Origin of the sequence: Pseudoalteromonas mucoides (genome assembly GCF_049257175.1) — a bacterium.
Lineage (GTDB): Bacteria > Pseudomonadota > Gammaproteobacteria > Enterobacterales > Alteromonadaceae > Pseudoalteromonas.
The window spans coordinates 1-57,521 of sequence record NZ_JBMMUC010000025.1 but is presented as its reverse complement, the minus strand read 5'-3'; the positions used below and the strand labels follow the sequence as shown (position 1 = coordinate 57,521).

Sequence of the window (57,521 nt, the reverse complement as noted above, 5' to 3'; positions counted from 1 at the left end):
GTCACTCAGTTTCAATTGAGACTCTAAATTTTTTGCCTTACTTAGCGAACTAAGCTCGGCTGTTAGAACTCAATCTGTACGAGTGCCCACACAGATGATTGCTTTATATTGTTAAAGAACGTTTGAGTTGCCTTAGCGACTCAAGGGAAGCGAATCTTACGCCTTCCTATTTTTTTGTCAACACTTAAGTTTAAACTTTTAAAAAATCTAAACTCAAGTTTTACTCGACTTACTAAGTGACTTGCTTGCCTCGCTAAGCGTTGCCTGCTCTGCCGTCTCAGTGGGGTCGCATTATAGGGAGATACAAACTTTACGCAAGCGTTTTTATTCATAAATGTGCATTTAATTTTTCCACTCATGATACCCAAAAGAAATTGACAACTTACTAACAAAACCCTGTGGATAACCTGCCTTTTTTCATCTCTACACTAAACTATCTGTTCAGCTTATGGTAACTTGCCCGCTGTTTTACATACTCGTTCATTAGGCATATAACATGATAGATATAATAAATAGTATAAGTGGACTATTATGGGGTCATATTCTCGTCTACTTATTAATAGCAGCTGGACTGTTCTTTACCATCAAACTTAAGTTCATTCAATTTGCGCAATTCCCTCACATGATTAAGGTCATGTTTAATTCTCGCCAATGTGATAAAAATGGCATCTCATCATTTCAGGCCTTTTGCACTTCTCTCGCAGCGCGGGTAGGTACTGGTAATATGGCAGGCGTTGCTGTAGCACTTTATTTAGGTGGTGCAGGTGCTATTTTTTGGATGTGGCTGATTGCATTAATAGGTATGGCTACCAGTTTTGCTGAAAGTACTTTAGCACAAGCGTACAAAACACGGGATGAACATGGTAACTTTCGTGGTGGTCCTGCTTATTACATGCAATATGGTTTAGGTAAGCGCTGGATGGGAGTAATATTTTCGCTGTGCCTGATCTTAGCATTTGGCTTGGTATTTAATGCAGTGCAATCAAACTCAATCGCCGCTGCTTTTGAGGTTGCCTTTGACGTACCCAAATATATAGTCGGCATCGTGCTCGTTATTGGCTCCGGCATTATTATATTTGGTGGGCTTAAAACGATTTCTCGATTTGCTGAAATGGTTGTGCCTTTTATGGCTCTCGCTTATTTGCTCGTCGCATTATATGTTTGTGCTACAAACGCCGCAGAACTTCCTAGTGTATTTATGCGGATCATAAACAGTGCATTTGGATTAGAGCAAGCTGGCGCTGGGGCAATCGGCTACGGTGTTATGCAAGCTATGATTCAAGGGATCAAGCGCGGTTTATTTTCAAATGAAGCAGGTATGGGTAGTGCCGCGAATGCTGCAGCTACTGCAACACCTAATCCTCCGCATCCGGCATCACAAGGTTATGTGCAAATGCTGGGTGTGTTTATCGATACTGTAGTGATCTGTAGTGCAACTGCTGCGTTGATATTACTTTCTGAGCAACTTATCGCAGACTCTGGTGTTACTGGTATTGCTCTAACACAGGCCGCGCTTGAAGAACACGTTGGTAGCTGGGGTGCCGTTTTTGTCGCTATTGCAATACTATTCTTTGCGTTTACTTCTATTGTTGCTAACTATTCATATGCAGAAACTAATTTGCTCTTTTTAGAGCACAACCATGAACATGGTATGCTTATCTTCCGCATAATTGTACTTGCAATGGTGATGTTTGGTTCTGTGAGTGAGCTAGGTCTTATTTGGACTTTAGCTGATATTTCCATGGGTTTGATGGCAATAGTCAACGTTATTGCCCTGTTTATGTTATCTGGTGTCGTATTCTGGCTTTCGAATGATTACAACGCACAACATAAAGCCGGAAAAATTCCGAGTTTCGATCCAACCCAGAATAAACAACTTGATCAAAGCATACCAAAAGGTATTTGGCATAAAGACTAATAGCTATAGGTGTTAACTAAGGGAGCCTCCGTGCTCCCTTTTTAGTGTCTTGGTTTCATTTAATTTTTGTTTTCTACGATCAGCATAAAAATCCCCATTGCCTTATCTACTTGCTGCGAGTCAAATTTAGCTTCCAGTTCTTTGTTTAGTTGTAATTGTTGTTTAAGAGCTAACTTCTGTGCCGTTGACATCAGTTCTGAAGAGCTAGTTTGATACTCTTGTATTGCTGTCATCACCTTTTGCAATGCCCGTTTATCAATATTAGCAATAGAGAGTGAAGACAGTTTCTCTTTGCCTGATGCTATTTTATCTTGAGTATGTTCGACCATTTGGCTGACTTGCGTTACTAATGTACTGACCTCACTAATTTTAAGGACATCGCTTACAGTAGATAAAACAATTGCGACTGGTATTAAAACTAATGAAAGCGCTAAACATTCACCAAATACAGCTCCTACCCAGAATTGGTTAAGACCCTGCTTAAAGTTCTCCATACAGTAGTTATCTTAAACGCATTGATGGATTAAATGTATAGTATTAGATTTGAAATATGAATTTATTTGTATGATTTAGTTTAGAAGGTTTTTCTAATAGAAGATATAAAGTGGTGCCCGAGGCCGGACTTGAACCGGCACGACTTGTTAGTCGAGGGATTTTAAATCCCTTGTGTCTACCAATTCCACCACTCGGGCATCGAGTTTGCTATTTAAAGCATGTGGAGTAATTAAATGGAGGCGGAACCCGGAGTCGAACCGAGGTGGACGGATTTGCAATCCGCTGCATGGCCACTCTGCCATTCCGCCTTAACGCTTCCAAATAATTTGGAGCGGCACACGAGGCTCGAACTCGTGACCTCGACCTTGGCAAGGTCGCGCTCTACCAACTGAGCTAGTGCCGCATTATTAAGTATTTATCTTACTTTCAATTATCTTGGTAAAATAATTAAAAGTGGTGCCCGAGGCCGGACTTGAACCGGCACGACTTGTTAGTCGAGGGATTTTAAATCCCTTGTGTCTACCAATTCCACCACTCGGGCATCGAGTTTGCTATTTAAAGCAAGTGGATAAAACTAATATGGAGCGGCACACGAGGCTCGAACTCGTGACCTCGACCTTGGCAAGGTCGCGCTCTACCAACTGAGCTAGTGCCGCATCATATTAATTCTAATTTTTACATAAACTAATTTATGTAACATTGTTTTTATAAATTACACTTGGCGATGTAATTAAACCACAAAGTGGTGCCCGAGGCCGGACTTGAACCGGCACGACTTGTTAGTCGAGGGATTTTAAATCCCTTGTGTCTACCAATTCCACCACTCGGGCATCGAGTTTGCTATTTAAAGCATGTGGAGTGTTGAATGGAGGCGGAACCCGGAGTCGAACCGAGGTGGACGGATTTGCAATCCGCTGCATGGCCACTCTGCCATTCCGCCCCAATACCGGGGTTAGCCTTTAAGATAAATTGGAGCGGCACACGAGGCTCGAACTCGTGACCTCGACCTTGGCAAGGTCGCGCTCTACCAACTGAGCTAGTGCCGCTTAATACTTGTAAACTGTTAGCTTGTTGGTTCACGACTATATCGTGATAAAACATTCTAGCAACTTACCAGTGTTACTTTATTTATCTAAGGGGCTATGCCCTCTCAACACGGACGCATTCTACAGAGATTATTAAACGCGTCAATACAAAAAATGCTAGTTTTGAACTGTTTGATTATTTTTTATCTAAAACGGTGCGTTATTAGACGTTTACAATCAATTTTTAGTCAATTCACTCCATGCAGCTACTAAATATTGCAGCATTGAACTCAATGTTAAGAAGGTTGCAATGTACAATAAGCCATAGCTTAAATACATCATCCACGTATCGTACTGCCAGATCAGGCCTATTATGGCTAACATTTGTGCAGCTGTTTTGATCTTGCCCATATTTGATACAGCAACATTCCCTCTTTTGCCCTGCTCAGCCATCCATTCGCGTAAAGCCGATATAACTATCTCGCGACTGATAATGATTAGCGCTGGAATGGTCATATACATAGATTGATAGTAACTAGATAGTGCAACAAGTGCGGCGCACACCATTACTTTATCTGCTACAGGATCTAAAAATGCACCAAAGGGAGTTGATTGCTCAAGCTTACGCGCTAGGTAGCCATCAAGAATATCGGTTATTGATGCAAGCCAAAAAATAAATGCGGCAGCAAAAAACGCCCATGAATAAGGTAAATAAAATATCACCAAAAAAATGGGGATAAGAAAAAGTCTAAAGGTTGTGAGTGTGTTTGGAATATTCCACATAACTACTTGGAGATGTCTTTTTTTCTATATTCGCACGAAGGGCTAGCCCTTGTCATGCAAATGATTAAATATCTTCTCAGCCATGTCAGGGCTGATCCCAGGAACTTGCTTTAATTGGTCTATATTAGCAGCTTTTACACCCTGCATGCCCCCTAAAAATTTTAATAAAGTTTGGCGTCGTACAGATCCCACACCACTTATCTCTTCTAACAAAGATTGTGTGCGTTGTTTTTGACGTTTATTTCGGTGCCCTGCAATTGCAAAACGGTGTGATTCATCACGAATATGTTGGATTAAGTGTAAGGCCGGTGCATCAGAATCCATAGGAATCGTTTTGCGACCACCATCAATGAGTAATGTTTCTAAGCCTGGTTTACGACTCGTCCCTTTAGCAACACCAACTAACAACGGCATTTTAACATGTGGCCAAATTTCAAAGTATTGCTCAGCTCGAGAAAGCTGCCCTTTACCACCATCAATAAATATAACGTCAGGAATTTTATCTTCATCTACAAGCTTGTTGTAACGCTTATTTAAAGCAAACTCCATCGCGGCATAGTCATCGCCCCCTGTGATCCCTGTTACATTAAAGCGACGATACTCTTTGTTATTTGGACCTTGGGAGTCAAATACAACACAACTCGCTACTGTGTTTTCACCCATAGTATGGCTGATATCAAAACATTCCATTCGATTAATATCATCTAGTCCTAAAGTTGCTTTAAGCTGCGCATAACGTTTATTAATGGAGTCGATAGTACTTTGTTTAACACTGATACTATTTAATGCATTTTTATTCGCAAGCTGTAAGTACTGACCGCGCTCACCTCGGGTAACAGTTTTTAAGTTAACTTTACGCTCACTTATTTGGCTCATTGCTTCACTCAGTACAGGCGCTTCTTCAAGCGCAAAAGGTAAAATAACTTCTTTTGCAATTCGCCCCGTGGCCCCTGGCGCTAAATAGTACTGCCCTAAAAATGAGGTTAAGATTTCTTCTTGTGTTGAATCTTTAGGTACCTTTGGAAAGTACGTTTTACTGCCCAATACTTTATGATCGCGTATCATTAATAAATGAATACCGTTAAGTCCATTTAAATGAGCAAAGCCAACCACATCCATCTCGGCGTAATTACCTGAGATCGATTGCTGTTCTTGCATCTTACGCAGTAACATTATTTGGTCGCGTATCTTCGCAGCAAGCTCAAAATGTAAAGCTTCACTAGCAGCTTCCATTTTACTTATAAGTTCCGCGATGACTTCGTGAGACTTACCCGTTAGAAATTTACGAACATAATCGACTTGTTGAGTATATTCTTCATCACTTACTTTATTAACGCATGGCGCTGAACAACGCTTTAATTGGTATTGTAAACACGGACGGCTACGTGCACGATAGTAAGCATCTTCACATTGACGAACAGGAAAAATCTTTTGCATTAAGCGCAAGCTTTCTGACACTGCACCTGCACTAGGAAAAGGGCCAAAGTATTCACCTTTGACCTTTCGGCTACCACGGTGAAACGCAAGTCGGGGATGCTTATGAGAAGTTAATAAAATATAGGGATAAGATTTATCGTCACGCAGCAATATGTTGTAGCGCGGTTGGTATTTTTTTATTAAATTATTTTCAAGTAACAGCGCTTCGGTTTCAGTATTCGTTAAGGTAATGTCGATACCACAAATATTACTAACCAACACACGTGTTTTACTGTCTGTTACATTGCTACGAAAATAGCTACTAACACGCTTTTTAAGGTTTTTTGCCTTACCAACGTAGATAACTTTCTCTTCACTATCAAGCATCCTGTATACACCAGGTTCACTTGATAGTGTTTTTAGAAAGTGGGCATGATCAAATTCGGCCATAAAACAGATTTAGTGCGAACTGTCTATGTCGATCATTTTATGGCGTATAGCCAAGTGTGTAAGCTCAACATCACCGCTTACATTAAGTTTTTCAAACATGCGATAACGGTAACTATTCACTGTTTTAGAACTTAAATTAAGGCGTTCAGCAATATCCTGCACTTTTTCACCTTTGGTGATCATTAACATGATTTGTAGTTCACGCTCAGATAAACTTTGGAATGGGTTTTCGTCAGTGCGCCCTGTAACTTGTGCTAGTGCAATTTGCTGGGCAATTTCGGGGGCGATATAACGCTGGCCTGCATTTACGGCTCGAATGGCATTTACCATTTCATCAGAGCCTGCCCCTTTAGTTAGGTAACCATGTGCACCAATTTGCATTACTTTACTTGGGAATGGATCTTCGCAATGTACCGTTAGCACAATAATTTTAACATCAGGGCAATAGCGGCAAATTTTCTTCGTCGCCTCTAGACCACCAATACCTGGCATGTTCATGTCCATTAAAACAATATCAGGTGAATGCTGGCGGCAAAATTGCACGGCCTCTTCACCTGTTTTTGCTTCTCCAACCACTTTGAATCCACGAATATCATCTAATATACGTCTGATCCCTGTGCGTACAAGCTCATGGTCATCAACTAAAAGCACATTAATCAATGGAACACCCTCATATAACCTAACAGCATGTCATAACGACAATTTAATGCGTCACATTAACACATAAAAGATGAAACGATAAATGTATTATCGTTTCACAATACGAATTTAAGATGACGCTTTTTCACTAAAACGGTCAACCCACAAAGCAATTACACCATCACCGGTTACATTACAGGCAGTGCCAAAACTATCTTGTGCTAAGTAAAGTGCAATCATCAGCGCAACAGCACCCTCATTAAAACCAAGCATACTCGTTAATAAACCCAGCGCTGACATTACCGCGCCACCTGGTGCACCAGGCGCTGCAATCATCACGACACCTAACATCATAATAAATGGCAACATACCAAATAAAGACGGCACATCCATACTAGGTGATAAAAACATCACCGCCATCGCACACGTTACAATCGTGATGGTTGAACCCGATAGATGAATGGTGGCGCACAGTGGAACTGTAAAGTTAGCAACATCGTCTTTTACATTATTTGCTTTACTTGCACGCAATGACACAGGAATGGTCGCAGCACTCGACATAGTACCTAGCGCTGTAAAATAAGCAGGAAGCATATTTTTGATTAATTCAACAGGGTTTCTTTTTAATAAAATACCACTACCAATATACAGAATGCTTAACCACAGCCAATGCATAACTAATGCTGCAACAAGTACCACACCAAAAGTTTGTAACGTGTCTACAACAGTCCCTGCAACCGTCATTTCAGCGAACACACCGGCAATATAAAATGGCAACGCCGGGATGATAACTTTTGCCAATAAACCATCAATAACATCACGCCCCTGATCAGATACCTTTTTCAGCGTTTCTAGTTCAAGTTGGCTCATACCAATACCAAAAACAAACGCTGTTGCAAGAGCGGTCATTACACCCATTAAAGGAGGGATTTCTAAGTCAATAAAACTGGCGACTTCTGTTGCAACTTCAGCTTCAAAGCTCAGGCCACCATCAAACAGAGGTATAATAGCACTGACAACTAATACAGCTAGCGTACCCGCTATCACAGTTGAGCCATAAGCAAACCCAACCGTTTTGCCAAGTAAATGCCCTGAGCCTTTTGGTAAGCCTGCAATACCTGAGGCGATAAAGAATAAAATAATTAATGGGATAGTAAATGAGATCAATTGTCCTATGATTTCTTTAACAGTATAAAGAAGTTCAACACCTGTTAGTGGAACATATAAACCCACTAAAATTCCGCCGAGTATGCCGGCTATTAATTTTATTATTAACGTCATTATAGTCACTTCATAAATTCTAATATTGAAGTTTTAACATGTTTTTAAATACATGTGTCATAAAACAGCTTAAAAACTGTTTGTTTGCACAAAATATCTTCAGTCCACAACTTCAGTAGGTAAAAGTTACCTAAAATAATTATAAATAAATCTATGTACCTAATAATGGCAGGTGCTTTATTTTTTTGTAACGTAAGGCCAGAGACAAACAATGCGCAAGCTCTTTATTTGGCAGTGTTTGGCTGATTTCAAATACCAACGCACGGTTGCCTTGATAGACAAAGGTATCACCATACAACTCTTTAAATGTGTCGATCAGTTTGGTTTTACAGTTAAAGTAAATACAAAAATGCTGCGGTAGCTTTTCTTTATAATCAAATCTAATCACAGAGCCACTTTTTGAGATATAGCTTGGCTCACCCCACTTTAGTGTTTCTTCAAGTTCACTGCTCCCTTCTTCAGTTGCAACCTTGAGGATTAAGCTCCTCACCTCATTTAATACAACAGCAACGTCTGCAGGGTAAGTGGCGAATTTTTTTCTAACCTGTTCATTCACATATCATTCCTAAATTATAATAGATTTTTTCTTCGGCTCAAGTATAAGTACTTTTTCGACATCATTGCTTTGCTTGTACTTGAGTAATTTAGCGTTAGTTAAAATAGTTCAACATCTATTTAATAACACTCAGTGCCACAGCAGAATTAAGAATAGCTCACTGTAAATTCTTAACCTACTTAAAGCTTAGCAAAATATGATCATGGCTGCTTATTATCATCCAATATCTTTATTAAACGCTTTAGCTCTAGAAGCACCAGCGTAGGTTCATCATTTTGAATAAAATGACTACTTTTTGCTGTTAATACACTGCGCCCTTGAGGAAATTCAGCAGCCCAACTCTGCCACATCTCCCCCCACATTGTTCTACCCTTATCGGTAAAAAACAAATTACTTGGCTCAGCTACTTTACGCACAGATGCGATAACAGTCACGGGCATATCTTTAATCTTCGGATAATCAGGTAAAGGGCGTTTACTCCAAAAGTCTAAATATTGATTCGACATTCCATTTGCCATATCACTTAGTTTTATTTGCGCTATTTGTTTATTCCCTTGCTCTAGGTTTATGGCACGTAATATATCTACATCGTGCTCAGAAGAGGGATCGAGCATGAGTAATGCATTTAATCGTTGTGAATATTTTGCAGCAAAATCTCGCGCGACACTGCCTCCATAAGAATGCGCAACAAGTATCACTGGTTTTGAAATGTCCAACGCCAACAAGAACTCACTCAAGTGATCAGCATAATCCATTGAAGTGAAATGCCGTTTAATTGCGGTTGAGTTACCATTGCCGACACGCGAGTATCGAATAACCTTAGTTTGCTCAGCTATGGAACTAAAAACCGAGTTCCAATCATCCAGACCAGCACTACCGCCCGCCTCTAGAACCACAATTTGTTTACCAGCACCTGCAACTTCATATTCCAAGTCAAAGCCATCTACCTTTACAAATGCGGCTTTAGCATTTGCAGAAAACAATAAAAATAGAGTGAATACCAAGAAGCTATTAGTATTAACGCCTAGAGATCTTAACTGCATTGTATTTCCCTTTACATTTAGCTTAGTTTTGACTGTTGGAGCTAAAATGCTCACTGAGCATTAGCCTGATTTCAAGCTCGCTTCGCTTGATTTCTTTAGTTATCGATTGTCGGTTCATTTCCATAAACAGCCACAGCTTTATTGCAATTTGCATCATTAAACTACTGACAAAACACACTGCCCAAAACAATTGCTGCTCGGAATTAAAAAATTGATACGCTGATAGTATAAAAATAGCTGTAAGTATAAAAGCGAAAAACGTACCTAGAATAGTCCAAAGTCGCATTTTTCCCTTATATAAACCAGTTAGTTGCTTAAATAAGCTAGGATCACTCTCTAAAATAGACTCTAAATTGTGTTGCTCTACTTGCAAACTCTGTTTAATTTTTTCATCAAAATTCATCATCATTCTCTCCAATTACTCATTTAACCCTATTGCCAGTTGCGCTCTTGCTCGGTGTAAGCGTGACTTTACCGTTCCAACCGCTACACCTGTTATTAAAGCAATGTCACTAATTGACATTTGCTCTAGATAAAATAAGTAAATACAGTGCCGCTCACTATCCGGCAGGTTATTTATTAGTTTCAGTAAATCAATCGATTGTTCATTACTGCTCGTCATATCTGTTGCTTGTTCATGCTTATCTGACTGAAAACTTTCTATGTTTCTACTTTTGCGCGCTGCATCAATAAATTTGTGATACACCACTCTAAATAACCACGCTTTAAATACACTTGGCTCTTTTAATTTACGTATATCTTTTGCCACCACAGCCCACGCTTCTTGCGTAATATCCTTTGCTAAGTCCGTCTGCTTGCACAACTTCATCGAAAAGAGAAAGCTGGGTCTATATAGCTGCCTACATAGCGAGTCAAATGCAGACTCATCGCCCTGCTGCGCATTAATGACAGCAAGCGTTATTTGCGTCGAATTCATGCAATTCCTTTATATCTTTTCTACAAGACGGTTTAGCTTAGTAAAAGGTTCGCAACTTTTTATTTTTTACAAAAAAGCCCAAGCAATTGCTTGGGCTCATTGTAGAGTTAACACTTAAACCGCTCAGTTACTTTTGCAATTTAATACCATCAAAGTGCGCTTGTAAGTCTGTAACCAACGTTTGTTTTGGTAAATCTGCATATGGTTTTTCTGCAAATTTACTTCCACGTAGTTGTACATTTAAACGTGCTGCTTGTGGGTTTAGCATAGTTTGTTTGTAGTAATCTTTAATATCCGCGAGGGTTACTTTTTCAACTTCTGCAATTAACTTTTCTTTTGAGTCAAATCCAAAATTCTCACGGTACCAATCACCAATGAGTGGCCCCATTTCATCACTTAAGTTTTTAGGTTGCTCCTTAAGTGAAACAAGTGTAGCGTTTTTAAGTTGAGCAAAGGTTTCTTCACTCATGTTATCAAGCTCTACTGCGTATTGCTTTTTAAACTCATCAAAACGTGCTTGCATATCTTTCGGCCCTTTCACAGGCGTTTGAATAAACAAACCAATTGCGGAGTAATCTTCAATCGGACGAGCGAGTGCACCTACTGCATAAGCAAGTTGCTCTTCTGTACGCATTTTATCAAACGCGATAGTTCTAAAGTGATCTTGCAGTACTTGAGCTTGTGCTTTTTGTTTATAACCAGCCACAGGGTGCACGGTCATATCGATAATCGCCACATCTGCCACATCAATGTCTTTTTGCAAGACGATAGTTTCACCAGCTTGTGGTAACCATGCTTTACTACGTGCAAACGTGGTCGATTGGTGGTTCTTTGGTAATACATCGCTCAGCTCTGTCGCTATCGCCTCAACATCTTGCTGATTGTAATTACCGAAGGTAAACACACGCAGCTCGTTATTGCTGAAGGTATGCAGCTTAAGTTGCTCAAAATCAGCAAGCGTAATTGATTGGGCGGTTTTAATTAATTCGTCCGTATCAAAGCTACCCGTTCTGATCAGCTTTGAGTATTCGTCAAACGCTTGATAGAAAGGAAATTGCTTTTGTTTATTGAGTAAGCCACGTTGGAAGCGATCTAGCGCTTGCGCTAACCCTTGCTCCGTCGTTTGAACATTAATTGATTCAAGCGCTTGCGCTAACAATACATCTTGCTTATCTGTAAAGCCACTTAATGACAGGATTAAGCCATTATTCGCTTCAAGCCCAACACTCATGCCCGCTACAGCTGCTTCTGTGCTCAGTTTACTTTGCTGTAAGTTGTATAAATCAGCCCATACTGAATAAAGTACTTTTGCTTTGATGTCGGTTAATGCATCAGGCGTATTTAAATAAACCTCAACTAAACCTTTTGGTTGCTCAGCAAAGTTTTGACTTGCTTGTCGCCATACTTTAACGCCGCTTTTATCATAAACTAATTGTGGGTGTTTTTGCTGCGCAAATTCAGTAGTTTTAATAGCAAAGCTTTCTGGTAATAAACGGTTTACCGTAGGCAGTGCGAGGTCAAACTCACTTGCCTTACTCCAGCTTGCGACTTCGGCTTCACTGATATCTTCAATGCGGTATTTACCATCATAAAAATGCAGTTGTGAATCTGTTTCTTCTTGTTTAGACGTATACCAAATGCGTAATGTGTCAGCATTTAGCTGCTCTAGTACGCGGTTGATCGCAGCGGCATCGAATTTTGCATAATGGTATGGCGCATTAATAGCATGATTGATTGGGTACTCTTGCATACTACCTGCAAGGTTACTTACATAGCCAAACTCATCGCCTTTTTCTAAGAACTGAAATTGATTATTTAACGATGTACGGATTTCATTAAAGTATTTGCTATCAACCCCTTCTTTTTTGATTAAGTCAATGTACTGCATAATCGTCGCCACAATTGTTTCGCGATTTTTCATACCTTCGTCTGTTAATTGCACATCAACTGTAAGCGCACCATAGTTCCCGTAGTGAGTCGGAGTTGCACTTGCTGAAAGTTGCGACACCCAACCTTTATCACGCAGAATTTGTGCTGGGCTACCCTGCATTTCATTACTTAGTAAGTAGGCTACAAAGCGGTTTGGTTTAACAGCAAATTCATCACTATTATCAGTAATAGTAAAATCGAGTTGTAACTGTTTTACATCTTCATTTGGCGCATAATGAACACGCTTGCCGCCTACATTTTCAAAGTCTAATTTTTTAGTTACCGTTGGCTTTTCAATTTTTTTATCTTCAATATCAGCAAAGTACTTTTGTGCTTTAGCCTCCATATCACTCAACGGTAAATTTGAGATCATCGCTACTTTCATAATATTTGATGAGTAGTATTTATTATAAAAATCAACAGTTTCTTTATGTAGTGAACTGCCCTCTTTATCGCCTAGTGTTTCAAGGTTACCAATTAAAAAGCGGTTAGCTGGGTGATCGCCCATCATTTTACGGGCAAGTTTAAACTGACCAAAAAAGTCCATTTCACGGCGCATTGACCACTCTGCATTCACTGCATTTTTTTCTTTATCAGTATATTCAGGGTAAAGTTTAGGTGATTTGAAAAAATCAGCAAAGCGATCAAGTGCTTCATCATAGGCGTCATTATTTACTTTGAACATGTAATTTGTGATATCTAACCATGTATAAGCGTTATGTGCGCCACCATTTTTGGTCATGAAATCAGAATACCCTTTAGTGTCAGGGTAACGCTCAGTACCTAAAAACAACATATGCTCTAAATAATGCGCCATGCCTTGTTGGCTCATCGGATCATGCAGCAAACCAACACCTACACTGAGTGCTGCGGCAGATTTTTCAGCGCTTGGGTCTGATACTAAAATAACTTCGATTTCATTAGCTAATTTTAGGGTTTTATATTCACGGTTATCATTTGGGCTTATAACTAAAGTATCTGATAATAATGAGGTTTGTTGTTGGACTAGCGAAGTAGTTGTGCCACAACCCGTTAATACTGCAAGCGCAATTGCACTTAGGGTGATAATCTTTTTCATGCTCTGAGGTAATCCATCATATTATTTTATAATTCAAATCATCGGTAAATATCAAAATGCTTGCAATGATTTTCCTATATACTTTGTAACACATTGTAAATTGCAAAAACAAACTGGTAGTTTATAGGCACCTTGGAGACAACCCCCTCACAAACGAATAAAGGATACTAAAATGGAAAAATATTTATTGTTAGCCATGTTTGTTCAAGTCTTACTTACTTTTACCGTCATGGTTATAATGGGTCGCCGCCGCTTTGCAGCTGCAAAAAGTAAAGCGATTACTATGAGTGACTTCGCCACGATGAAATTAGACAACGCGGGCGATACCGTGCGCGTAGCCGATAGAAACTTTGTTAACCAGTTTGAAGTTCCAGTGTTATTTTTTGCAGCGAGCCTCGCGGCGATGCAAATGAATGCGGTAGGTTACTTATTTACTGTTATTGCGTGGAGTTTTGTCGCTTCGCGTATAATTCACACCGTTATTCACATTGGGGCTAATAACCTAAAACCACGCTACTACAGCTTTTTAGTAGGCTGCTTATTTGTATTAGTGATGTGGGTATTGGTAATACTGCGTGTATTTGGGATTTAAACATATCTGGATCGCTATCAATTAATAGCGATCCTAAATACTTATAGCTTACGACGGCGCTTCATGGCCAATAGTATTACAGGTAAGGCAAACCAGCCCATACTACCACTTGAATCAATATCAATAGGTTCTGATGTAGTATCTTCATCTATTAGAGTATTTTCGGTTGGTGATAAATTTACAGAAGAATTAGGGTCATCATCGAGCACAACCGCACTATTAATAGAGACTAAATTAGCAGATGTTATTACTGTATCTGCATTAGCACATTGTTCTGTGGTAATGTTAACAACAGGTGTAGTACCAAATTTAGTATCACAATGAACTAACTCGGCAATCGCATTTAATACCTCATAACTATCTTCTGTTATTTGCCCAAATACAGTAAAACCCCCATTTTGCACGTCTAAGTTGGCACTATTGTCTTTTAGATTAAAAAACCATTGGCTCGTCGCACTGTTTGCATCAGTACCGAGCTTGGCCATCGCAATCGTGCCTTTTACATTAGATAACACGGGCTCATTGATTACAGCGGGCTGTGCCTCTATCGCTTCAAAACTCTCGGTAAAAGTAAAGCCTCCCCCTTGGATCACAAAGTCATCCACGGAGCGATGAATAACGGTCTCATTATATGAATCGTTCACGACGTAGTTTAAAAAGTTCTCAACTGTTTTAGGTGTTTGTTGGTCAAATAAATTGATGGTAATTGTGCCCTGCGAAGTATGCATTTCTACAACGCTAGCATGAGTATTAAAAGATAAAGCGGCGAGCACACTACTCAATAATAGTTTTTTCATTAACTTTCTTTCCACGGTTATGTTGTTGTTATGTGAATTTAATGAAAAGAATAAATGACTTGGTTGATAATTACGATAGCTGCAACGTGCTTTACACAAAACACACCATAATGATTACAATTCGATTACAACCACTTACATTCAGCGCTTATTCGCTGACGTTATAGAAGTACATTATTTAAAACTAAACGATCTCAATTAGGGATTTGTATTTTGTTACCATGACTTCGACAATAAAAACACACAATAGGATTAACCGTCATGGCACATATCAACGAACACATTTGCGATTTTGGCTTGCATCAAGGCCAATCGTATACCCAACTCCCAGCGAGCTTTTTAAATTGGATGGTGGGTAGTAATCATGAAAAATCGGCACTAGCAGAACAAGAGTTACAACGCAGGCAACTTGCTGCAACGGGTCAATTACCTCAGCAAAATGACATGAAAATAGAATAATTACGTTATTTTGCAATAAAACTAGTTTAAACTATGCGCTTAATAAATAGCACAGTACTGACAACACGGGTCACATTATGCGCATACTATTTTTAATTTTTATTTTACTAAGCATCAGTGCATGTAGTAACAACCAGCCTCCTGCTGATACCCTTTCTAACAACCGGGTTCAGTATCTAACCGTTTTACATACCAATGATAATCATGGTCGCTTTTGGCATAATGAAAAAGGCGAATACGGTATGGCTGCACGTAAAACCTTAATCGACCAACTTCGTTCTGAAGCAACAGCACAAGGTCACGCAGTACTTCTATTATCAGGTGGTGATATAAACACCGGTATACCTGAATCTGACTTACAATTTGCTGAACCTGATTTCAAAGGGATGTCGTTAATTGGATACGATGCAATGGCATTAGGTAACCATGAATTTGATAATCCATTAACTGTTTTAAATAAACAGCAGAAATGGGCTAATTTCCCGCTTCTATCCGCTAATATTTTTGATAAAAAAACCGGTGAAAATGCGTTTAAAGAATACAAGATTTTCGACAAGCAAGGTTTAAAAATTGCTGTTATCGGTTTAACAACCACAGATACAGCAAAGATTGGTAACCCCCAGTATATTGGTGGGTTAGAGTTTAAAGAACCTATAGCAGTCACCAATGCATTAGTTACAAAAATAAAAAAGCAATACCAACCAGATATTGTCATTGCAGTAACCCATATGGGTCACTATGTTGATGCGTCATTCGGTATTAATGCTCCAGGCGATGTTACCCTTGCTCGCTCACTACCTAAAAACACACTGGATATGATCATTGGTGGCCACTCTCAAGAACCAATCTGTATGGCTGGCAACAATAAAAATGATGATGACTTCAAGCCGGGTAAAGCATGTAAACCTGATCAACAAAATGGCACTTGGATCATGCAAGCCCATGAATGGGGAAAATACGTAGGTAAGGCAGAGTTTAAACTCGAAAACGGCGAGTTAACTTTACTTGACTACACTTTATTACCCGTCAATCTATACATTGACACACCACAAGCTGACGGTACAACCAAGCCTGTCTTAGCAAATGACTATATTGCACCAAACCCTGAACTAAAGGCCTTTTTAGCTGAATATCAAGCAAAAGGAGCTAAACAAATTGAGGGGGAAATTGGGTTTGTGGATACCAAACTCGAAGGTGACCGTAATAAAGTTCGCTATCAACAAACAAACCTAGCTCGTGTGATCATTCAGGCGCAGATGGACAGCGTTGGCGCTGATTTTGGTATTATCAGTGGCGGCGGAGTACGTGATAGCATCGCGGCAGGTGAAGTCAGCTACAAAGATATTTTAAAAGTACATCCTTTTAAAAACCGTATTACGTATATGGATTGGCAAGGACAAGAGCTTTGGGATTATCTAGAGGTTGTAACAAGTTTTCCGCCTGATGCAGGAGCCTATTTACAATATCACAAACTGAGCTTTGAACGTGACGATAATAAGTTGATCAGTGTATCAATTAACAACGAGCCATTTAATATGAACCGAACCTACCGCATGAGTATCAATAGTTATAATGCATCTGGCGGTGATGGCTACCCAGCCCTGATTAAGCGTCAAGGTTATGTCAGTACCGAAGATACGGATGCACAAGCGCTTAAGCGTTTCTTTGAAGAAAACAGCCCTGTAAAGGCTGCTGAATTTGCACCAAAATAGGTTACACATGCATTGAGGTGATAAATCACCTCAATGCTCAACTTTATTTACCAACCACCTCAATATCATCGCTACTTATCTGGCTTAAACCATAACTATGTAAACGAGACCGTGACCCCTCACCATGTGCTTTTGGTGGGTAGTACACTCCTTTTGATTCTGGGTGCGCTATCAAAACTTCGTCAAGTGCAGCTCTGATCTCACTCAGCGTTTTCTCAAGGCTGTTAGTAAAATTAGGCCGCTTGCGTATAGTATGCCCGAGCTCTGTAAGTCGGTAGAAATATTTATTCGCTATCTCTAATAGTTCTTCTGGTACGTCTTTATTCTGATTCAACAGCACATCAGGATTATCGATACAAAAATCTATCAGCGCTAAATAAAAGCAAAGTGGTTTATTGGCTAATACAACACTTACTTCCGGATTTTTGCTGTTAACAACCGTCTTGGTATTTAAATTTATGATTAGTTTTAATGGTTCAGGGTCTTTTAATATGGCAGCATCTTTACGCTTTGAATTTTCACCAGATTTCGAGTTGTTTATTTGTTTAGCCCAACATCCAAACCCAATAGCTACCCCTGCTAAAATTATTAGTATAAACACATCATTGCGCTGCCAAAAACGTTGTTCTAGGTGGAATTTTACAACAATATTTTCGTCGCTGGTGAGCAAGTGCCTTTCTATATGCTCATACTGAGCCACATCGTCATGTAAAAAAAACACATCACCAATTGCTACAAGCCGCATATTACTTCTAGGTGCGATCGCGTTATTTATACTTTCGATATAATCTTTTACTGCCTCATCATTACCTGAATGCCTTAAAAAAGTATTAGATAAATCAAGCCTTGGTAGATCCAAAGCTATTCGGGTTTTGATTTGTGAAACTAAATGGTTATTTAAATTTTTTTGCTTTAAATAACTAGCCGTTTTAAAAATAACTAAAGAGGTTATAAAGATCAATAAAATAGTTACCTGTATCATTCGCTTACTCATCTTCACCTCCTAAAAATACAATTTCAGAACCACTACACTGCCAATAGGGTCTTACATCGTTAAAGTAGATTGATGTTTGTGATTTTGATAAATCGAGTAAACGCGTTTGAATTGCACAGAGTAAATCAGTATTCTCATGATCCATTTTTAAATACCAACGTGTTCCAACAATGTTATTACTAATTGGCGTTATGTAGTTTTTCGAGAAGTGATGTTGATCATCGTTTTTCCAGAACGATGCTATAATATCAACCTGCCCATTAGCGAGTAACTCTCTTAATTCACTGTGGGAGCTTGCATATGTGATCTTCAAATTTGCTAAGTTTATATCTAAGTCTTTAAATTTTTGCTTAGGCAATATATGCCCTGAACGGCTTGTAGGGTAATCTAATAAACCAATTCTTTTGTCTAAAAAGTATTCTTTAGTTATTTTTGGCTTTTCTTTGGCTGATATAAAAAATGCAGTGTAGCTAGGAAATCCTACAATGGGTTGGTAATTATAAGTAGATTCGGCCTTAAAAGCCGACATAATATTATCTTTTGCTAAGATCAGATCAGCAATACCTTTTCCAATAAACTCTATGCTATCCGCAGTTCTGTATCCCCAAAACCCCACGACTTCGCCATACTGCTTTGCTACCACAGCATCTTTACATAAGCTGTCTATTAAAGCATTTACAACCTTCTTAGAGCTAGCATAAACAATCAATTCTTTGGCATTTTTATTCGCATTAGTACTACATCTACTCGACGTATCAATTATAGGCTTGAGTGCAACCAACTCTTCAGTAAGATGAACTCTGCTAAACGACCACAGCACTACAAAAAACAGTAGTAAAACAGTAACAAATGTAGATTCTGATAAGACAAGCCGTTTAATTTTCAAATCTTCAACAATTAAAAATAGAACACCCCCCTATTTGAACAATATTAATTACTTATTACAATAGGTAATTTTACCTATCGAATTTAACGTATTGATATTTAATTACTTAAAATAAGTAAACATGAATACTTTTGAGTCCTTTCTATTTCTTTACAAAAAAAGCACAATTAGCAGCTAAGAATATTGCGCTAAGCAGTGAATTTATTTTTAGGAAAATATGAATGTTCAGTAAATTAATTATCGGACTAAGTTATCTCTTTGCCATTTCCACTCTTTTTACAGCACAAAGTGCCCTAGCTTGGGGCCAAAATGGCCATAGAATTGTCGGTCAAATTGCCGATAACCATATAACTATGCAAACCAGAGAATCACTTGCTGAGCTCTTAGAAGATGAAAGCCTTGCGCAAATATCAACATGGGCTGATGAGATGCGCTCAAATCCAGAACCTTTTTGGCAAAAAAAATCTTCACGCTGGCATTATATTAATGCACCTACCGGTTCTTCATCTTTTACTCACGATCACTCCCACAAATTAAACAAAGATAATGTTGAAAATATCTTAGATGGTATGTACTTCGCTATAGAGACTTTAAAAGACGAGAAAAGTTCGCTTGATGCTAAACGTTTTAGTCTACGCTTCTTGGTACACCTAGTAGGAGACAGTCATCAACCTTTTCATGCTGGTCGTGCAGCTGACAGAGGTGGAAACCGAATTAAAGTAACTTTCTTTGGTGAAGAAACTAATTTGCACTCTTTATGGGATACAAAATTAGTCGAAAATGAAAATTTGTCATTTACAGAATTTGCTCAGTTTATTGATACAAATAATGCAGAAATAATCGCAGATTACCTTGCCAGCAACCCAGAACAATGGCTAACAGAGTCCCATAATTTAGCGACTAAATTATACAACATGGATTCTGATGAAATCAGCTATAGCTATATTTATAACAACACACCAATAATAAAAACTCGCTTACAGCAAGCAGGTATAAGACTCGCAGGATTATTGAATAGTTTATTTGATAATTCAGCAAAACCGTTAGAAAAGGCACTTAAGATGCCAACTAACAAATATAAGCAATAAATCTTATAGGTTTTCATGAAAATGTCATGTTAACTAATTAAAATAATACTTAAGTCAATATAACATCGAAAAACTGTAAGTTTGATCTAAACTGTCTTTATTGCGGATTTATGTAAACTGTAATTTATTTGCAATAAAACTTTAGTTACAATTTACATGTCAGCGAAAACTGACGTTTTTACGATAATATAGACTAAAAATATAATACATAACCTTAACACGGGAAAAAACGAAATGAAAATTCAACTACGCAAAACGGCTATTTCACTTGCTATTGCAGCTTGTGTTGGCGCAAGTGGCGCTGCTTTTGCAAACGATACAACGTCATCTGTTAAAGGCACAATATCAAGCCCTAGTGGCAACCCAGCTGCAAACACTAAACTTGTAATCGTTCACGAACCAACAGGTACTAAACGTGTTGTTACGACAAATGATACAGGTACTTTTAATGCTGCTGGTCTTCGTGTAGGTGGTCCTTACACAATTACTATTGACTCAGATACGTTTCGTGATGTTGAAATAAATAATGTTTATTTATCACTTGGTGAAACTCGCCGTTTAGATACACAGCTAGAAAGCGATGACATGGAGTCAATTATTGTAACTGGCACGCCTGTTCTTTTTAATTCATCTGCAAATGATTCATATTATGGCTCGGGTACAATTCAAGCTACCCCTTCTATTGGTCGTGATATTAAAGATGTTGTCCGTAATAACCCATTAGTTGTAGTTCAGCCAGGTAACGAAAGTTCAATGTCAGTTGCAGGTGCTAACCCGCGAACAAATTCAATCACTGTTGACGGCATACCTCTTAATGATGATTTCGGTCTTAACGGTAATGGTTACCCAACTCAACGTAACCCTTTCCCTATGGATGCGTTGGATCAAGTTTCTGTTTCTGTTGCACCTGTAAACGCGAAATCTAGTGGTTTCACTGGGGGCAACGTTGACGCCGTATTTAAATCAGGAACGAATGAAATTCATGGTAGTGTATTTTACGAGAAAATGAGCAGTGATTGGGCCGGCACACCTAAAAATGATGGTCAAGATGTTGAATTAGATTTCGAAGAAAAAAACTATGGTGCTTCTTTTGGTGCTCCAATTATTAAAGATAAGTTATTTTTCTTTGGTGCATATGAAAAATTTGAGTCTCCTAAGCAAATTGAATATGGTCCTGGTAATACATCTATAGGTTCTAATAAAACAACAGCTACTTCTGCTGATTTAGATGCAGTACGTAAAATTGCAAATGATGTTTACGGTATCTCTGATATAGGTTCTGTTGATACAAAACCAGCGCTAGAAGATGAAAAATACATCGCTAAAGTTGATTGGAATATCAATGATATGCACCGTGCTAACTTCGTTTATATGCATAGCGAAGGTAACGATACTCGTAATATGACCTCTAACGAAAGCGAACTTCGCTTAAGTACTCAGTGGTATAATAAAACTGAAGAGTTAAATAATTACAGCACGACATTATATTCTGATTGGACTGATAGTTTCTCAACACAAATAAGCGCGACAAAAAAATCTGTTGATACAGCTCAAGTATCTTTACAAGAAAACCTAGGCTTAAGTGATGTAACGATTGACAATATAGATGTTGATGGAGATGGTAAAACTGCCACTATCGCGTTTGGTTCTGACGAAAGCCGCCATTCAAACTCTTTAAGTAATGATTTATTCACATTAAAATTTGATGCTACTTATTTAATGGATGAACATACCATTGAGTTTGGTGTTAAATACGATGAATTAGATATTTTTAATCAATACCTTCCGGCTGCTAAAGGTGTGGTTTCTTTTGATAGCTTAGAAGACTTCCGTAACATGGATATAAGCCGTTACACTTACGCCAATGGTGTAGGCAACAACCCTGATTTAGTCGCATCAAGCTTTACTCGTAAAGATTTCGCAATTTATGTAAATGATACGTGGGACTTTAGTGACAACCTTCAATTTTCTGCTGGCTTGCGTTATGAGCGTTTAGGCTCTGACGATGTGCCGACACTTAATCCAAACCTTGAAAGTAAAACGGGCTATGATAATACAGAAAACCTTGATGGTGCTGATATTTTCTTACCTAGAGCAGGGTTCACATACTACTTAAATGATGATGTTACTATTCGTGGTAGTGTTGGACGTTATTCTGGTGGCAATCCAAATGTATGGATCTCTAACTCTTACTCTAATGATGGAATTAGTAAACAAGAGTATGGTTTTAACTCTAAGTATGATGACCCAATCAACATCTCTGGTTCAATACTAACAACGCCACCGGGTGCAGCAATTGATGCCATCAATAATGCAACAGATGGTTCTGTTTCTAACTTTATAGATCCTGATTTTGACCTTCCATCTCAGTGGACTACTATGCTAAATGCGGATGTTAACCTTGATATTCCTTACTTAGGAGAAGGCTTCGCGTGGACAACAACGGCTATTTACACCAAAAAAGAGAATTCAGCTGAGTGGATTAATGCTGCATTATCTGAAGATGATGTAATTGGTTATACCAGCGATGGTTCATTACCATTATACAACACGTCTGACTTGGAAATCATGCTGACAAATGCTACAGATGATGGTCGCTCTATCATTTTAAGTACTGGTATTAGTAAATCGTGGGATAATGGCTTTAAGTTTGATGCATCTTATACACATCAAGATATTACTGATGGAAACCCTGGAGGCTCTTCAACTGCTCGAAGTAATTATCGTTATGGCCACTTTGGGGATCATCAGGTAACTCAAGTTGGTACATCAAACTATGAAACTGAGCATAGATTTGTTCTTAATTTGGGTTATACTGCTGAGCTTATTACAAAGTATAAAACAACATTAAATTTATTCTTTGAACGCCGTTCAGGCTCTCCTTATTCACAACTTGCTGACTTAACAGCCTTACCAAGTGGTGGCTTCTTTGACCAAGACCTAATTCAACCTACAGGCAATGGAACTACGTTCGGTGGTAACTACCCAGTTTATGTACCGACAGCTAATGATCCAAATGTACGCTATGAAGGAATTACTGAAGAAGAAGCACTTGCTTATTTTGATAAGCTAGGATTATCAGGTTCTGCTGGTAGCGTTGTTGCCAAAAACAGCGCCAACACACCATGGATCACGTCTATGGATTTATATGTTTCACAAGAGATTCCTGGCTTCTTCTCTGATGACCGTGGTGAGTTCTACTTTGTTATCGATAACTTACTTAACCTAATTGATTCATCTAAGGGTAAAGTATATCAGCAAGGTAATAGCACAAGTGAAATCATTAAAATGGATATTGACCCGCAAACTGGTCAATATGTTTATGGCGCACCGAATGATGATGGATACTCATTTGAAGCGACTGATTCAGCTTATAGAATTAAGCTTGGTGTTCGTTACACGTTCTAATGTGATATATTAAATTAGTTTATTCGAAAGCCCACTTTGTGGGCTTTTTTATGCCTGTAATTTGTTTTTTAATTTATCAAAAATAGCGATTAATTGATGTTGTTCATCATTAGAAAGGCAGCTTAATAATGCTTGCTCCCATTGCTGTGCTTGTGGTGTTATTTTTTCGAACAGAATTCTTCCACTTTCGCTAAGTACTAATAGTGTGGCACGTTTATCATCATTATTCACTTCACTGCAAATAAGACCGCTCTTTATCAGCGCCTTTACCGCTCTTGAGACCGTCGATTTATCCATCGCTGCTTGCTCGCACAGAGCTTTGGCGTTACTTTGGCCAAATTGGGCTAAATTAAATAAAATGCGCCACTGAGGAATAGTTAAATCACTTTGCTGTTGATATACAGGCGCAAACTCTTCACTCATTTTGCTGGCTAAATTTGCTAATCGATAAGGTAAAAAAGTGTCTAGATTGAGTGCCATATAGTTGTTTACCTTCTTAGTTTACAACGTAACATTGCTTGTCCATAAATATGTACAGTGAGTAAAAATGAGATGTTTGAATTTACTCTCACTTGAGAGTATCTTACAGTAAAACATAATGGAGTCGAGTGATGACAAGCGAATTAAAATACATGACCGGGTTTGGCAATGAGTTTGAAACCGAAGCGTTACCCGGTGCCCTACCTATTGGTCAGTTTAGTCCACAAAAAATAAAATATGATTTATATGCTGAACAATTTAGTACCACCGCATTTACCGCGCCACGTGCTGATAACCGTCGTACGTGGATGTATCGTATTCGCCCATCGGTTGTACAAGGTGATTACAAAGCAATTGATAATGGTTTGATTCGTACAGCGCCTATCACTGAAGTCCCTACTCCACCAACCATGCTGCGCTGGAACCCAATTGATATTCCTTCTAAAGCAACTGATTTTGTCGATGGCCTAGTAACCATGGCCGCTAATGGCAGCGCTAATGGCCAGACTGGTATTGGTATCCATGTGTATGTTGCGAACCAATCTATGACAACGCGGTATTTTTATAATGCCGATGGTGAAATGTTATTTGTGCCGCAACAAGGTGAGTTATTACTCAAAACAGAGTGTGGCCATTTAACTATTAAAGCTGGAGAAATTGCAGTCATTCCACGAGGTATTAAATTCCAAGTGGTGCTATTAACTGACACAGTACGTGGTTATATTTGTGAAAACTATGGTCATGCTTATGTTTTACCTGAGCGTGGTCCTGTAGGTGCAAATGGCTATGCCAATGATCGTGACTTTCACTACCCTGTCGCCGCCTATGAAGACAAAGAAGGTGACTTTGAACTAGTCGCAAAATTTAACGGCAATATGTTTAGTTGCGATATTGGTCACTCACCGCTTGACGTTGTAGCATGGACAGGTAATAGTGCGCCTTATAAATATGACCTTGCACGCTTTAATGTAATGAATACGGTGAGTTTCGATCACCCTGATCCATCCATATTTACCGTACTTACTTCGCCATCAGCTACAGAGGGTGTTGCTAATATTGACTTTGCAATCTTCCCTCCGCGCTGGATGGTGGCCGAAAACACCTTCCGTCCACCTTACTACCACCGCAATATTATGAGTGAATTTATGGGCTTGATCGAAGGTGTTTACGATGCCAAAGAGCATGGTTTTGTTCCCGGCGGTATGAGTTTACATAATTGTATGTCACCTCATGGGCCTGAAGCCGATGTATTTGAAAAAGCATCAAATGCAGAGCTTGAACCACAACGCTATGAGAACACCCTCGCGTTTATGTTTGAATCTCGCTATGTGATTTCCCCAACTAAATATGCCCTTGAAGGCAAAGAACGCCAACCAAACTACACTGATTGCTGGCGTACAATTAAAAAACACTTTAAAGCTTAAAGAGGCTATTTTATGAAACTGTATACTTATTTTCGTTCATCTGCTGCTTATCGTGTGCGTATTGCGCTTAATTTAAAAGAAATTGAGCATGAACTTGTTGCTGTTAACTTATTAAAGTCTGAGCAGCAAAGTGCAGAATATCTCGACAAAAACCCGCAAGGTTTATTGCCAGCGCTTGAGACAGATCAAGGCGTCCTCGCACAATCAATGGCTATTTTAGAGTACTTAGAAGAAACCTACCCACAAACACCTTTACTGTTAGGCGATGCATGGCAAAAAGCGCAAATTCGTAACCTATGCTATGCCATTGCTTGCGATATTCACCCGGTGGATAATTTACGAGTGCTAAAGTATTTAAGTACTGAGTTGGGTGTTGATGATGAAGCTAAAAATGCCTGGTATCGTCACTGGGTTGAAGTGGGCTTTGAAAAAATAGAGTTATTACTTGATGCTAAATATGAATACTGTGTCGGTGATAAACCGAGCCTGGCTGATGTGTGTTTAGTACCACAAGTGTTTAATGCTCTGCGGTTTAACGTTGATATGACTGCTTATCCTAAAATAGCAGCCATTTATGAGCGCTGTAATAAATTGGCTGCATTTAGTAATGCAGCCCCGCAAAACCAACCCGATGCTACTTAACAGCTCAATGCACTGTGTAGCACACTAATATGCTCAATTAAATCTAAGCCCAGATCAGTTAAATAACCACCATCTGGGCTATCTATAATTCCTTTCTCAAATAAGCGTTGCGCTGCACTTATTAGGTTTTCGTTCGCATCGCTGTGTATTTTTATTCCTTGCATTTTGCTACTGCGCGGAAACTTAGCGAGCAGTTCAAATTCATCAATCATTAATTGGTTAAATTGCATGTGTTCACCTTGCTTTAAGAAAATTATTATTTTGTTGCTTATTTACCCTAACACGCTTTAAGCTTAGTGTAGTTATTTTTTAATGCAAAGGCTGAGTATGCGAATTTTAAATATTATAGGTATCTGTTTTGTCAGTTTAATTTACTCAGTAAATAGTTTTAGCAATACGTCAGAAGCACGGCTATTGTTAACCCCTGAAGATGCATTAACTCAACATGCTATTTGTTGGTATGAAGACAAACGTTACAGCGAAGGAGCTATCATCAGCCTGGCTAATGTTCGCTTAATGTGCGCAGCGAAAAACCCTAATCATAATAACAGTGCACTTCGCTGGTTAATACTCAATGATAAAAATGAAGTTATTTACCCGCCAAGAACAAAAACTATTCGGGTCAACTAATTGGTATCAATACCTAGTTAGGCTACAATAGCGACGAATTTTTTAACGTTACAGTGAATTATGAATCAACAAGCAAATAACCCATTACATGGTATTACTTTAGAACAAATCGTAGTAAAACTTGAACAAACACTTGGCTGGAAAGTCATGGGCGAACAAGTTGATATTCGCTGCTTTAAATCAGACCCAAGTGTAAAATCAAGCCTAAAATTTTTACGAAAAACTCCATGGGCAAGAGCAAAAGTTGAACAACTTTATTTAGATAATTGCGTCGATACAAAGCCGCAAGCTAGCGGCTTTGTTTGGCCTAGTATTAAAAAGTAAGGTCATTGATCTTACTCTGTTTCGGCACAAATAACTGCAAGCGAGTTAGGCTCTATCTCAATGACTAGCTCATCTGCAGTTTTAATTTCGCCATCAAGTACGTATTTAATTTCACCATCAGCGTTTATTACTACCCGTTTCGCATTCGTATGATGTGAATTTATCGCTAAATGTGTTTGTGTCATACAGCTTACCATTAGCTCTGCAATACTAAATACATTCGTCGTGGCATCTTCATTGGGCGTTAGCCAGTTAATATCTAGTAAGCCATCGCTGTGATCGGGCTGTCCGCCGCCTTGTGCAAGTAACGTTGTAAATGGTGCTGCATTTGCGACAATTAAACTATTTGTATTGATCGTACGAGGCTCGTTATCGTCTAGCTGTACATTAAAATTTTGCGCCTTTTGCTGGCCTAAAGCCTGCCAAAACCCTTGTAAATACGCTAATTGACCAACCGCATTTTTACTTTCTCGATCTGCTTTTTCAATCATTTTTTGCTCAAAACCAATACCAGCCAATAAGAGCATTAGCTCATCATTACAGTAAGCGGTATCCATTAATTGAGTTTGCCCATCAATAATCAAATCACACGCAGTTTCTACCGGAATTATTTTTGATTTAATGCCCATCAACACGTGCGCAAGTGCATTGGCTGTGCCAAGGGGGATAATCCCTAGCTTGCAGTCTGAGTTAACTAATACACTCGCGACCTCAGCAACTGTACCGTCGCCACCACAGGCGATTATCAAATTAGGGTTGTTTTGCATAGCTTGCTTGGCAAGCACTATACCATTTTGTTCTTTTGAGGTGGTTAAAACGGTTAAATCATAATAAGCAGATAAACGTGCAACGATAAGATGTTCTTTTTCTTGCCACAATTTAGTACCAGAGACTGGGTTGGCAATTAAAACCGCTTTATTTTTAATCAGTAACTCACCGTTACGATGGCGCTTAACTAAGTGGCGTAACTGGTGCTTATTTAAATTAGCTGTTTCTCTGGTTTCTTTAATTTGTGCAAGCACTTTATGCACATCAGCGTCTTTATCTTGGCTCAATAGGTATGCCGCCATCACAAAGACTGAGCGACCACGTCCTAACGCACAATGTACTACAACACGGCGATCTTCTTTAACGTGATGATCAATCCAGTTAATTGCTTGATTAAGCTGAGATCGAGTAGGTACTCGATGATCAAGCACAGGGATATTTAAGTAATTAATGTTCTCTTGCGTAGATGACCATTCTAACCCGTCAAATTCACAGGTAACATCTAAAATAGCCGTTATGCCATGTTCTTTCATGGTATCGATATCAGAAGGAAATAAACGGCAAGCTAAAAAAAGATGATCATTTATTTGTTGCAGTGGTGGCACTTTATCGTGTTTACGGCTCCAAGCATTATAAACCTGAGCACCCAATAAAAATGGTACGAACGCCCAGCGAATGTAAAACGGGATCACGCCATTTTCACGTTTACGGAAAATCTTTGCGATATTAAAAACGTAAGCGCCGCCTACAAGCAACAACGATAAGGCAGTCCAATAAAAAAGAAAAGAGAAATAACTTGGGCTAACCTGCCAACCCATAATAATAAAAACGATTGCCAACAATATATAACTAACTGCCGCCCACATACATGCTCCTTTGTTATTCATTTTTGCGGTTATCTGTCTTTAATTTGCAAATAATGCTTAATGACAAAAACCTTTTCTTACAACAAACAACTGCAATAATTAAACCGTCGTTGAAACGTTTAAAATCTCATTTATTCAATAGATTAGTAATTCCACTGATTTTTCTTCTAGGTTATTTTTACACACAACTGTGACTAACTTACAGTCAAAGGATAGATGACAGGCATAAAAAAACCTAGGAGCTAAGCCTAGGTTTTTCAAATGCATGGGCGTTTACACGTCGATTTTAGTTAACCAGCCATGCGTGTCTTGTGCTTTGCCCCATTGAATATCATTAAGAGCTTGGCGTAATCGCATTGTGGTCGGGCCCGGTTTACCGCTGCCGACTTGGTATTCTTTATCGTTATGAATAAACGTACCAACTGGTGTTAAAACTGCCGCAGTGCCTGAAAGCGCAGCTTCAGTACCTGGCTTTGCAGCGCGCTCTAGTAACTCAGTAACGGTAAAGTTGCGCTCAGACACCGTCATACCTAAATCTTTGGCAATTGTTAAAATACTATTGCGAGTTACACCATGTAAAAACGTGCTATCAAGTGCTTTAGTAATAATTTCATCGCCATCGATTAAGATAAAATTAGCCGCGCCGGTCTCTTGTACATCACCACCTGGGCAAAATAAAATTTGGTCTGCTTGGTATTTGTCTCGTGCAGCAGAAATAGGCGCTAACGCACTGGCATAGTTACCACCACTTTTAACCATTCCCATATGCGGAGCACAGCGCATACCATCTTCTTCTAACAATACTCGCAGAGCAGTCGCACCACCAGCAAAGTAATCACCTACTGGCGATAATAATACATATAACAATGAGCTAAGTGAGGGGACAGCCGCTTTACCAATCGCAGCTTCAGTGCCTATATGAGTCGGGCGAATATACATTGAGCCTGGTGGTAATGGCGTTTCATCGGCATATTCTTTGACGATATCAGTGATCATCTTTTCAAGCTTTGCGCCTTCAAAGCTTGGTAAGCTCAATAACTGCGAGCTTTGTTGCATTCGAGCAATATTGGCTTCCATTCTAAAAATGTATACAGAGCCATCATCATGACGAAAAGCTTTTAAACCTTCAAAACATGTACTTGAATAGTGAAGAACGTGTGCCCCTGCGTGGAGTTCTATTTTATCAGAAGGAACAATTTCGCTTTCACTCCAAGCATTATCCGTAAAACGAGCTTGGATCATTTGTGGCATAAATACGGTACCAAATGCTGCCATTTTAATCTCTCTTAATGTTGTCTGCTTTTCCTACAGTGTATTACATTCACACACTGTTTAACCATAGCTAAAATAGGGCTTTTAGCATAGATAACCTGAATTTTTGCGCCTTAAGCTAATATTCACCACCATTGTTCTTATTTCATACATTAAAATATAGCATGACCATTATTCAAAAGAAGTCAGTAATGTTTTCATCGCTGGACGCAATGCAATTAACAATGTGTCTTTGTTAACACTGGGGTTCAATGTTTTACGCAATAATAAGCCAGTCATCGCAGCAAACATTATTTCAATTCGGCTATCTATTTCTGTCGCTGACGCAGCTTTTAATGGACTACGCTCACCAACTAATAAGCTACGCATTTTCGCTCTAGCTAATGCATCCGAGTCACGAAGTAAGGTGGCTACTTTTTCATTACGTGCCGCCTCTGCCAGCATTTCGAGATCAAGTGAACCTTGATTTATATCTGTATGGCGCTCAACACCATGGTCAAGACCATCTAATAGAACCGTCACTAAATCACCAGGCTGATCCTCAAACTGCTGAAAAATTGAGAACATTTCTTCCATGTCACGTTCAATTATTGATTCTATAATTGCTTCTTTACTGGCAAAATAATTGTAAATATGCCCAGCACTCATACCCGCCGTTTTTGATATTTCAGCCATACCAGCACCGTGATAACCTTTACGTTTAAAGCAATCAGCAGCAGCTGCTAAAACTTGCTCTCTACGAGCTTGCGCTAAAGCTGGATCGGTCTTTCTTTTGGTTTTCGTATTCATGGTATCCTCGAAAAGCCATGCTTCTCTTTTTTTAACCTAGGAAGTTTAAACTAGTTTACACGATCTTAACGACAGGATTCCTGCTATACAACGAAAATCATGTAAACTAGGTTTAAAATAGCTTATTGAGAGTATTGTTCAGGCTCAGGGCGTTGCCAACCACCGCCTACTGCTTTGTATAAGCTAATTTGACTTGCAATATAGGCCTTTTTCCCGGTGATCAGCTGCTGCCCTGCACTCACCCAGTTTCTTTGCGCATCCAGTACTTGTAAGTAGCTGTCAGCCCCTTTTTCAAATCGCGCTTGTGATAATGTAAAGGTCACTTGGTTACTGTTATAAAGCTCCTCAAGCGCTGCTAACTGCTGCATATAGCCTGCTCTATCCGCTAATGAGTCAGACACTTCCTTAAATGCTTGCTGAATTGTTTGCTCATAAGTTGTTAAAGCGATCTCTTGTTGAGCTTGAGCGACATCTAAGTTTGCTTGGTTACGTCCCATATTAAAAATCGGTAAATTTATCGAAGGCACAAAACTCCATGTACCCGAGCCGGACGAAAACAAGTTATCTAAATCCGCTGATGCAGTACCGGCATTAGCGGTTAAACTAATACTTGGAAAAAACGCGGCTTTTGCTATACCTATATTGGCATTGGCTGCGAGTAAACGATATTCAGCCGCTTTAATATCTGGACGCTGCTCTAATAATTCAGACGGTAAACCCACGGGAACGGCTGGAAAATTAAGCACTTCATCTACGCTTTGTTCAGGTAGCAACTCAGTGGACACCACTTTTCCCACCAGTAAATCTAACGCGTTTTTATCGCGCTTTAATAAACGTTGATAATTGGCAATATCCACTTTCGCAGTGGCAACCGTGCTTTGTACTTGTGCCAGACTTAACTTAGAAGCTGCGCCAAGTGCATAGGTTTTCTCCATTAATTCAAGGGACTCTTGCTGGCTGGAAAGCGTTTCATGAGCAAGTGCCAATAGCTCTTTATCGGCTGCATAGTTAAGCCAAGCATTCACAATTTCTGCAATTAAACTAATTTTAACACTGGTTTGTGCTTGCTCTGAGGCATACAAAGTTTGTAATGCTTGATCTGACTGATTACGTACTTTTCCCCATAAGTCCAACTCGTAGGCCGTCATGCCTACAGTCGCAGAATAACTCTCGCTTATATTCGCACTGCCCGTTGATGACAAATCAGCTGGTAGGCGCTGACGAGTCCCCGAGGCTGAAAAGTCAATCGAAGGATACAAGGCTGAGTCTTCTATTTGATATAGCGCTCTAACTTGCTGCACGTTAAGCGCAGCAAGTTTAATGTCTTTATTATGCGTTAAAGTTTGTTCAATTAAGGTTTGCAGCTTTTCATTATTAAAAAACTGCTGCCACTTTAAATCGGCAATATTACCTTTTTCACTCTTTATCGAATAACTATCTGGCACTGGTAGCTTGATATCTTCAAGCTCTGGCGCCATCTGACACGCACTCAATACCAGTGCACTGATACTTGCCAGGCTCAATGTTTTAAACTTCATTTGATTGCTCCTGCGCTACGGCTTTATGTTTACCCGGAAACACCCGTCTAACTAACACAAAGAATAACGGTACAAATATCACCACAATAATTGATGACGCTAGTGTGCCGCCAATGACTGAAATACCTAACGCATTTTGCGCACCTGACCCCGCACTAGATGCTATAGCCAGTGGTAATACGCCACACACAAACGCCATTGATGTCATTAATATTGGCCTTAAACGTAATTTCACCGCAGCAATAGCAGCATCAACGAGCTCCATCCCTTCGTCCATCTTATGAATAGCAAACTCAACGATTAATATCGCATTTTTGGAAGCAAGACCAATGGTCGTCAGTAAACCAACTTGTAGGTAAATGTCGTTTGATAAACCCGCCACAAAGGCCGCCATAGCAGCACCAAATACACCTAATGGAACGATCATCATAACTGCAGCAGGAACAGACCAACTTTCATAAAGTGCCGCTAAACATAAAAACACCACCAATAATGATAACGCATAAAGCATAGGTGCTTGGCCACCACTTAAACGCTCTTCATAAGAGATACCCGTCCATTCAAACGCAATACCCGCAGGCAGTTTCTTGACTAGCTTTTCAATTTCATCCATGGCTTGACCAGTACTGTATCCAGGCGCAGCAGCACCCTGAATTTCCATCGCTGAAAAGCCATTGTAACGCTCCAGACGCGGTGAACCATAGGTCCAATAAGACTGAGCAAACGCAGTAAATGGCACCATGTCACCGTTACTGTTACGGACATACCATTTGTCTAAGTCTTCAGGGGCCATGCGTGATTCAGCCGTACCTTGCAGATAAACTTTTTTAACCCGTCCACGGTCAATAAAGTCATTCACATAACGACTACCCCATGCCGTTGAAAGCGTACTGTTGATGTCAGCTTGAGTCAGACCTAACGCTTGAGCTTTTGCTAAATCAATATCGAGCTCTAGTTCAGGTTTATCTTCTTGCCCATTTGGACGAACACCCGCTAAAACAGGGCTTTGAGCAGCCATCCCTAACAACATATTACGTGCTTCAAGTAATTTATCGTGGCCTAATCCGACGCGATCTTGTAAAAACAGAGTAAAACCATTTGCTGTACCAAGCTCAACGACCGCAGGCGGTGGAAAAGCAAATACAAACGCTTCTTTAATCGTTGAGAAAAAGCCCATTGCTTTACCCGCAACCGCACCAACAGCTAAGTCGTCGCGCTGACGCTCATCCCAATGTTTTAAACCAACAAAGCCAATCGCCGCATTTTGTCCAGAACCTGCAAAACTAAACCCTGTTACACTAAACACAGAGCGCACAGCTTCAGACTGGTCTTCTAAGTAATGCTTTTCCATTTTCTCAACTACTTTAAGCGTTTGCTCAGTTGTTGAACCTGCCGGTAAACTCACCTGGTTAAATAAAATACCTTGGTCTTCATCAGGTAAAAAAGCAGAAGGAAGTTGCGAGAATATAAACACCATTCCGCCAACAATTAAGCCGTAGCATAAAAGGTAACGTTTACTGTGCTTAATCATTCGCCCTACAAAGCTTTGCGCACCGTTATTTGTTTTATCAAAACCACGGTTGAAGCCAATAAAGAAACGACCAAATAGTGACTTGTTATTATGTACATGGCTTGGCTTTAGCATAGTTGCACACAATGCAGGGGTTAATATCAGTGCCACTAAAACAGATAAACTCATCGCTGTTACTAAAGTCACTGAGAACTGACGGTAAATAACCCCAGTAGAGCCCGCAAAGAATGCCATTGGTACAAATACGGCCGACAACACCATGGCAATACCCACTAGTGCGCCTTTAATTTCATCCATTGATTTACGTGTTGCTTCAAGCGGTGAGAGCTTCTCTTCGGTCATGACCCGCTCTACGTTTTCAACCACCACAATGGCATCATCCACCAGCAAGCCGATAGCCAGTACCATAGCAAACATGGTTAATGTATTAATTGAATAGCCCAGTACTTGTAACACAGCAAATGTACCCAGCAACACCACAGGCACCGCAATGGTTGGGATCAGGGTTGCACGGAAATTTTGTAAGAACAGATACATAACCACAAATACAAGCACCACGGCTTCGACTAATGTACTGACTACTTTTTCAATTGATAAGGTAACAAATGGCGTTGTATCGTAAGGAATAACTACCGCTAACCCTTCAGGGAAAAATGGCTCCAGCTCTGCCAATGCTGCTTTTACACCTTGTGCGGTATCAAGCGCATTTGCACCACTGGCAAGCTTAATACCTAAACCAGAGGCAGGTTTACCGTTAAAGCGAGCAACAACAGCGTAGCTTTCACCGCCGAGCTCTACTTTAGCCACATCAGATAAGCGAACCACAGAGCCGTCATCATTAGTTTTCACAAAAATATTTCTAAATTGCTCAGGAGTTTGTAAGCGACTTTGCGCTGTCACTGTGGCGTTTAACTGTTGCCCTGCAACGGCAGGTAATGCACCTAACTGACCGGCTGAAACTTGTGCATTTTGTGCACTGATTGACGCACTAATATCCGCTGGCGTGAGCTCATATTTTTGCAACATGTTAGGGTCTAGCCAGATACGCATTGCGTATTGCGAGCCAAATAACTGTACTTCACCCACACCATTCACACGCGAGACAATGTCTTGCACATTTGACGCAACATAATCACCAATATCGATGTTATTCATGCTGCCATCTTCAGAGACAAAACCCGCCACCATTAAAAAGTTACGTGCTGATTTTGCAACAGCTACACCTTGACGCTGAACCTCTTCAGGCAATAAGGGTGTTGCCAAAGCTAGCTTATTTTGCACTTGAACTTGCGCAATATCTGGGTCGGTATCAGCATCAAAAGTTAGTGTTAAAGTTGCAGAACCATTTGATTCAGAGGTAGATGACATATAGAGCAAGCCATCTAAACCTTTCATTTTTTGCTCAATAACCTGAGTTACTGTGTCTTCAAGTGTTTGTGCAGACGCGCCCGGGTAGCTTGCTTGAATACTAATTGCAGGTGGTGCAATTGACGGATATTGAGCAACAGGTAGCCCCCGTACTGCTAATATCCCAGCGAGCATCACTACAATAGCTAACACCCATGCAAAAATGGGTCTATCGATAAAAAATCGTGACATTAAATTGCTCCGTTATTGTGTATTAGCAGAAGATTCAGCGGGAACAGCGCTAACTGGTGCGCCAGGTGCTATTTTTTGTAAGCCTTCTACAATGAGTTTATCGCCATCGTTTAGGCCATCGGTAATCAACCAGTTAGAACCGATTGTACGATCCGTTTTTAAAACGCGAGGCTCAACAGTATTGTCTTTACTAACAACCATTGCAGTGGGTTCACCTTTGGTATTTCGGCTAATACCGCGCTGCGGGGCTAAAATCGCATTAGTCTTTACACCCTCAACAATCACAGCGCGAACATACATGCCAGGTAATAATAGTTTTTCAGGGTTTGGAAATTCAGCACGGAGCGTTACCGAGCCAGTGCTTGGATCAACCGTTACTTCTGAGAATTGTAACGTCCCTTTATGCGGATAAGTCGAGCCATCTTCCATTTTCAATTCAACTTTAGAGTGCAATGCCATGTCTTTATCAAGCTCGCCACTGGCAATGGCTTTTTTCAAGCGAGTTAGCTCACTGCTAGATTGAGTTAAATCGACATAGATAGGATCTAGTTGCGTTACCGTGGCAAGTGCCGTAGTTTGGTTTGCACTGACTAAAGCCCCTGCCGTCACATTTGATTTGCCAATTTGACCACTAATTGGTGACTTAACTTTGCTGTAGTCCAAGTTAATTTTCGCTGTTTTAAGTTGCGCTTGAGCAGTCAATAAATCAGCTTCAGCGCCCTTATAACTGGCATCTGCTTCGTCAAAGTCTTGCTGGCTTACCGCCTTAATTTTTAATAGTTCATCATAGCGTTCAGACTTTGCTTTAGCATTCGCAATACTCGCTTTCGCTTTAGTAATTGCTGCTTTGCTCGTTGCTACTTGCGCTTCAAATGTTGATGCGTCTATTTGGTAAAGAGCTTGGCCTTTTTTAACTTCAGCCCCTTGGGTAAATAAACGAGACTGAATAATGCCACTCACTTGCGGGCGAATTTCAGCTACTTGCGATGCCGCAACACGCCCTGGTAACTCTTTGGTTAAGGTTAATGGCTGACTTTTAAGTGTGATCACCCCAACCGGCACTGCTTGTTTGGCCTGTTGGCTTACTTGAGGACTCTGATCGCAACCAGATAAAATAACTGCACTGGCTAAAGCTGACACTGCAAAAAGAACGACGCGAGAACGCTGCATGAAAACTACCTTTAATTTAGAATGAACGATCATTCTAAATTAAATTATTTAGAGATCCAATATTAATTAAGAATTATTTGCATAACTTTACAATGTGGTTTTGAGAAAATGCATGAGAAGTATGTAAAAAAGGAATCTACAACGTAACCCTATATAAAAGAGTACAGGCTATTAATTAAAAAAGGAGCTCTGTACTTGAGCTCCTTTGAGTATTTTCTTGGGTATAAAGCTTAATTGATTTCAGAGAACTTGAGCGCTAATTGCTCAATAGCACAGCCGTATCGACTAGCATTAATGCGCTTATATGAGGTTTCATCCGTCGCATTCAAACTCACCAAGAACGCTCCTTGCTGGCCCACTGCAGTTGTATCTTGGCTTAAACACAAGGCCTGCGTTAATGAACGTAATTTATTATCCGTTAATATATTATTGAAGCGCTGCATCGGCAGGCTCGGTATCTTGATGTTTGGTAGAGCATTCTCAGTACTGCGCTGATTTAAACTAAACCTTTGTTTATTATAGTTAAATACACTTCCTGATGGCCAATAAGAATAACGATAAGATTGCGCCTGCTCTAAGGTTAAACCTATGACACCTCGCTCACCTAATACCGTAAGTACATTACCTTCATTTGATTTGATCACGACCAAAGAGGTATTAGCGTCAATACCCAGCCCCACATGTTGGTTAGTTGTCTCAAGGGATGTAGCTAACAAAGCAAGGCTGTTTGTTTCACTAAACTGGCTTTTCAGAAATGCGTATTCGACACTTTCAAGCCCAGGCTTAGTTTTAACTTTTTTGTTTATTAACACATCAGCTGCTCTTTGTGGTTTATTTTCGATGTGTTGTACTGCAACAAACTCGGCATTTTTATTTTCAGCAATTAATACTGGAACATCGCGAACAGCACTTGTCCATGGGTAAGCCTTACCATCGGGGTTATAAAAGCTTGCACTAAGGTTATGTGTATTGCTGTTATTACCCGCCAAAACAATACCAGTACTGTTATTAATTTTTTCTATTAATGACTCAACCCCTTGCTCACAGAGTCTACGCTCAGTATTGACGCGCTTAGGGAACACAGCCTCTCTGTTATACAGCCCCATGTGTTTATGCCGAAACTGCTCAAGTTGACCACATTGCCCTTGAGTTAACGCCGTTGCTAATGCAGGCGTTAAGGCGAGCCACTCTACTGCCACTCCCATTTGCGATAAGACAGTCTCATAGTAACTTGCTGTAAAGTAAGGGTCTCGACTAGTTGCGCTTACCACTAACAGTTTAGGGTTTTCAGCTTTTACTTTTAAGCTCGCAGCAATAAATTTGTAGCTATCCTCCAGCCAAAGCTGATCTGCTTTACTATTTTTTAAATCAATATTAAGTACGCGCCCTTGCCCATCTGGTTGAGCAACTTGCAGCATATCAATCACATAATCAAACTCAAGTTGAGTTAATTCACTCATTTGTTGGCTTGCAATATCACGCCATGCCCACAACAACTCCCTTTTAGAAAGTAATGTTTGGTGAGTTTTTAATAACGTATTTAAATTGGTGATTGTTGCTGTTAGATGGCTTTTATTTGCTGTTGGCCAATCTTTTTTTATTTGCCCAATAGAATCTGTAGAAAGCGCATATAGCGCACTTTTTTCATCCCTTAACGGCGCATCTAATTTACAAAACTGTGGGCTTAAGGTAGTACAGGTTTCAATTGCACTGCCCATCATAATTAAGGTCTGTTCATTATTCTTGGCAGTTGCACTGTTAAAATTGATGAGCGATAAAAATAGTAGAATATTGGGTGTAATACGAGATACAAGCGAAGACAACGCCATGGTTAACCTTAGAGCAATTAATTAAAACACTGCCTGTATTGTTAACGATCTCGTTATCAACAACAAGCAGGTTTTAAAAAATCTTAAACACATCGATGTGTTAGCTAATTTTACTTACTAATAACTGTTCGACTCTAATACCTTCTACATCAACCACTTCAAACTTAAAGCCAGAAAAAGTAATATACTCAGCACGTTTAGGAATGCGTTTCATTGAGTAAATTAAATACCCTGCCACGGTTTCGTAATGCATTTGATCCGGAAATTCATCAATTTCAAGTACTTTAGCCAGCTCAACCACCGGGGTTAAGCCATCCACAAGCCACGAGTTTTCGTCTCGCGCAATGATCAGCTCATCGCCTGTGTGGGTTATTAAATCCCCCATAAAGCCTTTCAGTAAATCTTTTACGGTAACAATACCGACCACCAACGCATACTCATTTACAACGACAGCAAACGGTTTGGCCGCAGCTTTAAATGCGTTTAACGCCTCAGATAAACTGAGTGTTTCAGGCAAATAAAGAGTTTCTTTTTCTAATAAGTCTTCATTAATGTTTGCCACTTCGCCTTTAAGTACTTGGCGTAATATATCTTTTGATTCAACAGAGCCAATGAGTTTATCCAGATTGCCATTACATACTAAAAAATGGTTATGGGGATGCTCAATAATTTTGCAGGCAATATCAACGCTGGCTTCATTTATATCAAAATAAACAATTTGATCACGGGGTGTCATTACGCTTGATAAAAACCGTGCCTCTAAGTCAAATACATTGCCAATTAAGTCATATTCTTGCTGCTGTAAACTGCCATACTCAGCACCCGCATCCATCATCGCAACAATATCTTCAGTAGTGACAATATCTTCACGTTCTGCAGGCACTTTAAATAATCTTAAAATTAAATTAGTCAGGCCATTAAAAAACATTACAAACGGTGTAAGGGCAAACGTAACCCAGCGCATCAAGTTAACCAACCTAACAGCAACGGCTTCAGGCATGATCATCGCTAAGCGTTTAGGCATTAAATCAGCAAATAAAATGAACAGTGACGTAATAGTAAAAAACGAAATTAAAAAGCTGATTTGTCCAAGTAAAGGACCTTGATAAATCATCACCAAAACTCGCTCTACATAAGGAGAAAGGGCTTGCTCACCAACAATTCCTCCTAAAATGGCAATCGCATTAAGGGCTATTTGGATCATGGCAAAAAATGCGCCAGGCTGTTCCTGCAGTTTTAATACGGCAGCTGCGTTTGCATTACCTTCATCAGCCATCACTCTTAGCTTTATCTTACGCGATGCGGCTATAGCAATTTCCGACATAGCGAATAACGCACTGATCAAGATCAATAACCCAATCCCGATTAAATCACCCATTTAACACTCCAACAATAAGCGCTTTTATAAGCAAAAGCAGCTGGATTATAGGCTCTTTTTTAAACACAGCAATTTATATTTTAATTATCTTTAAAGTTATTAAATTACATAAACTTAGATAGGTATGATTGACTATAAAGCAGAAAACACACGGGTCAGCTCTAACTTAGATACTTTGTCTAACGCTTTATTGCAAGCAAAGTACAATGATGGCTGTTTAATATTAAGTTTTAACACAGGTTGTAGGCTATCTGCTGTGGGCTGAGATTGTTGCTCAAAGTCAGCTCGCTGTTTAGGTAAGATCACAAGATCGATACTATTTTTACGACTATGAACAATATTAAATATGTTATCAAAGCTATCCATAGCCAGTAAGTTTTTACCTTCTTCAAAGCCTTGAGATGATAAGTACTGATGACTATAGTTATCTTTAAGTACGGCAACACGATACTGTTTAGCTTGCTCTAAGTTATCGAACTGAATATTTTTAGAGTTTAGAGCGTAAAAGTTGGTAGTGAGTTCAGCTAACTCCGCAATCCAAAGTAGCTTATCTTCGCGCTCTTTAGAACGTGTTACCGAAAAAATACAGGTTTGTGGGTCGCGCAGGGCAGTATTAAATGCAGTACTCCAACTATGTACTGAAATTGCATAATCAATTGAAGATGCATCTAGGGCTTTACGTACCTTTTCAACAACATGGCCCGTTAGTTGATTATTATCGTCAATATATTGCGCAGGAGGAAAGTTTTCCGTAACGATATTGAGCTTAGCAAAGCATTGCGGGCTCAAAATAACCAATAGTAACAAATTCCATTTAACCACTTTAGTCCTCGCATTTTAGTAACTGATTTTACATCAAGCTGTGAATTGCAGTCTAAATATAGCGCTAATTTACTGATAAGTGAATAAAAAACAGGCCATAACAGCCTGTTTTTAAGATTTTTCTCTAAAAGGTTATCTGTTCATTGCATTGATTAAAAATGCTGAAATTTTTGCACCTTCCCTCAGCGTGGTTTCTGAGCTTGATTGACCTACTAATGAACTGTCGGTAAATGGCGCTATTTCCATCATATCAGCACCCGTTATTGGAAACTCATCAGCCAATGCTGCTAGGATATCTAACGCGTGCTTTGGCGTTAGACCATTACCTTCGGGAGTACCCGTTGCCGAAGCAAATTCTTCATCTAGAGCGTCAATATCAAAGCTTACATAGAGTTCGTCTACATTATCAGCTTTTAATTGAGCAATCACTTCACTGGCAATTTCTTGTGCGCCACGTTCAATGATTTCATGCGCCCAATGTTGTTTTACACCAAACGTTGACTCCCAATGTTCCTTTGGCTTACCGCTTGAGCGAATACCAAACTGAATAAGATGATGCGGCGCAGGTAAAAATTCTAAAATATGTGTACACCATGAACCAAAACATAAATCGATACCCAAGCGCTCAACCAATAAATCAGTATGGGCATCAAAATGGATGATGGCTGTACGTTTTCCTTGATCACGTTTTGCTTTTAAATATGCTTTAGTAAGTGGGTAACTAATTGAATGATCGCCACCAATACCAAAGATACCTTTATCGCTAAACGTAGCATAAAAGCTGTCACAAACATCTTCAGTAATTGACAGTGGGCTCACGTAATAATCACTATTAGGATTATCATAGAGCGCCTTTTGACAATTGCTAATCGTTGCGTCATTTAAGTATTTATCATGCAGTAAATGTGGGATAACACGTACATCACCTAAGTCAAAAGATTTCGCTTGGGGTTGTTGGTCAATCAAAGTGGAACGCAAAAATAACGGTCCCCAGTTTGCGCCACGTAAAATACCTCCGCCACAATCAGAGCTAATACCCAGAGTCACGGCTTTAAAAGGGCTGTCGGATAAAGTATCGAGTGAATCACGCCATAAAGTGTCAACATTATCTTCTTGACCATACAGTTTATTGCGTAACGCCGCTTTGCGCTCTTTTGCAGTATTAACAGTGAAAACTCCATCACCCGGTGGACATAAACAGTGTTCAACTTTGCTTTTAAATGTTTGCCATTGTGTGCTCATTACGATTCCTTACTCTGTGTTTTTGCGTAGTTATGCAAAAAGGACGCTGTTGAAAATAAATTTAATAAAACCTTCATGGTGGTCATTTCATAAAACATGACAACAAAGCCAATTTTACAAAGGCATGTAGAAAAAATAAATTTATCATTATGTAACATAGCTTTAGCTATAAATTAAAAACAACGCATAGATTCAAATTAAGTATATTAAAGGATAGATATAGTGTCTGTTTAAACAAGTCAACCGTTGTGTAGATTGATTAATTTGCTTCAGTGATTGAATATTCAAAGAGAATGAATAAAGCTGATAATCTAAAGCGGACATCCGTCCTGTACAGGCAATGTCATAATAGTAATGATGTTAGATTGACAATACTCATATGATTTAAAAGGCAACATTATGGAAAAGGTTTTTCATTTAGGACTTACTCGCGACGATTTACAAGGCGCAACGTTAGCAATCGTGCCGGGCGATCCTGATAGAGCTGAGCGCATCTCTAGTTTTTTGGAAAATCCACGTTGTTTAGTACAAACCCGAGAATTTCATGCTTACTTAGGCTTACTTAGCGGCCAACCTGTTGTAATATGTTCAACAGGTATTGGCGGCCCATCAACATCTATTGCAGTAGAAGAACTGGCTCAATTAGGTGTTGATACATTTTTACGCATTGGTACTACAGGGGCTATTCAGCCACATATTAATGAAGGTGATATTTTAATTAGCCAAGCATCTGTTCGCTTAGATGGTGCAAGCCAGCACTTCGCGCCACTTAACTACCCTGCCGTATCTGATTTTTTTGCGACCCAAGCCATGGTTAACGCCTGTAATAACTTAAATATTGATTTTCATATCGGTATAACAGCATCAAGCGATACCTTTTACCCTGGTCAAGAACGCTATGATACCTACTCAGGTTACGTACCAAAAGCGTTCCAAGGTAGTTGCGAAGAATGGCAAAAGCTTGGCGTAATGAATTACGAAATGGAATCGGCTACGTTATTCACCATGTGTGCAGCACTTGGTTTAAAAGCTGCCTGTGTGGCAGGGGTTTTAGTGAATAGAACGCGCCAAGAAATACCCAATGTTGACCACGGCGAGATTGAGAAAAAATCAGTTGCCGTGGTACTTGAAGCCGCTAAAGTGCTACTAAGTAAAGCTTAAACTATAGCTTTGTAAAGCTGGTAAGTTATCGTAACTTGCCAGTACAGCTTCACTCACTTGCAGTTGATTTTCAGCGCCTTGCGTTTGCACTAACTCTACCCTTGCAACAATTGCACTATCCATAGTTAAGCCTGCTAGATGGAGCTGACTGATTGCGCTTTGCAGTGGCGCAAGACTAGGGCTATACGCCGCATTTTCAGCATAACGCCCGTAAAAGCAGCCATTTTCAAATGTGGTTATTTTTACCGCACTATAGTTTTGTGTATACGGCACATAAGCTTGTTTTGCCTGTTCAATAAGCACAGGACAAACCTCTGAGTTTGCACCCACATGAGTAGATTGTGGAGCCGGATTAAACAAACTATATTGATTACCCAAATCCTTAGGTCCAAACGCGGCAGGCAACAATTCGGTGAGTTTAAATTGTTGAGTTGGCAATAAAATATCGAATGTTTCGGCATCTGCTAACTCATTCATAAATTGGCGGCAATAACCACAAGGTGCGTCACTAATCGCTATTTTAACAATAGACTTAGCACCATTGAGCCAAGCATTATTTATTGCTGATTGCTCAGCGTGAACCACTAAACTCAGCGGCTGATGTGCAAATTCAACATTAGCACCAAAATAAAAACTGGGCTGTTGCTGTGCATCTAACCCCACCACGATTGCCCCCACTAAAAACTGAGATATAGGCGCCACAGCAAATAAAGAGGCAATAGGTAAACAAGCCCTGAGCAATTCTGCTTGAGTGAGTGAGTGCTCAGTGCAAAGTGCATTAATATCTGCTGTATTTAATCGACCCTGTTGTGACTTAACTTGATTGAACAATGCATTACGCTCAGGTTCAGCAAATTCGAAAGTGTGCCCTGTTATTGAATTGATAGGCGAAGAAGATGTTGATGAAGTCATAAACAAATTTTACTTATTTAATGGCTTCACAGTGTAAAATGTTCAGCGACTAATTACCAGATTGATTTTCAAGCCAGCTTTTCGCAGTAGCAAAACATTCAAAGTTTTCTGCTGCTATATTAAACCGCTTTGCTTTTTGCAGAAACAAGTCGTGCATAAAACCATCAAAACTGACTATTCTGGCAATCAGGTAGTCTTTTAGCCAACCCGATATAGTCGGCATAATACTTAAAAGCTCGCTGGCTGGAAAATCGTGACTGAGCTCAGACACGTCGACCAGTAGCTTGTTACTGCTATACATTTCGCCATACTGCTGGGCAATCTGATAGAAATTAATCACATCCTGTGCACTTGCAGTCCCTTTTAATGTCATCATTATTAATGATGTGGATGCATCAAATGTGATGCAAGTTGAAACATTAGACATACAATAGACTCGGTTAATTGATGAAGTGCCAAAAAGCGAGGTATTGTAATTTTTTATTGGAGCGAGTCAAGAAATACCACCCGAACAGGTTAGACCAGGAATGATTTTCAGATAAAAGTACTATATTTATTGAGCGCAAACGGAACTTTCTGAGCTTAGTTCTTTACGCTTTTACTTGTAATCATGGCTACATAAAAACATAAATCACTTAGGGCTGGGGTAAAATGTAGTGTTTAATGCAGTTAAATACTACATTGTGGGCAATATAAAATTATATGCGCCGAGCCTTGTGAACACGGCGCACGTTGTGTACTGACATTACCCATTGATGGCCCCAAAGCTGCCAAAGAGCACAATGAAGCCATACATCACAATCATTAACCAGTATTACGCATACCTGCTGCAATACCAGTCATGGTGATCATTAATGCATTATCAATATCGCCTGATGCCCCTTCTTGCGCTTCGCGAGAGCGTTTAAGTAACTCCACTTGAAGTACATTGAGTGGATCAGTATACGGATTACGCAAACCAATAGACTCTTTGATCCAAGGTTGATCAGCCAACAAGCTTTGTTGCGGGCTCAATGATTGCACTAAAGCAATTGCCTGTTTAAGCTCTTTACGCAGCTCTTCACCTAATGGTTTATATTGTGGTTCAACCAATGCATCGTCATAATGAGCACTTAACCAACAATCTGCTTTGCTAAACACCATTTCAAGCATTTCTAAACGCGCTCTGAAGAACGGCCATTGCTGGCTCATTTCATTTAATGTTTCAACACCGTATTGCTCAACTGCTGCTTGTAAACCTGTAAGTGCACCTAACCAAGCAGGTAACATTAAACGGTTTTGACTCCATGCGAAAATCCATGGAATCGCACGTAGACTCTCTACACCACCATGTGGGTTTCGTTTAGCAGGGCGAGACCCCAGTGGTAATTTACCAAGCTCTTGCTCAGGTGTTGCCATTCTAAAATATGGCACAAAGTTTTCGTCAAAACGCACTACATTACGATAATGCTCGCATGACTTTTCACTGATCAACGCCATCACATCACGCCATTGATCTTTTGGCTCTGGTGGTGGTAATAAGTTACTTTCAAGCACAGCACCAGCGTAAATATTTAAGCTTTCTAATGCCACATTAGGTAAACCAAACTTAAAGCGGATCATCTCACCTTGCTCTGTTACCCGTAAACCGCCTTTTAATGAACCAGGCGGCTGTGAACGCAGAGCTTGTGCAGCAGGAGCGCCACCACGGCCAACGGTACCACCACGGCCATGGAATAATACAAGCTCAATACCGCGCTCTTGGGCAAGCTGTACTAGTTTATCCATTGCTTCATATTGCGCCCAACCAGCAGCCATCATGCCTGCGTCTTTGGCTGAATCAGAATAACCGATCATGACGTTTTGTACGCCCTCTGCTTGACCACGATACCAAGTATTATCAAGCAATTGCGTAATAACGCTGTGCCCGGCATTCAAGTCATCAAGGGTTTCGAATAATGGCGCTACTGGTAACTTAAAGCTACAGCCGCTTTCTTTTAATAACAACTGCACAGCAAGCACATCTGATGCCGTACGCGCCATTGAAATAATATATAAACCAAAGGTTGATGCATCTTGCTTTGCAATCACATCAAAGGTGTCGAGCACCTCTTGCACCTCATTGCTTGGCTGCCAATGCTTAGGAATAAGTGGACGACGAGAATTAAGCTCTGCAAGTAAAAATGCTTGCTTGTCTTCTTCTTGCCATTGGTTGTAATCACCCAAGCCTAAGTAACGGGTTAATTCAGAAAATACATCACCGTGGCGCGATGAATCTTGGCGCACATCCAGTTTGGCTAATCGAATGCCAAAACTATTAATTCGGCGTAACACATCCAGCAGTAAACCATTAGCAACCACACTCATATTGGCTTTAAGCAACGAGCGGTAACATGCTTCAAGTGGCTGCTTAAGTTGGCTAATGTCTGTAACAACATCTTGTGCTTCAGTGCGCGTGTTCATAATTTTAGCGCCAAGGTGAGCGACTGTTTCGCTTACTTGTGCTTTTAATACTTTTAATACCGCGCGATACGGTTCAAAATCCTGGCCCGCTAGCTCAACCAATTCGTCGCTAGCTTGAGACATTGAAAGCTCAGTGCTTAGTGTATCAATGTCGCGGCTGTATAAATCGAGGGCCATCCAGCGACCATGATCAAGAACTTGCTGAGTTACCTGCGAGGTCACAAATGGGTTGCCATCTCTATCTCCGCCCATCCACGATGTAAATTCGATGGGGCTATAATCGTTTGGTAGCTCAAGATCGAGTTGCTCTTTAACTTCTTTACTAAAGTCTCTTAAAAAGCGTGGTACTGCATGCCATAAGCTATTTTCAATAACTGCAAAACCCCATTTAGCTTCATCGATTGGGGTTGGACGAGAACGACGAATATCGTCTGTATGCCAAGCTTGACTTATTAGTTGCGCAATACGATTTAAAATGTTCTCACGCTCATACTCCAGGTTATCAGTACGCTCCAATGCGGCTAAACAATCGCTGAGTTCAACATGTTTATTTATAATTGTACGGCGTGTTACTTCGGTAGGGTGCGCAGTTAAAACTAAATTAATATGCAGTTTAGACAAACTTTCGGCAATTTCGTTAGGATCTAATTTACCCTGTTTAGCTTGGCTAGATAGCACTTTAAGTGTTTGGGTAAGCGGGCTTAGTTGACAAAAACCAACATCGTTAAAACGTGAAATAGTATGAAATTGTTCTGCAACATTAGCTAAATTTAAAAAGTGATTAAAAGCGCGAGCCACTGGTAATAGCTCTTCATCAGTTAAAGCATGCAGAACATCAATTAAGGCATGGCGGTCTTGCTCGTTACCTGTGCGCGATGATTTTGCTAAAGCACGAATTTCTTCCACTTTATCTAAAATCGCTTGTCCTTGGGTGTCTTTAATTGTTTGACCTAGTAGCTGGCCTAATAAATTGACGTTCCCACGCAAGGCGGCATATTGTTCACTCATTCCAAATACTCCATTGTTGATGTTTATACCCAAAGGGTACGATTAATAAGCGCTGCCGGACCTAAAAGCGTGGAGTGAGAGTAGAAACAAAAGTCGGCACGCACTTATCTTATTATTCTCAATACCTATTAATATCATCCATAAACACAATTTAACAGATCCAAAGCATATTCTATTTCGTAACAAGTAATAATGTACCGATAGATAAAACCTGCATATGATTATATTTTACGATGGCAACTGCCCACTTTGCGCAAAAGAAATGCAATCACTGAAACGCGCTGATGCACATAACAAAATTCAACTTGAAGACATTAACAAAGACGACTTTGAGCAGCGGTACAGCTATATCAAGCGTGAAGAAGCAATGGGATTTTTGCACGGTCAACAAGATAACGGTGAAATGATTTACGGCTTAGATGTTACCTTTGCAGCTTGGCAAACCGTTGGCCGCCATTCATGGTTAAAATTACTGCAATTACCTGTTATACGTTTTAGTGCTGATTTAGGTTACTGGCTGTTCGCTAAGTATCGTAAGCAAGTAACGTCTTTGTTTTGCAAAACCAGCTGCGGGATAAAATAATGGCCCCAACGTATGTTCTTTTCGGCGCAAATAGCGCTATTGCTAATGCCTACTTAAATACAATTGTTGAGCATGAGCCAAACGCGAACATTATATGCGTTAGTAGGCAGCCCATTAACCTAAGTGATAACCGCATCAAGGTTAAATCATTCATTTGCGACTACTCTACAGCAAGCCTGAACGACTTAACTCACTATCTAAAAGGCCATAACGTAAAACCACATCAGGTCGTTATATTTAATGGACAGCTACACAACGAAGAGTTCATGCCTGAGAAAAAACTTGAAGATATTAATGCGAATTATTTCAATAGTATATTAAATACAAATACATTAACGCCAATACTGTGTTTGCAAGCAATTATACCGCTACTAGATCACCATACACCCTGTACTATTACCAGCTTAAGCGCTCGCGTTGGCAGTATAAGTGATAATAAACTAGGCGGTTGGTATAGCTATCGCGCCTCAAAATCAGCGCTCAATATGCTGTTTCAAACTGCTGCCATCGAACTTGCCCGTCGAGCAAAGCAGACTCGACTCGTTTTATTTCACCCTGGTACTACAGATACAGCCCTGTCAAAACCATTTCAAAAGAATGTTCCACAAGGGAAATTATTTACTGCGCAATATGTTGCTCGTTCTCTATACACTCTTTTAAATCATCCGCAGCGGCTTGGTGATGCAGGCAATTGTGCTTATATTGATTACCAAGGAAATACCATTGCTTGGTAACTCATTTAAACCCGTTTTAAATAGTCAGCTTACTTTAACATTCACAAAAAGGATTAAAAATGCACTTTAACAAAGATGCACTCGAACAACTTGATTCACGTTATCGCGCTCACCTAATCAACTCGTTGTCCGGTTTTAAAAGTGCCAACCTAATTGGCACGCAAAATAAAGATGGGCAGACCAACCTCGCCATAGTTAGCTCAGTGTTTCATTTAGGCGCGCATCCGCCACTGGTTGGCATGATAATCCGCCCACACAGCGTACCCCGTCATACTTTCGAGAATATAAAAGAAACCGGTATTTATACTATTAATCAAATTAACAGTGATATTTATAAGCAGGCACACCAAACCTCAGCTCGCTATGATGCAAATGAGTCAGAGTTTGATGCAACCGGTTTAAAAACAGAGTACTTAAATGACTTTAACGCCCCCTTTGTTTCACAGAGCCGCTTAAAATATGCCTTAAAGCTTGTTGAGCACCAACACCTTGCAATAAACGGCACTGAGTTGGTGATAGGAGAAATTATAGATCTACATATAAACCCAGACGTTATTAGCGATGATGGTTATATCAATATTGAATCTCTCAATACAGTGGCAGTAAGTGGCTTAGACAGCTACCACACGACTAATCTATTGGCCCGATTACCGTATGCAAAAAAATAACGCGCCAACTAATTACCACTCAAACTTATTACTGCTAGCTTATTAGGATTTAACTAAATCGAAAGCTTCCAATAAATAAAATTAGCCCAGCTAATAGCCATATTAAAGCAAATTTGTGCCACAGCTGGGCATTGTTGTATACATTATTGGGGTTATCTTTATCGACCAATAATGTACATGATTTGCCTGACTTAAAAAGAGAAAATAATTTTTCATCATGGCCAATCATCACACTATGCAAATGATTATTGTATCGAAAGCTAACTAACATCGTCTGCTGCTGCGTCAGCTCAAGTGCGGCAACTCGGTTATTAACAACAGCAGTGATATTATCAATTTTACATACTCGCCAATGGTGCTTTCTCACTTTGCATTTAAGCCATCTTAAAAAAGGCAGTAAACCCACTAGCGTAAAACAAATACCTAAAACAAATAATAAACTGCTCATTATTAATTAACCCTGTAGTGACTGATAAACATGATTAGCCGCAATTAAATCACTTAACGCTGTACCTACTGATTTAAATAAGGTTATGTCTGTTTCATTAAAACGTGCATAATTATTTTCTTGCGCTAACTGAGCGAGTTCAGCGCATACATCTTGCTCGCTAAACATTCCTTCTTTTATTGGTATCAATAACTCTCCTGCTTCGCCTAGCACATTTACACGGCTATCAACGTAAACTCGGCTGCGAGTAATTGTTTTTGTATCACACTCTCTCGATTCACTATGATGGTTGCCAATTAAATCAACATGTGTGCCTGGTTTTAACCAGTTTCCATCAAACAAGGGGGCCGCAGAGCCTGTTGCACAACTAATTACATCTGCACTGTGTATAGTTGACTCATCACTTTTTCCTATAACAACATCAATATCAGCGAATGCTGCCCTTAAACGGTTTTGTAATACCCTTGCTTTTTCTTGATTGCGCGCAATTAGCGTAACACGCGTAAAGTTTCGCACACTTAGATGCGCTCTTATCATGTACTCAGCCAGATTACCGCTACCAAAAAAGACAAAGTGCTGGCTGTTTTCTCGTGATAAATAATAACTGGCTAGTGCCGATACTGTTGCCGTGCGCCATAATGTAATGCGAGTTCCATCGACCAAAGCTAATGGCTCGCCATGCTCGCGCGAAAACAACATTATTTTAGAATACAAAGACTCATAGCCTGTTTGGCTATTTTCTGGAAAATACGTAAATGCTTTTACACCTATGACCTGCTCATTCCAGGCTGGTAATACAGCAAACGCATCATGTTTCAAATTACTATTATCAAGCTCGTATACATTGCGCTTAGGCATACCAAACTCTTGTGAAAAACCTGTACGCATCGCGGTGAGTAAAGTTTCAAAATCCAGCACTGAATCAATCTGATTTTTATCAATGATTTGCATTATTATAATTCCAATTCAAAAGGTTTAGAGGTATGAGTTAGTAGCTCAAAACCCACTGCAAGAGGTTCCTATAACGAAAAATGCCGAGCATTTCAGTGCCCGGCATCAAAGCTGTCTCGCTCTATAAGAGAATGTGCTTAAACATTGATCAGTTTTAGTTTTTCGCTTGTTAGAGACTATCCTTAACTAAAACTGAAACCCAACAGCCACTTACCAGGGAACTTAAAATTCTATACGAGCAGTTAATGACATATAACGAGCACCTTGACGGTCAGTAACTAAACCATAGTCAGGGTTTAACTCTAAGCCGTTATCGCCATACTGAGCACGCTCTTCGTTAATATTTATCGCACTATCGCTGTTAAATAAATTATAAACAGTGCCTTTTAAAATCATATCTGAACCAAAAAAGTCAGTGTAGTAAGTTAATGACATATCTACATTAGTCATCCAAGGTAAGTTACCTTTACTACCACGTGGTGCAGGGTTGCCATTTTCATCATAGTGCGATGCTTGGTCATAGTACTTACTAATACATGCATCCCAAGGAGTGCCTTGCTCACAGCTATCAACACCTTCTGGGTGAACTGAGAAGTAGCTCTGGGGACGACCTGAAATAGCGCTTGCAACTAAACCAACGGTGAGTGCTTCAGTAATATTGTAGGCACCACTGAGTTTGAATGAATGACGATGATCGTTTGGTAAATTACCATAACCATGATCCATCAAATCGCCGTAGTCATACGAGGTTGTCCAACCTGGATCGGCTTGGTTGTTATCCGTTTTGACTAATCCTTCAGTGTTACCATAACTATGTGACCACGTATAAGACGTATTAATTCGTAAATCATCCGTAACATTACCATCTAAAGTAAATTCAAGAGCGAGGTATTTACGTTGAGCTTCTGGTAACGCAAGTTCTTCAGCGCTCAAATTAACGTTATCTACTTCACCATCACCGTCGAAGTCATACGACATTTGAATCGCTTCACCAGGGTTGTTTAGTACATAATATGAGCCTTGGCCTACATTATCTTCAATACCCATTTCAGCTAATTTTTTCGCAAGTACTGGACCTACATCGGTGTCTTCTACACTGCGACCTAGATCACGATAAATAGCCCGTACACCTGCTGACATCGTATCAAACACTTCTTGTTGATAACCAATTGTAAACTCATCGCTGTACATTGGTTTTAAAGAAGCCGAGGCAATTAACCCTGGTTCAGTAATACCACGTTGACGCCAGCTTCTATCACCTATCATACCACCACGGCTAGGTGAACCATCAGCTGTTAAAGAAGGTGAACCATTGCCTTCTAATTGGTCTAATTCGAAATACTCAAACCATTCAATAGACGCAGAACCTTGTGTGACATTCATGTTCGCAGATACTGGTTGGAAATAACGACCAAAAGTTGCAAATACTTTTGCACTACCATCACCACTAACGTCATAAATAGCTTGTAAACGTGGCGCGATTTGATTATCAATATCAACGAAAGCACGGCCGTCTGAAACAGTGTTTTCAAACTGGCTATAACGCAAACCCATGTTAAGCACTAAATTATCAGTTGCTTGCCATGAATCATTAATATAAAACGCTAATGAAGTGGTATCAGAATCTACTTCACGACTACGTACTCGTCTTTCGATATAATCATTACCTAATGCTGCACCAGAGACATCGTTTTCACCAGCTGTTTTTATAGTCCACCAGCCTTCAGCGTCCCCAATACCATTTTGACCTTCAAAGTAATCAACTTTCACATTGGTGTAATCGATACCAAACTGGATTGAATGCATATCCAAATCCCAGTTAAAGTCAATTCTAGCTTGGTCACGAATATACTCTTCTTCTGTTATTCCTGAATTAGTGTGTTGGCTTAACGTTAAAAAGCCATTTCTTTCGTCCCAAACACCTGGATTAGGTGATGCAACAACGTTTTCAACATTTTCAGTTACGCGTCCAACGACTGCTGACACAGAGAACGTATCACTAAGGTAGCCATTGTAGTTAATGCTATAAACCTTGCCGCCATCTTCACCCGGTGCGTCTACACCTTGCTGATCACCAATAACATCATCCTGCCAACTATAAGCAAACGTTTTATTAGTCCAAGTACGTTTGTTATTCATTGCAGAGAAGCCAACCGAGTGATCTTCATTAATAAACCAATCAACTTTGGTAAACCAACGGTCTTCATCACGTTCAAAATCAGAAAATGTGGTTTGCCCAGCACTGTTCGACTCTTCTCTGCGTGGAGCAAATAGACCATAGAAGAAAAGCGTATCTTCAATAAGTGCACCGCTCGCCCATAACTGTACTTCTTTAAAGTCGTAACTGCTCTGTTGCGTATTGGTACTGATGGTACCGCTATCTTGGAATATTGAATCATGCTGACTACGAAGACTATCAGGATCCCAGCGCACCTCTGCACCAAATTTAAAATCGTTATCACCCGATTTAGATACAGCGTTTACAATACCGCCTAATGCACCACCAAATTCAGGGCTAACACCACCGGTTTTAACTTGAGTTTGAGAAATAGCTTCCCACGGTAGACGAATTGAACCCAACCCTGTACGAATACTTGTTACATTCAAGCCATTAAAGTAGTAGCCATTTTCAGCTGCTGATGCGCCACCAAAACTAGAAGCACCTTTAAAATTAGAGCCACCTGGAGCCGCGGTACCTGGTGCAAGTAAAGCAATACTCTCAAAACCCGTATTTACTGGCATAGCTTTAAGCTCAGCATCGCTAAACGTTAAGCCAGAGGTTGAAGAGGCCATATCAACACGACGAATTGCTGAACCGGTTACTGCGATACGCTCAATGTCGGTGCCAGCTTTAAAAAGTTGTACATCAAGGATAATTGACTGACCAATCGTGACATCAACATTTTCTTCAGTCATTGTTTCGTAACCATCTTTTACAATAGTCACGTCATAAGTACCCACAGGTACATTACGTAATAAGTAATCGCCCTCAGCATTACTTGTGATGGTGTAGACTAAACCTTTACTCTTATGCTTAAGCGTAATTGTTGCGCCAATTAAATCATTGCCTGATTGCGCAACAATGTGACCTTTTACAATACTACTACCATCAACTGCCTGAGCAGCAGGTGCCATCATTAATGCTGCTGTTACCGCCGTTGCCAATAGGGTTTTTACACCCGCACCCCGAGTTTGCTTTTTATTATATGTAAACATGTAAATGTTCCTTGATCCTGTTGATTTATTGTCTGTCGTACCTCTGACGTAAAAAATATACACTTATTACATATTGTATACAATATTAAATATCCATTTAATTCGCATAATATTAAAAATATGAAACAACCACAATCAACGTTAGGGTTTTTTATGTTTATATTCAGTGGATTACATATTTAAATATAAATTTAAAAAGTACCATGAGTAAGAAAATTAATTTCTATATGGTAAATAGTAACTACTGAAATCAAACTTTAGCGTTCGAAATGGGTAAAAAACGAGCATAAAAAGTAACATTTTCGCAATTAACACAATGACCGAGAATAAGCGCTCCGCACTAAATGACTAAAAGCAGTCAGGAATACAAAGCTAAAAAGTCTATAACAACTATAAAGCCACGCCACACAACTCAATAATTAGCTATTGAGGTAGTGTGCCTATCGTAACGACTTCTGCTGTTAGCCCATGAAATATTTTGACTTTACCGGATTTTTCATGAATGAGTTTTAACAAAGGTGCATGTATTAAGTCTATGCTCGCTTACACTCTGCATCGTTCGCTGATTAACTCTACAACCCTATGTAATTGCAGAATTAAAAAGTAAAACTTTGCCCTAATTTAGTAGGGCATAACGGCAAAATATAGCCGTTTTTACCGACTATCCGCTCTTATCTGTGATTGAACTTTAAGCTGGATTTATAGTTTATTCTTATCCCAGCCTTGCCGAAGTTAATTTTACTGATACAATAAATTTGTATAATGTATACAATTACAAATTTAAAAGAGGAAATATGATGCACACGAACAGTAAAGATTGGCGATATACAGTGATGCCAGCGGTATTTACATGGCTAAAAGAAACAGAGTCTGGAACCGTTGAAATTGACCTTGATGCAACGCAAAAATACGCTGCCGACATTTTAAAAGTGCAAGGAAAAGGTGGAACTCGCATGGGGGGCCTTGTTGGCTCTGGTACTTTGGGTGAAAACAGCTACCTGAGCTCCGAGCAGCGTCTTTCTTTACTACAAGCCCTTTCAAGTGTTGCTAAAGAATACAATGTTCCATTGATCAGTGGCGCAGCAGCAGAAACAAAAGAAGAGCTGGCTAAAATCGTTACAGAGCTCGCCACTGTTGGCGTAGATACCGTAATGGTGATGCCACCCAAAACAAAAGAGTCACCTTCTGATGAAGAAATGTATGAGTACTATGCACTTTCTGCTACAGCTGCAAAAGAAGCCGGCATAACAATAATGCCTTATAACAACCCTGACGCCGCTGGCTACCATGCGCTATCAACTGCTCTTCTTACTAGACTTGCTGCTTTACCTGAAGTAACAGCACTTAAAATATCTACTATAGATGTATCAGTTATTGAAACCATGATGCTAGAAAATAAAGACTTAAAAGTACTAGCTGGTGTAGATACCGTAACTGTACATGCAGGGCTTGCTGGCGCATGCGGTGGAATTACAGGTGTTGGTTGTATATTTCCAAAAGCAAGTGTCACTATGCAGGAGCACGTAAATAAGGGCGAATGGGCTGAGGCAAATAAAATATCTCAAGCTATGAACTCTATATCTTACCTTGATGCACAGCCGCTACTTCTAGAGTATCTAAAGTATGCTTTTGGTATTCATCACAATGATACAACTGGGGGCCTTCGTACCTTTGGTAAAAAGTTAACTCAACAGCAGATTGATGATGTTCATACACGCTATATCAAAGCAAAAGAAAGACTTGAGATTCTAGGTTTAATAGACTGATTACTTCAAAAGTTGACAAAAAAGCTCCGTTATTACGGAGTTTTTTGTCTCTAGAGTTTGACAATTTGATACTCGCTCTACTCGTTAGTTAACGATGTATGGCTCTTGAACACTTGCACATGTATCAAGTATATATTGCACCATACGAAGAATACCTAAACGAGGTTTATCAGATTTTGTCTCATCAGGGAATCGTGTTTCACCATCATACAACGCATTAATAACCAGTCCTTTTTCATTTAAGCCATCAGCGGCAGCAAAAGCAACCTTTGACGACGGGTACTCTAATACCGTAACAAGACTTCTGTAGCTTGATGTCCATGTTAGAATGCTGGTATTGTTTTTACCATATTCTGTATCTGCAAAATTTTATCTACTCCTTGGCGCTCCAAACCTGCCGGGAATGCATAAAGACCGCTGTTTAACTGCCAATACCAATCCATATTCCTCCCCGTTGCAGGGAACTCTTTATTTTGACTGTTAAACATTCTTGTACACATATACACTCCTATTAAAGTGTTTAATTATTAAAATAATGTTGCCGAGGTGACAAAGCCACGATGACTAATCCACCTTAACTTTACGAGTAAAGTAAAAATGCATACCAGTAGTACTTTAATTGATAACCAAGATAGGAAACGGGTTTTACTTGCTGCTAATTATTTTATAGCCGTGATGAGCGCTTTTACTTCTTACATTAATTTTAAGGTTGGCACCTATTTGGCGCTTGCTTCTATTCAAGCCGTAGTTGTTTTTATATGCTTTTATTTAATTTTAAAAATTCGAAGCGATAAATTGAGGCTATCATACAGTTTAATAACCTCTTCCATATATATGCTATTGGTGACTTATGCAACCTACATGAGCAATTTAAACACGGCGATTGGTGCATGGGGAATGACGTTACCCGTTTTATTTTATTTTTTAAATAGTATACGGCCTGGCTTTATCTTTTCCATCATGTATTTGTTCATATACACTTGGATTTTAGTCGGTGTTTATAATACACAAAATATAAAACCATTAGCGAACTTTGTTTTAGCGTACCTTATTGTTTGGGGGATCGCGCACGTTTATGAAAAAAACCGCCTAAAAAATCAAGCTCAGTTGACTAAGTTAGCTTTAAAAGATCCATTAACCAATGCAAACAACTTACTGGCATTGAGGCATGATTTTGAGCAACGAACGAAAGCTGAAAAAGATGTTGGTTTAGCCATGCTAGACATAGACTTTTTTAAAAAAGTTAATGATACCTACGGGCATGATGTTGGGGATGATATATTGATGCAACTGGTAGAGCTTTTTCAGAAAAAAGTATCTGAGAAAGATGTTTATCGTACAGGCGGCGAAGAGTTTGTATTATTATTTGATGCCAGTGAAGATGAAGCGTTAAAAGTGTTAAAAGAAATATGTACAGAAACAGAGCATAAGACATTTAACTGTTCCAATGGAAATAATATAAATGTAACTCTTAGTTGCGGGTTTATTCATTTTTCTGCTATAGCGCTACAAGAACCTAATAGTCTCTCTAAAATGTTAAAAACAGCCGATCTATTGTTATATCACGCAAAAGAGCAAGGGCGAAATCAAATAATCACAAGAGAAAATTAAATAAATGTGCCTGTCCTGTTTCTCATGTTCCTGTTGTAATAATGACTATTGATATTGGGCAAGAATATAAATATCAAATTACTCGAAAATGACCTTTCGCTATGATGCGAGGACGTTCAAAATTCTGTGTCAGCTTAAATTCTTAAATATCGAGTACGCTGTCTAAGCGTCCTTCAAAATAAATGGCCAACTGAGATAAACACAAGCTCCAATTGTGGATTGGCATGGTCC

At 39.6% G+C, this 57,521-nt stretch carries 49 protein-coding genes and 8 tRNA genes; 16 read left to right on the top strand and 41 right to left on the bottom strand.

Features of this window, described 5'->3' with window-relative positions:
* Positions 1-496 precede the first annotated feature (496 nt).
* Entirely contained in the window at positions 497-1,918 is a 1,422-nt protein-coding gene (locus AAEU30_RS20680) for an alanine/glycine:cation symporter family protein (protein WP_421962171.1), read from the top strand.
* 59 nt (positions 1,919-1,977) lie between these two features.
* Here AAEU30_RS20680 and AAEU30_RS20675 read toward each other — a convergent pair whose 3' ends face one another.
* The 18 genes from AAEU30_RS20675 to AAEU30_RS20590 all read right to left on the bottom strand — a co-directional run bounded on the left by AAEU30_RS20675 (position 1,978) and on the right by AAEU30_RS20590 (position 13,550).
* On the bottom strand, positions 1,978-2,412 hold the full coding sequence (locus AAEU30_RS20675) for a hypothetical protein (protein WP_421962170.1): 435 nt from the start codon (positions 2,410-2,412) through the stop codon (positions 1,978-1,980).
* Positions 2,413-2,523: 111 nt separating this feature from the next.
* A tRNA-Leu gene (locus tag AAEU30_RS20670) sits at positions 2,524-2,610 on the bottom strand.
* A gap of 37 nt (positions 2,611-2,647) precedes the next feature.
* Positions 2,648-2,721 (bottom strand) — tRNA-Cys (locus AAEU30_RS20665).
* 19 nt (positions 2,722-2,740) lie between these two features.
* Positions 2,741-2,816, bottom strand: a tRNA-Gly gene (locus AAEU30_RS20660).
* Positions 2,817-2,867: 51 nt separating this feature from the next.
* Positions 2,868-2,954 (bottom strand) — tRNA-Leu (locus tag AAEU30_RS20655).
* Positions 2,955-2,993: 39 nt separating this feature from the next.
* A tRNA-Gly gene (locus AAEU30_RS20650) sits at positions 2,994-3,069 on the bottom strand.
* 87 nt (positions 3,070-3,156) lie between these two features.
* Positions 3,157-3,243 (bottom strand) — tRNA-Leu (locus tag AAEU30_RS20645).
* A gap of 36 nt (positions 3,244-3,279) precedes the next feature.
* Positions 3,280-3,353, bottom strand: a tRNA-Cys gene (locus AAEU30_RS20640).
* Positions 3,354-3,383: 30 nt separating this feature from the next.
* Positions 3,384-3,459 (bottom strand) — tRNA-Gly (locus AAEU30_RS20635).
* A gap of 216 nt (positions 3,460-3,675) precedes the next feature.
* A complete protein-coding gene (gene pgsA / locus AAEU30_RS20630; protein ID WP_087533266.1) occupies positions 3,676-4,221 on the bottom strand; it encodes a CDP-diacylglycerol--glycerol-3-phosphate 3-phosphatidyltransferase in 546 nt (181 codons plus the stop codon).
* A 42-nt stretch (positions 4,222-4,263) separates the two neighbouring features.
* A complete protein-coding gene (uvrC, locus tag AAEU30_RS20625) occupies positions 4,264-6,087 on the bottom strand; it encodes an excinuclease ABC subunit UvrC (protein ID WP_421962169.1) in 1,824 nt (607 codons plus the stop codon).
* Positions 6,088-6,096: 9 nt separating this feature from the next.
* Positions 6,097-6,747 carry a UvrY/SirA/GacA family response regulator transcription factor gene (gene uvrY / locus AAEU30_RS20620; protein ID WP_087533264.1) on the bottom strand — a complete coding sequence of 217 codons (651 nt, stop codon included), beginning with the start codon at positions 6,745-6,747 and terminating at the stop codon, positions 6,097-6,099.
* 108 nt (positions 6,748-6,855) lie between these two features.
* Positions 6,856-8,007, bottom strand: coding sequence for a dicarboxylate/amino acid:cation symporter (locus AAEU30_RS20615; protein WP_421962168.1), 1,152 nt, complete (start codon positions 8,005-8,007; stop codon positions 6,856-6,858).
* A 151-nt stretch (positions 8,008-8,158) separates the two neighbouring features.
* Positions 8,159-8,563, bottom strand: coding sequence for a DUF1801 domain-containing protein (locus tag AAEU30_RS20610; protein ID WP_421962167.1), 405 nt, complete (start codon positions 8,561-8,563; stop codon positions 8,159-8,161).
* Positions 8,564-8,763: 200 nt separating this feature from the next.
* On the bottom strand, positions 8,764-9,606 hold the full coding sequence (locus AAEU30_RS20605; RefSeq protein WP_421962166.1) for an alpha/beta fold hydrolase: 843 nt from the start codon (positions 9,604-9,606) through the stop codon (positions 8,764-8,766).
* Between the two features lie 22 nt (positions 9,607-9,628).
* Positions 9,629-10,015, bottom strand: coding sequence for a DUF6768 family protein (locus AAEU30_RS20600; protein WP_421962165.1), 387 nt, complete (start codon positions 10,013-10,015; stop codon positions 9,629-9,631).
* Positions 10,016-10,024: 9 nt separating this feature from the next.
* On the bottom strand, positions 10,025-10,543 hold the full coding sequence (locus AAEU30_RS20595; RefSeq protein ID WP_421962164.1) for an RNA polymerase sigma factor: 519 nt from the start codon (positions 10,541-10,543) through the stop codon (positions 10,025-10,027).
* Positions 10,544-10,670: 127 nt separating this feature from the next.
* Positions 10,671-13,550 (bottom strand): insulinase family protein, encoded by a 2,880-nt coding sequence (locus tag AAEU30_RS20590; RefSeq protein ID WP_421962163.1) that lies wholly within the window; start codon positions 13,548-13,550, stop codon positions 10,671-10,673.
* 172 nt (positions 13,551-13,722) lie between these two features.
* On the opposite strand from AAEU30_RS20590, the gene AAEU30_RS20585 reads away from it, so the two are divergent.
* Positions 13,723-14,142, top strand: coding sequence for an MAPEG family protein (locus AAEU30_RS20585; protein WP_087533259.1), 420 nt, complete (start codon positions 13,723-13,725; stop codon positions 14,140-14,142).
* A 41-nt stretch (positions 14,143-14,183) separates the two neighbouring features.
* Here the strand turns inward: AAEU30_RS20585 and AAEU30_RS20580 are convergent, their stop codons facing one another.
* Positions 14,184-14,939 carry a peptidylprolyl isomerase gene (locus AAEU30_RS20580; protein WP_421962162.1) on the bottom strand — a complete coding sequence of 252 codons (756 nt, stop codon included), beginning with the start codon at positions 14,937-14,939 and terminating at the stop codon, positions 14,184-14,186.
* 261 nt (positions 14,940-15,200) lie between these two features.
* On the opposite strand from AAEU30_RS20580, the gene AAEU30_RS20575 reads away from it, so the two are divergent.
* Positions 15,201-15,398, top strand: coding sequence for a hypothetical protein (locus AAEU30_RS20575; protein ID WP_087533257.1), 198 nt, complete (start codon positions 15,201-15,203; stop codon positions 15,396-15,398).
* A 77-nt stretch (positions 15,399-15,475) separates the two neighbouring features.
* Positions 15,476-17,110, top strand: a complete 1,635-nt coding sequence (gene ushA, locus AAEU30_RS20570) for a bifunctional UDP-sugar hydrolase/5'-nucleotidase UshA (protein WP_421962161.1) — start codon at positions 15,476-15,478, stop codon at positions 17,108-17,110.
* Positions 17,111-17,153: 43 nt separating this feature from the next.
* On the opposite strand, the gene AAEU30_RS20565 is transcribed toward ushA, so the two are convergent.
* Together AAEU30_RS20565 and AAEU30_RS20560 are read right to left on the bottom strand one after the other, a co-directional pair.
* Positions 17,154-18,104 (bottom strand): hypothetical protein, encoded by a 951-nt coding sequence (locus AAEU30_RS20565; protein ID WP_421962160.1) that lies wholly within the window; start codon positions 18,102-18,104, stop codon positions 17,154-17,156.
* Positions 18,097-18,990, bottom strand: coding sequence for a hypothetical protein (locus AAEU30_RS20560; protein ID WP_421962159.1), 894 nt, complete (start codon positions 18,988-18,990; stop codon positions 18,097-18,099). The genes AAEU30_RS20565 and AAEU30_RS20560 overlap by 8 nt, the downstream gene beginning before the upstream one ends.
* Before the next feature lie 221 nt (positions 18,991-19,211).
* Between AAEU30_RS20560 and AAEU30_RS20555 the strand changes: the two genes are divergently transcribed.
* Together AAEU30_RS20555 and AAEU30_RS20550 are read left to right on the top strand one after the other, a co-directional pair.
* Positions 19,212-20,078 carry a S1/P1 nuclease gene (locus AAEU30_RS20555; protein WP_421962158.1) on the top strand — a complete coding sequence of 289 codons (867 nt, stop codon included), beginning with the start codon at positions 19,212-19,214 and terminating at the stop codon, positions 20,076-20,078.
* 234 nt (positions 20,079-20,312) lie between these two features.
* A complete protein-coding gene (locus tag AAEU30_RS20550) occupies positions 20,313-23,486 on the top strand; it encodes a TonB-dependent receptor (protein ID WP_421962157.1) in 3,174 nt (1,057 codons plus the stop codon).
* Positions 23,487-23,534: 48 nt separating this feature from the next.
* Here AAEU30_RS20550 and AAEU30_RS20545 read toward each other — a convergent pair whose 3' ends face one another.
* Entirely contained in the window at positions 23,535-23,966 is a 432-nt protein-coding gene (locus tag AAEU30_RS20545) for a MarR family winged helix-turn-helix transcriptional regulator (RefSeq protein WP_421962156.1), read from the bottom strand.
* Between the two features lie 131 nt (positions 23,967-24,097).
* On the opposite strand from AAEU30_RS20545, the gene hmgA reads away from it, so the two are divergent.
* Both hmgA and maiA read left to right on the top strand, forming a co-directional pair.
* Positions 24,098-25,390, top strand: coding sequence for a homogentisate 1,2-dioxygenase (gene hmgA, locus AAEU30_RS20540; RefSeq protein ID WP_421962155.1), 1,293 nt, complete (start codon positions 24,098-24,100; stop codon positions 25,388-25,390).
* A 12-nt stretch (positions 25,391-25,402) separates the two neighbouring features.
* The gene (gene maiA / locus AAEU30_RS20535) at positions 25,403-26,032 is read left to right on the top strand and encodes a maleylacetoacetate isomerase (RefSeq protein ID WP_421962154.1); all 630 of its coding nucleotides are present in this window, start codon (positions 25,403-25,405) and stop codon (positions 26,030-26,032) included.
* Here the strand turns inward: maiA and AAEU30_RS20530 are convergent.
* Positions 26,029-26,262 carry a TIGR02647 family protein gene (locus AAEU30_RS20530; RefSeq protein ID WP_421962153.1) on the bottom strand — a complete coding sequence of 78 codons (234 nt, stop codon included), beginning with the start codon at positions 26,260-26,262 and terminating at the stop codon, positions 26,029-26,031. The genes maiA and AAEU30_RS20530 overlap by 4 nt on opposite strands.
* A gap of 97 nt (positions 26,263-26,359) precedes the next feature.
* Here AAEU30_RS20530 and AAEU30_RS20525 point away from each other — a divergent pair, with 97 nt between their 5' ends.
* Positions 26,360-26,662, top strand: coding sequence for a DUF1496 domain-containing protein (locus AAEU30_RS20525; protein WP_421962152.1), 303 nt, complete (start codon positions 26,360-26,362; stop codon positions 26,660-26,662).
* 60 nt (positions 26,663-26,722) lie between these two features.
* Positions 26,723-26,986 (top strand): VF530 family protein, encoded by a 264-nt coding sequence (locus AAEU30_RS20520; RefSeq protein WP_421962151.1) that lies wholly within the window; start codon positions 26,723-26,725, stop codon positions 26,984-26,986.
* A gap of 11 nt (positions 26,987-26,997) precedes the next feature.
* Here the strand turns inward: AAEU30_RS20520 and AAEU30_RS20515 are convergent, their stop codons facing one another.
* The 10 genes from AAEU30_RS20515 to AAEU30_RS20470 form a co-directional block, all read right to left on the bottom strand.
* Positions 26,998-28,620, bottom strand: coding sequence for a diacylglycerol kinase family protein (locus AAEU30_RS20515; protein ID WP_421962150.1), 1,623 nt, complete (start codon positions 28,618-28,620; stop codon positions 26,998-27,000).
* 273 nt (positions 28,621-28,893) lie between these two features.
* Positions 28,894-29,901 (bottom strand): branched-chain amino acid aminotransferase, encoded by a 1,008-nt coding sequence (locus tag AAEU30_RS20510; RefSeq protein ID WP_421962174.1) that lies wholly within the window; start codon positions 29,899-29,901, stop codon positions 28,894-28,896.
* A 162-nt stretch (positions 29,902-30,063) separates the two neighbouring features.
* Positions 30,064-30,681 (bottom strand): TetR/AcrR family transcriptional regulator, encoded by a 618-nt coding sequence (locus tag AAEU30_RS20505; RefSeq protein WP_421962149.1) that lies wholly within the window; start codon positions 30,679-30,681, stop codon positions 30,064-30,066.
* 122 nt (positions 30,682-30,803) lie between these two features.
* On the bottom strand, positions 30,804-32,219 hold the full coding sequence (locus tag AAEU30_RS20500; RefSeq protein WP_421962148.1) for an efflux transporter outer membrane subunit: 1,416 nt from the start codon (positions 32,217-32,219) through the stop codon (positions 30,804-30,806).
* Positions 32,209-35,349, bottom strand: coding sequence for an efflux RND transporter permease subunit (locus AAEU30_RS20495; RefSeq protein ID WP_421962147.1), 3,141 nt, complete (start codon positions 35,347-35,349; stop codon positions 32,209-32,211). The genes AAEU30_RS20500 and AAEU30_RS20495 overlap by 11 nt, the downstream gene beginning before the upstream one ends.
* A 12-nt stretch (positions 35,350-35,361) precedes the next feature.
* Positions 35,362-36,519 carry an efflux RND transporter periplasmic adaptor subunit gene (locus AAEU30_RS20490; protein ID WP_421962146.1) on the bottom strand — a complete coding sequence of 386 codons (1,158 nt, stop codon included), beginning with the start codon at positions 36,517-36,519 and terminating at the stop codon, positions 35,362-35,364.
* A gap of 230 nt (positions 36,520-36,749) precedes the next feature.
* Positions 36,750-38,348 (bottom strand): type 1 glutamine amidotransferase family protein, encoded by a 1,599-nt coding sequence (locus tag AAEU30_RS20485; protein ID WP_421962145.1) that lies wholly within the window; start codon positions 38,346-38,348, stop codon positions 36,750-36,752.
* A gap of 100 nt (positions 38,349-38,448) precedes the next feature.
* Positions 38,449-39,726, bottom strand: coding sequence for a polyamine export protein PaeA (paeA, locus tag AAEU30_RS20480; protein ID WP_421962144.1), 1,278 nt, complete (start codon positions 39,724-39,726; stop codon positions 38,449-38,451).
* A 132-nt stretch (positions 39,727-39,858) separates the two neighbouring features.
* Positions 39,859-40,548 (bottom strand): substrate-binding periplasmic protein, encoded by a 690-nt coding sequence (locus tag AAEU30_RS20475; RefSeq protein WP_421962143.1) that lies wholly within the window; start codon positions 40,546-40,548, stop codon positions 39,859-39,861.
* A 132-nt stretch (positions 40,549-40,680) separates the two neighbouring features.
* On the bottom strand, positions 40,681-41,790 hold the full coding sequence (locus AAEU30_RS20470; protein WP_421962142.1) for an arginase family protein: 1,110 nt from the start codon (positions 41,788-41,790) through the stop codon (positions 40,681-40,683).
* A 399-nt stretch (positions 41,791-42,189) separates the two neighbouring features.
* On the opposite strand from AAEU30_RS20470, the gene udp reads away from it, so the two are divergent.
* Complete coding sequence (udp, locus tag AAEU30_RS20465; protein ID WP_087533235.1) at positions 42,190-42,951, top strand: uridine phosphorylase; 762 nt, start codon at positions 42,190-42,192, stop codon at positions 42,949-42,951.
* Here udp and cdd read toward each other — a convergent pair.
* The 3 genes from cdd to ppc form a co-directional block, all read right to left on the bottom strand.
* Positions 42,937-43,863, bottom strand: a complete 927-nt coding sequence (cdd, locus tag AAEU30_RS20460; protein WP_421962141.1) for a cytidine deaminase — start codon at positions 43,861-43,863, stop codon at positions 42,937-42,939. The two genes, udp and cdd, sit on opposite strands and share 15 nt — an antisense overlap.
* Before the next feature lie 49 nt (positions 43,864-43,912).
* A complete protein-coding gene (locus tag AAEU30_RS20455) occupies positions 43,913-44,290 on the bottom strand; it encodes a hypothetical protein (protein ID WP_087533233.1) in 378 nt (125 codons plus the stop codon).
* 377 nt (positions 44,291-44,667) lie between these two features.
* Positions 44,668-47,313: a phosphoenolpyruvate carboxylase gene (gene ppc / locus AAEU30_RS20450; RefSeq protein ID WP_421962140.1), complete on the bottom strand. Its 2,646-nt coding sequence runs from the start codon at positions 47,311-47,313 to the stop codon at positions 44,668-44,670.
* 217 nt (positions 47,314-47,530) lie between these two features.
* Here ppc and AAEU30_RS20445 point away from each other — a divergent pair, with 217 nt between their 5' ends.
* The 3 genes from AAEU30_RS20445 to AAEU30_RS20435 are packed head-to-tail and all read left to right on the top strand — an operon-like array spanning position 47,531 to position 49,298.
* Positions 47,531-47,896 (top strand): thiol-disulfide oxidoreductase DCC family protein, encoded by a 366-nt coding sequence (locus tag AAEU30_RS20445; RefSeq protein ID WP_421962139.1) that lies wholly within the window; start codon positions 47,531-47,533, stop codon positions 47,894-47,896.
* Positions 47,896-48,630: an SDR family NAD(P)-dependent oxidoreductase gene (locus tag AAEU30_RS20440; RefSeq protein ID WP_421962138.1), complete on the top strand. Its 735-nt coding sequence runs from the start codon at positions 47,896-47,898 to the stop codon at positions 48,628-48,630. Before AAEU30_RS20445 ends, AAEU30_RS20440 begins: the two co-directional genes overlap by 1 nt.
* Positions 48,631-48,689: 59 nt before the next feature.
* Positions 48,690-49,298: a flavin reductase family protein gene (locus tag AAEU30_RS20435; protein ID WP_421962137.1), complete on the top strand. Its 609-nt coding sequence runs from the start codon at positions 48,690-48,692 to the stop codon at positions 49,296-49,298.
* 49 nt (positions 49,299-49,347) lie between these two features.
* Here the strand turns inward: AAEU30_RS20435 and AAEU30_RS20430 are convergent, their stop codons facing one another.
* From AAEU30_RS20430 to AAEU30_RS20420, 3 genes are all read right to left on the bottom strand, one after another.
* Complete coding sequence (locus AAEU30_RS20430; protein ID WP_421962136.1) at positions 49,348-49,746, bottom strand: hypothetical protein; 399 nt, start codon at positions 49,744-49,746, stop codon at positions 49,348-49,350.
* Between the two features lie 6 nt (positions 49,747-49,752).
* Positions 49,753-50,697, bottom strand: a complete 945-nt coding sequence (gene lhpI / locus AAEU30_RS20425; protein ID WP_421962135.1) for a bifunctional Delta(1)-pyrroline-2-carboxylate/Delta(1)-piperideine-2-carboxylate reductase — start codon at positions 50,695-50,697, stop codon at positions 49,753-49,755.
* A gap of 222 nt (positions 50,698-50,919) precedes the next feature.
* A complete protein-coding gene (locus AAEU30_RS20420) occupies positions 50,920-53,913 on the bottom strand; it encodes a TonB-dependent receptor (RefSeq protein ID WP_421962134.1) in 2,994 nt (997 codons plus the stop codon).
* Positions 53,914-54,710: 797 nt separating this feature from the next.
* On the opposite strand from AAEU30_RS20420, the gene AAEU30_RS20415 reads away from it, so the two are divergent.
* Positions 54,711-55,679 (top strand): dihydrodipicolinate synthase family protein, encoded by a 969-nt coding sequence (locus AAEU30_RS20415; protein ID WP_421962173.1) that lies wholly within the window; start codon positions 54,711-54,713, stop codon positions 55,677-55,679.
* An 84-nt stretch (positions 55,680-55,763) separates the two neighbouring features.
* Here AAEU30_RS20415 and AAEU30_RS20410 read toward each other — a convergent pair whose 3' ends face one another.
* Entirely contained in the window at positions 55,764-56,009 is a 246-nt protein-coding gene (locus AAEU30_RS20410; RefSeq protein ID WP_421962172.1) for a linear amide C-N hydrolase, read from the bottom strand.
* On the bottom strand, positions 56,003-56,179 hold the full coding sequence (locus tag AAEU30_RS20405) for a hypothetical protein (protein ID WP_421962133.1): 177 nt from the start codon (positions 56,177-56,179) through the stop codon (positions 56,003-56,005). Before AAEU30_RS20405 ends, AAEU30_RS20410 begins: the two co-directional genes overlap by 7 nt.
* A 97-nt stretch (positions 56,180-56,276) precedes the next feature.
* On the opposite strand from AAEU30_RS20405, the gene AAEU30_RS20400 reads away from it, so the two are divergent.
* Positions 56,277-57,290: a GGDEF domain-containing protein gene (locus tag AAEU30_RS20400; RefSeq protein ID WP_421962132.1), complete on the top strand. Its 1,014-nt coding sequence runs from the start codon at positions 56,277-56,279 to the stop codon at positions 57,288-57,290.
* Positions 57,291-57,521 lie beyond the last annotated feature (231 nt).

What these genes read in the sequence shown, in the direction of transcription:
- AAEU30_RS20680 (WP_421962171.1), top strand. Translation starts at nt 497, where the DNA reads ATGATAGATATAATAAATAGTATAAGTGGACTATTATGGGGTCATATT.
- AAEU30_RS20675 (WP_421962170.1), bottom strand. Translation starts at nt 2,412, where the DNA reads ATGGAGAACTTTAAGCAGGGTCTTAACCAATTCTGGGTAGGAGCTGTA.
- pgsA (WP_087533266.1), bottom strand. Translation starts at nt 4,221, where the DNA reads ATGTGGAATATTCCAAACACACTCACAACCTTTAGACTTTTTCTTATC.
- uvrC (WP_421962169.1), bottom strand. Translation starts at nt 6,087, where the DNA reads ATGGCCGAATTTGATCATGCCCACTTTCTAAAAACACTATCAAGTGAA.
- AAEU30_RS20615 (WP_421962168.1), bottom strand. Translation starts at nt 8,007, where the DNA reads ATGACGTTAATAATAAAATTAATAGCCGGCATACTCGGCGGAATTTTA.
- AAEU30_RS20605 (WP_421962166.1), bottom strand. Translation starts at nt 9,606, where the DNA reads ATGCAGTTAAGATCTCTAGGCGTTAATACTAATAGCTTCTTGGTATTC.
- AAEU30_RS20600 (WP_421962165.1), bottom strand. Translation starts at nt 10,015, where the DNA reads ATGATGATGAATTTTGATGAAAAAATTAAACAGAGTTTGCAAGTAGAG.
- AAEU30_RS20595 (WP_421962164.1), bottom strand. Translation starts at nt 10,543, where the DNA reads ATGAATTCGACGCAAATAACGCTTGCTGTCATTAATGCGCAGCAGGGC.
- AAEU30_RS20590 (WP_421962163.1), bottom strand. Translation starts at nt 13,550, where the DNA reads ATGAAAAAGATTATCACCCTAAGTGCAATTGCGCTTGCAGTATTAACG.
- AAEU30_RS20585 (WP_087533259.1), top strand. Translation starts at nt 13,723, where the DNA reads ATGGAAAAATATTTATTGTTAGCCATGTTTGTTCAAGTCTTACTTACT.
- AAEU30_RS20580 (WP_421962162.1), bottom strand. Translation starts at nt 14,939, where the DNA reads ATGAAAAAACTATTATTGAGTAGTGTGCTCGCCGCTTTATCTTTTAAT.
- AAEU30_RS20575 (WP_087533257.1), top strand. Translation starts at nt 15,201, where the DNA reads ATGGCACATATCAACGAACACATTTGCGATTTTGGCTTGCATCAAGGC.
- ushA (WP_421962161.1), top strand. Translation starts at nt 15,476, where the DNA reads ATGCGCATACTATTTTTAATTTTTATTTTACTAAGCATCAGTGCATGT.
- AAEU30_RS20565 (WP_421962160.1), bottom strand. Translation starts at nt 18,104, where the DNA reads ATGAGTAAGCGAATGATACAGGTAACTATTTTATTGATCTTTATAACC.
- AAEU30_RS20555 (WP_421962158.1), top strand. Translation starts at nt 19,212, where the DNA reads ATGTTCAGTAAATTAATTATCGGACTAAGTTATCTCTTTGCCATTTCC.
- AAEU30_RS20550 (WP_421962157.1), top strand. Translation starts at nt 20,313, where the DNA reads ATGAAAATTCAACTACGCAAAACGGCTATTTCACTTGCTATTGCAGCT.
- AAEU30_RS20545 (WP_421962156.1), bottom strand. Translation starts at nt 23,966, where the DNA reads ATGGCACTCAATCTAGACACTTTTTTACCTTATCGATTAGCAAATTTA.
- hmgA (WP_421962155.1), top strand. Translation starts at nt 24,098, where the DNA reads ATGACAAGCGAATTAAAATACATGACCGGGTTTGGCAATGAGTTTGAA.
- maiA (WP_421962154.1), top strand. Translation starts at nt 25,403, where the DNA reads ATGAAACTGTATACTTATTTTCGTTCATCTGCTGCTTATCGTGTGCGT.
- AAEU30_RS20530 (WP_421962153.1), bottom strand. Translation starts at nt 26,262, where the DNA reads ATGCAATTTAACCAATTAATGATTGATGAATTTGAACTGCTCGCTAAG.
- AAEU30_RS20525 (WP_421962152.1), top strand. Translation starts at nt 26,360, where the DNA reads ATGCGAATTTTAAATATTATAGGTATCTGTTTTGTCAGTTTAATTTAC.
- AAEU30_RS20520 (WP_421962151.1), top strand. Translation starts at nt 26,723, where the DNA reads ATGAATCAACAAGCAAATAACCCATTACATGGTATTACTTTAGAACAA.
- AAEU30_RS20515 (WP_421962150.1), bottom strand. Translation starts at nt 28,620, where the DNA reads ATGTGGGCGGCAGTTAGTTATATATTGTTGGCAATCGTTTTTATTATT.
- AAEU30_RS20505 (WP_421962149.1), bottom strand. Translation starts at nt 30,681, where the DNA reads ATGAATACGAAAACCAAAAGAAAGACCGATCCAGCTTTAGCGCAAGCT.
- AAEU30_RS20500 (WP_421962148.1), bottom strand. Translation starts at nt 32,219, where the DNA reads ATGAAGTTTAAAACATTGAGCCTGGCAAGTATCAGTGCACTGGTATTG.
- AAEU30_RS20495 (WP_421962147.1), bottom strand. Translation starts at nt 35,349, where the DNA reads ATGTCACGATTTTTTATCGATAGACCCATTTTTGCATGGGTGTTAGCT.
- AAEU30_RS20490 (WP_421962146.1), bottom strand. Translation starts at nt 36,519, where the DNA reads ATGCAGCGTTCTCGCGTCGTTCTTTTTGCAGTGTCAGCTTTAGCCAGT.
- AAEU30_RS20485 (WP_421962145.1), bottom strand. Translation starts at nt 38,348, where the DNA reads ATGGCGTTGTCTTCGCTTGTATCTCGTATTACACCCAATATTCTACTA.
- paeA (WP_421962144.1), bottom strand. Translation starts at nt 39,726, where the DNA reads ATGGGTGATTTAATCGGGATTGGGTTATTGATCTTGATCAGTGCGTTA.
- AAEU30_RS20470 (WP_421962142.1), bottom strand. Translation starts at nt 41,790, where the DNA reads ATGAGCACACAATGGCAAACATTTAAAAGCAAAGTTGAACACTGTTTA.
- udp (WP_087533235.1), top strand. Translation starts at nt 42,190, where the DNA reads ATGGAAAAGGTTTTTCATTTAGGACTTACTCGCGACGATTTACAAGGC.
- cdd (WP_421962141.1), bottom strand. Translation starts at nt 43,863, where the DNA reads ATGACTTCATCAACATCTTCTTCGCCTATCAATTCAATAACAGGGCAC.
- AAEU30_RS20455 (WP_087533233.1), bottom strand. Translation starts at nt 44,290, where the DNA reads ATGTCTAATGTTTCAACTTGCATCACATTTGATGCATCCACATCATTA.
- ppc (WP_421962140.1), bottom strand. Translation starts at nt 47,313, where the DNA reads ATGAGTGAACAATATGCCGCCTTGCGTGGGAACGTCAATTTATTAGGC.
- AAEU30_RS20445 (WP_421962139.1), top strand. Translation starts at nt 47,531, where the DNA reads ATGATTATATTTTACGATGGCAACTGCCCACTTTGCGCAAAAGAAATG.
- AAEU30_RS20440 (WP_421962138.1), top strand. Translation starts at nt 47,896, where the DNA reads ATGGCCCCAACGTATGTTCTTTTCGGCGCAAATAGCGCTATTGCTAAT.
- AAEU30_RS20435 (WP_421962137.1), top strand. Translation starts at nt 48,690, where the DNA reads ATGCACTTTAACAAAGATGCACTCGAACAACTTGATTCACGTTATCGC.
- AAEU30_RS20430 (WP_421962136.1), bottom strand. Translation starts at nt 49,746, where the DNA reads ATGAGCAGTTTATTATTTGTTTTAGGTATTTGTTTTACGCTAGTGGGT.
- lhpI (WP_421962135.1), bottom strand. Translation starts at nt 50,697, where the DNA reads ATGCAAATCATTGATAAAAATCAGATTGATTCAGTGCTGGATTTTGAA.
- AAEU30_RS20420 (WP_421962134.1), bottom strand. Translation starts at nt 53,913, where the DNA reads ATGTTTACATATAATAAAAAGCAAACTCGGGGTGCGGGTGTAAAAACC.
- AAEU30_RS20415 (WP_421962173.1), top strand. Translation starts at nt 54,711, where the DNA reads ATGCACACGAACAGTAAAGATTGGCGATATACAGTGATGCCAGCGGTA.
- AAEU30_RS20405 (WP_421962133.1), bottom strand. Translation starts at nt 56,179, where the DNA reads ATGTGTACAAGAATGTTTAACAGTCAAAATAAAGAGTTCCCTGCAACG.
- AAEU30_RS20400 (WP_421962132.1), top strand. Translation starts at nt 56,277, where the DNA reads ATGCATACCAGTAGTACTTTAATTGATAACCAAGATAGGAAACGGGTT.